Source organism: Vibrio satsumensis (assembly GCF_050337435.1).
Classification (GTDB): Bacteria; Pseudomonadota; Gammaproteobacteria; order Enterobacterales; family Vibrionaceae; genus Vibrio; species Vibrio satsumensis.
On the sequence record NZ_JAKJSX010000016.1, the window covers coordinates 1 to 57,671 of the forward strand.

A 57,671-nucleotide genomic window follows, 5' to 3' on the forward strand; every position below is an offset into this window, starting at 1 on the left:
AGTTAAGTTAAGAGAACAACCTAGTTGATGGGCTTATGGGAAAACATCAATTTAGGCTTACTTTGTGAAGAGTAAGACACACCCTGGAGGGGTTCCCGAGTGGCCAAAGGGAGCAGACTGTAAATCTGCCGGCACTGCCTTCGATGGTTCGAATCCGTCTCCCTCCACCATATTCTTCTTACCTCTTTCGAGAGTTAAGAGAACAACCTAGTTGATGGGCTTATGGGAAAACATCAATTTAGGCTTACTTTGTGAAGAGTAAGACACACCCTGGAGGGGTTCCCGAGTGGCCAAAGGGAGCAGACTGTAAATCTGCCGGCACTGCCTTCGATGGTTCGAATCCGTCTCCCTCCACCATATTCTCCTTAATTGGAAAATCGAAAAGCCAACTCATTGAGTTGGCTTTTTTCGTTTCTGTGTATAATATTTCACTGTACCCGTTACCTTTCTCGCTCAACGCTCTGATAATCTATCATCCAAGTTAAGAAACTTATCTCAACAACTGAATTAAAACCAAATATGCAGCTACAAACCCTAGGAAAAGGTCGCTTCGAAACTGAGTGGACCGAAGACAAGCAACTAATCGAACAAACCATTCGTGATTGTATTTGTACGAGCAGAATATTTCAGGAAAATGAGAAGTTATTAACTCAAGGAGAGCATGTAGAGAACCTATACCTTGTCGATTCAGGAAGGGTTTCTATGGGGATGACGGCTCGAAACGGTAAAACATTTTTGCTAGGTACCCTCGAGTGTGAGCAACAAGTTTTCGGAGAGATGGAGTTCTTTACCGGATACCGCTGCCAGATGGATATTATGCCAATCGAGCCTGTCAGCGTATCTATCATTGATGCACAAAAACTAAAGAAATATTTGTTAGAGCAACCTAAGCTCTCTCTTTATTTCGCCAGTGCTATCGCTATTGACTATCAAGACACCGTCGAGATCCTAACAAGGCGTCTTCTGTATCCGATCACTTACAATGTTGCCTACGACATTTATCATCAATATTTGAATGACTTACCCGTCGATGGCTTTCAAAAAAACTACCTTGAAGCAGAACGTTTTGCTACAACTGATAGAGTCTACCGCCGCGCAGTGAAAGAGCTTGAGAGCAAAGGTTTTATAGCGAAAGAAAAGAAAGGCTTAAGGATTCTTGATCTAGAAGGGCTTAGAAAGTTTGCGGAACAATAAAGGCCTGCGCAAATGCAGACCTTTTCGGGGTCACTTAAACCGATAACTATTTATGCAGTTTGAGTTTGATTGGCTTGGCTTGCTTTGTACTTTGTAGATGCAATAAGCATCACCAACACAACAGCATAGATAGCAGGGATGGCATACATAACCGTTTGTAAGCCAACAATACTTTCCATCATAGAGCTAATCGCAGGGCTAAACATTGCACCAGCACTGCCACTAACCAATATATAAGAAACATTCTTACTTGATGCATTGCGAACAAATGACACACCATAAGCAATGAAAGCATTATAAAGTGCGGCGCAAGCAAACCCGTAACCATAAGTCAGGTAAGAGAGCCATTCTAGTTTGTTTGTCGTTACAATGACGCTCGTTATCACCATTGCCAGCGTAATAATCGTCAATAAGAAATACTGAATCTTCATGCGCGACACAATGACAGTCGAAACTAAAGCACCAACCAACGCTGCTGACCAATACTGAGTAATAATGTTACCCGCTTGTTCAAATGGAATATCAAACTTCTCTTTCACAAACATTGGAGCCCAAGTTAAGAAAGTATAAAGGGCAAGCATTCCTAAGAATAATCCGATACCACCACTGATAATGCCAAAGTTCCATTCAGACTTTGATTCAGTTTGTGTTGCGCCTTCACCACCACACTGGCTGAAGTTAGTCAGCAAAGCGATAAACATTGTTGCCAAAGCAACTACGCCAACACTCAAGTAACTGATGCTCCAGTTCATAGCATTAGTAAGTGCGTAAGTGGTAATCAGAGGGAACACAACACCTGCAATGTTAAATGTCGCGTCTTGTACTACTAACATTGTGCTCTGAATTTTGTCTTTCCATAGTGAAACGACAATAGTACCAGCGATACACAGACCAACACCGCCACAAAAACCAATGATAGTCATGCATAGCATCACGATAGATAACGAAGGTGCTATGTAAAGGCCTAATGAGGACAGCGCGATAATGCCGTAGCACAGTACCGTCATGCGTTTAATACCGACTTTTTCAATTAAGAAGAAAGCCGCAATAGTTCCGGCAAGTGCTCCGCCATTTAATAAAGAAAATATTGATGCTACTTCATTTACATTCGCGTTAAATGCATTGGCTATTGGCTCGACCAACATACCAAATTGTGTCGCAAAGCCCGCCATAACAAAATTAGCGAGGAAACTGATAGCAGTGAGTGTCATTTTATTTTTCATTGTTCACTCCAAGGGCTCGTAGGTTAGATGTTTTTATTTGGGAGAGCTTAACGTTAAGCCCTCCACACAGGCTTAAGCTTTGATTGCCGTTTCTAAAGCAATTTCAATCATGTTGTTGAATGAAAGCTGACGCTCTTCTGCTGTCGTCTCCTCACCCGTGATACAATGATCAGACACCGTCAGGATCGCTAATGACTCAATACCAAATTGTTGTGCTAGCCCGTATAAGCCTGCAACTTCCATATCGATACCAAGCACTCCAAAACGCTCCAAGGCAGGGATAAGGTCTTCATCAGGATCGTAATAAAGGTCGCCAGTGAACACGTTGCCAACTTTTACGTCTATATTCTTCTCTTTTGCTGAAAGGTAAGCATTATGTAAAAGCTCAAACGTTGCCGATGTCGCCATGTGATAGCCACTGCTGCGCTTGGCATTAGTTGGAGAGTCTGTACCGGCGGCTTGTGCCAAAATCACATCGCGCATCATCACATTTTTCTGCGTTGCCCCAACACTACCGATACGAATAATGCGCTTCACACCAAAGTCATTAATCAGTTCATGGCCGTAGAGAACCATTGATGGTACACCCATGCCATGCCCCATAACTGAGATACGCTGCCCTTTGTAATAGCCAGTGTATCCAAACATGTTGCGAATATCGGTCACGAGCTTTGCGTCTTCTAAGTAGGTTTCAGCAATGTATTTCGCTCGTAGTGGATCACCCGGCATAATTACCGTAGATGCGAAATCCTCAGCAGTGCCAGCAATATGTGCAGTCATAATGTTTCCTTATTTGTTTTGTTGGAGCAATCATAAGGAGCAATGGCACAAAGCATTGAGGACAAATGTCCGCTTTCAAAGTACTGCCTCTCAAATTTGAATCATCTCTAGCAAAACCATGGAACTCATTGTTCTAAGGGCCCGGACATTACTTACTGGCTATCCTAAAAACACAAAAAGCCCCTGCAGATTTCTCTGTAGGGGCTTTCAATTATTAGGTGTTATTCCGATTAACTACATCATATTGATGTTTAACTAAATCGTGGAATTAACCTTGAATACCAACAATTAACCATGGTGCATTTTGGGTCGTTAGATCACGCTCTAAATGCCAGATATCAGTAATGTCTTCTTCTATACCTTCAGCTGAATCACGGTAGCGACCACTAAACTGAAGGCTTAGCTGTGCTTTGCTACCGTCGTGGTCTGCACGAACGATTTCAGCATCAACGTACATTACGTCTGTGTGCTGATCACCATCTAGCTTGTTACGCTCAGCTTTCAGATCTTCAAATAGGCTTGGAGATACGTATTCTTCAATCGTGTTTAGCTCGTTGTGGTTCCATGCACCTTGCAGTGTACGGTAGTGCTCACGAGAGCCATTGATGAATGCCGCTTGATCAAAGCCCGGTGGGTAGTTATGTGGAACATCGCTTTGCGCACCAAAACCGAAACCACCAGCACCATTTTGTGAATGAGGTTGTGATTGAGGCTGTGCTTGCTCGAAGTTATGAACATTTGGCTGTTGCTTAGACTGTTCAAACTTATTCTGACCCATGCCGCCGAATGCCGGCTGTTGGCCACGTGTATTCTGCTGATTCATAGAGCCCTGCTTCGCGCCTAACATTCCACGTAGGAACTTAAACGCTAGGAACGCAATCAGACCCATGATCAGAATATCCATAAACTGGATACCTTCAAATGCGCCACCAAAGAATGCAGCTAAAAGACCACCAGCAAGTAAACCACCTAGCAAACCGCCCATAAGGCCTTTTTTGCTTGAGTTAGCTGCTGTGTTCTTACCCGTTTGATCTTGTCGGATCGAATTCGTGTTTTGTTGTTTTGGTGCTGGAGCCGTTTTAAAGCTTTTGCCAAATGACTTACCACCACCAAACTTTTTCGCTTCCGCGATTGGCGTCACCGCGACTGTTACCAACAGGATCGCGACTAGTGAGAAAAATCGTTTCATTATTATCCTTTATAGGGTTCTTTATCTTTCGACACCTTAATCATACTCGTTAACAAAGAACAATGAAATATTCACGGCGTTTACACATGTATCATAATATTGCGGCTATTAATTGATTACTAAACTAGCGAAGGGATTGACGGCACTCAGGGGCAGCATTAAAATATTGAACGATGTTCATTTAATAGAAACTACTCATGGCAAGACGAAACGATCATACTCGAGAACAATTAGTGCAACTAACCTTAAAGACGGTGACCGACTTCTTAGAAGAGCACTCCTATCACGAGTTAAGTTTACGAAAAATTGCCAATATGATTGGTTATGTACCAAGCACCTTGGTGAATGTATTTGGTAACTACAACTTACTACTTTTGCACGTTGTAGCTCAAACATTAGATGAACTGACGTCAGAGTCCGCTGCAGCGGTTGAACAATCGAGCACCCCCCAACAAGCTCTATTCAACCTTGCATACTGCTACCACGATTTTGCACAAAAACACCCTCACCGTTGGCAGCTTATCTTTGAGCACAACATGAACGGTGAAAACCTTCCTGAATGGCAATCAAACCGCATCGATAGAATGACAGGCATGCTAGAGCAGCTGCTAGTAGCGATTGGCCCTGAACATACTAAAAGCGAAGTCGTTAAAGCCAGCCGTGTATTATGGTCTGGAGTACATGGAATTACTCTACTTAGCGTTGATGATAAGTTTTTCGCCGCTGAGCCAATTGATGGTAAAGAGTTGATCAATAACCTAGTCTCAAACTACTTAGCCAACTGGTAATCATCCAAGGAAAGACAATGAACAACAGCAGCCAATCTTCGCTGTTAATGCAAAAAAGGTTCCTACCCTACTTTATTACTCAATTTCTAGGAGCCTTTAATGACAACATATTCAAAAATGTCCTGTTACTGTTTGTTGCTTTCGCTAGCGTAGACACGCTGCCTATTTCCAGTAATTTATTCATAAATTTGGCCGCTGGCCTTTTTATTCTGCCCTTCTTCCTATTTTCTGCTTTGGCCGGAGTCTTGGCCGATAAATACGAAAAATCTTGGTTCATTCGCAAAGTTAAACTCCTTGAAGTGGTGATCATGTCACTGGGGGCGATCGGCTTCATCTACGAAAGTTACGGAATACTGCTACTGCTTCTGTTTCTAATGGGAACACAAAGTGCCTTCTTTGGCCCAGTTAAGTACGCCCTGCTTCCACAGCAACTAGAAACGAAAGAACTGGTATCTGGCAATGCGCTCGTCGAGACAGGTACATTCTTAGCGATTCTAATTGGAACTCTAGGTGCCGGTATTATTGCGTCTGAAGAAGAGGCGAAGCTCATTGCTGCGGTGTGTATTGTTTCATTCGCTGTGCTTGGCTATCTATCGAGCTGCTTTATCCCACAAGCGCCAAGCAATGCACCAGACCTTACAGTGAAGTGGCAACCTATAAAGCTCACCCGTGCAACACTGGCGATTGCCAAAAAAGACCGCCCAACCTTTCAAGCTCTGATGTCGATCAGCTGGTTTTGGTTCCTTGGTGCGGCTTACCTAACTCAGTTTCCAAACTTCACCAAACTGCACCTAAACGGCACAGAAAGCTCAGTCGCATTTTTACTGGCACTGTTCTCGGTAGGCATTGCGATGGGCTCTTTGGCTTGCGATAAGTTGTCTAATCATCGAATTGAAATTGGTATCGTGCCAATGGGCAGCTTAGGTATCTCGATCTTTGGCCTTTTAATGGCGATATCCATTCCAGAGTCTTTGCCTAACTTTAACTCTTTCCATCAGTTCGTGATGTATTCAGAGCTGTGGCCGCTGTTTGCTTATCTTCTACTACTGGGGATCTCTGGCGGTATCTTTATTGTTCCTTTGTATTCACTGATGCAATTACGTGCGAAACCAAATGAGCGTGCCCAAGTGATTGCAGGGCTCAATATTTACAATTCACTGTTCATGGTGGGAAGCGCAGTTTTAGGTATTGTTTGCCTTAGTGTTCTAGAGCTTTCAATTCCACAGCTGTTTGTGTTGCTCGCGTTGGGAAACACTTTGATTATGCTGTACCTGTTTCACCAGGTGCCTATATACGCTTTCCGTTTCTTTACATGGGTAGTCACTCACACCATGTATCGAGTGAAGCATAAGAACTTACATCACTTGCCAGAAAAAGGTGGCGCATTGATTATCTGCAACCATGTGAGTTATATGGATGCATTATTGCTGAGCGCCGTTTGCCCTCGCTTGATCCGCTTTGTGATGGAAGAAGATTACACCAAGTTGCCGCCTATTCGACGTTTCTTGAAAAGAGCTGGGGTGATTCCAATCTCCGCAACCAACCGTAGCTCTATTCGAAATGCTTTTAAAGAAGTAGAACGCGCCCTGCATGAAGGCCACATCGTGTGTATTTTTCCAGAAGGAAAGCTAACCTCTGATGGCGAAGTGGCTGAGTTCATGCGTGGTATGGAGCTGATCATCAAACGTTCTCCTGTCCCTGTGATTCCAATGGCTCTCAAAGGATTATGGGGCAGTTACTTTAGCCGTTACAAAGGCCGTGCCTGCAAAGGATTACCCACTCGCTTCTGGACTAAACTAGAGATAGAAGCTGGCGAGCCTATTTCACCTAAAGAAGCCTCTTGTGAAACTCTTCGACAGTCGGTGTCCAATCTTCGCGGCACCTTACGCTAAATAACCTTTACCGTATTCATATCAACTGAACAAGCGTTAAGTTTTCCTTAACGTTTGTTCAATTCATTTAGACTTACTTATCATTTTATTGAACGTATAGTGGTCTCATTACAATAACGTCACTACAAAACAAGACTCTAAATACAATGAACCTAAAAAAGTCCGTTCCGTTTTATCTCGCTGCACTATTTTGCTTAACGCCCTGGGTCAGTTCCCCGACAGCCCTCGTTATCGGTTTCCTACTGGCTAGTTTAGGTTTAGTTCCTGAACACTTGGAAGTCGGTAAACTCACCAAGAAGTTACTGGCCTACTCGATTGTTGGCTTGGGGTTTGGCATTCAGTTTGAAAAAGCATTAGCGGTAACAGGCGATGGTATTGGACTCATTGTAACGACGATTATTGGTACATTAGTCATTGGTTGGTTCTTGGCTAAACGAATGGGGCTAGACCGCACAACAGGCTACCTTATCTCTTCTGGTACCGCGATTTGTGGTGGTAGTGCGATAGCAGCTGTGGCACCCGCGATCAAAGCAGACGATGAACAGATTGGCTTGGCGTTAGCCACTGTATTTGTGTTGAACTCGGTAGCTCTATTCTTGTTCCCGATGATTGGCCATGCGCTTGAATTAAGCCAACAGACTTTCGGTACCTGGGCAGCAATCGCGATTCATGATACTTCTTCAGTTGTTGGTGCAGCATCAGCTTATGGTGAGGAAGCACTGACTACCGCGACAACATTGAAGCTCGCTCGTGCACTTTGGATCATTCCAATTGCTTTGGTTAGCGCTATGATCTTCAAAAGCGATCAAAAGAAGATTACCGTTCCCTACTTCATTTTCTTCTACTGTGCGGCTATCGCGGTAAGTGACTTATTGCCACAGTTTGAGATGGTGTATCAAGGGATCTTTGACGTGTCTAAGCGTGCGTTGGTTGTGTGTCTGTTCTTGATTGGCTGCGGCATCTCAGTAGAGAAACTGAAAGCGGCTGGGCCGAAGCCATTGATGTTTGGTATTTCGATGTGGGTGATGATTTCTACAGGTTCGTTAGCTTGGTTGACCCTCGCATAACCTCTAGGGAGTTAAATCTCTAACAACATCACGAAGCACAAAAAAAGGCAAAGCTCATATGGGCTTTGCCTTTATCATTTGTCATCTATATTGACCAAACTACTATTCAAACAGGGGCTTATCACTCTTATTGCTCTCTCTTTTCATTAAAACAAGTACCACAACCAACACAAATGCGGTGAGTTCAGCCAACGAGCGAGTCAACCCTGACGAAGTAACCGCTTGGCCTATCTGCAGTAAAACCGCAATGATGAGGGCAATTTTCATAATAAGACCTTATTCTATAATCCGTTATTTGTATGGCTTATTATGATGGATGGTTATAAAGATAATAAATTCTGTTTTGAACTATCTAATTGCTAAATTAACTAACCTAGCGTAACTGCCCCTCTAACCACTTAATAAAGGTTCTTACCTTAGGACGTTTTTCCGTGCCTAATGGGCAGATTAAGTCATACCCTTTGTCAGTATCCATACTCGGATAAGGCGTTATGAGCTCACCAGTCTCAATGTACTGCTTAACAAAATGATAGCGCCCCATCGCGACACCGATATTGCTGAGGGCACTTCTTACGCCCATATCCCGGTGGCTCACGCAGTAAAATTGCTCAAACAAGTTCACATCCAAGCCATGGTGTTTAATCCAACGCTGCCATACATCTGATCCTAGTGCATGAATGAAATTAATCCGGTGCAGCGATTCTAAGCCATCATCAAAGATGTCGTGCTCAGCCGCGTAACTCGGTGTACACACCGGAATATACTTTTCACCAAACAGGCGCTGTCGATGCATGTCTTTGAGATCTTCAGCACCATAGTAAATGGCGACATCGAGATGATTTTGATGAAAATCCTGCTCTTCTTGCGAGAAGATGTTGAGATTAAACTTTGGGTATCGCTGTTTAAAATCAGCCAATCTTGGCAGTAACCAACTGTTGGCAAATGCAGGACTAGTACCGATATTGATCTGTCCATACAAGTCTGTGTTGGTAATGTCTTCGATCTCACCAAAAATAGAGCTTAACGACTTGGATAACGTTCGTTGAAAACGCTGGCCTTCTTCAGTCAGTTCCAGTTTACGAGTCCCTCGCACAAACAAGTTAAATCCGAGTTCACCTTCTAACACTTTGATTCGATGGCTAACGGCTCCCTGAGTCAGATGCAACTTTTTCGCCGCTAGCGTAAAGCTCATTTTCTCTGCAGCAACATTAAAAGTATGAAGATTTCTAAGTAAAGATTGATGGTTAGCCATACGAACTCATGCATTAAAAATTTTAATTCATACTACTACCCGTTTCGTTTGTTTGCATTAAGAAATAAGTTTTTAATAGCCGAAGTTACTTAAAACCCTGCCTCGTTCAATCTTTGACTCCATACGTTGACGAGCAGAAACATTAAAAAAATTAATTACAAACTTAGGGGCACATATGAATATACTCGGGTATATGCAAAAAGTAGGTAAGGCATTAATGGTTCCCGTAGCCACACTGCCAGCTGCAGCAATCCTTATGGGGATCGGCTATTGGCTGGATCCTGTTGGTTGGGGTTCAGAAAGCATCTTAGCCGCATTCTTGATCAAATCTGGTGGTGCGATCATCGACAACATGGCAGTTCTGTTCGCGGTGGGTGTCGCATTTGGTTTGAGCCGAGATAAAAACGGCTCAGCCGCATTGTCTGGTTTTGTGATGTTCCTCGTCGTCACCACGCTACTTGCTCCAGGCTCTGTCGCTCAATTAATGGATGTTGAACTAAGTGAAGTGCCAGCAGCATTTGGCAAAATCAGCAACCAATTTGTGGGTATCATAGTAGGTATCATCTCAGCTGAGATCTACAACCGCTACTCAACCGTTGAACTTCCTCAGGCTTTGGCGTTTTTCAGTGGTAAGCGTTTGGTTCCTATCCTGACTTCAATCGCAGGTATGGCTCTCTCTTTTGCTCTACTATACATCTGGCCAGCTGTTTATGACGCTCTGATCGTTCTAGGTATAAAGCTAGAAAGCATGGGCGCAGTTGGCGCCGGTCTGTTTGGTTTCTTCAACCGTTTGTTCCTATCAGTTGGTATGCACCACGCACTTTACCCTGTGTTCTGGTTCGACGTTGTAGGCATTAACGACATTCCAAACTTCCTAGGCGGTGCACAATCTATCGCTAACGGTACGGGTATTCCGGGTAAAACAGGCATGTACCAAGCGGGCTTCTTCCCTATCATGATGTTTGGCCTACCAGCAGCAGCATTGGCGATGTACCACTGTTCTGATGCGAAAAATAAGAACCAAGTATTCGCTATCATGCTTGCGGCGGCTATGGCTTCATTCTTCACAGGTATCACAGAGCCGCTTGAGTTCAGCTTCATGTTCCTTGCTCCGGTACTGTTCCTACTACACGCTGTGTTAACAGGTTTGTCGCTTTACATTGCGGCAAGCATGGAGTGGATGGCAGGCTTCGGATTCTCTGCTGGCTTCGTTGACCTAGTACTATCAAGCCAAAACCCACTAGCGGTTAACTGGTACATGCTACTGGTTCAAGGTGTAGTGTTCTTCGCACTTTATTACTGCATTTTCCGCTTCGCTATCATCAAGTTCAACCTACGCACTCCGGGTCGTGGTGAGGAAATGGAAGCAGAAAGCGAGACTGCATCTCCTGAAGCATTAGTTAACCTAACCAACAACTACATTGAAGCGATTGGTGGTGCTGACAATATCCTTGAAGTCGATAACTGTATTACTCGCCTACGCCTAACAGTAAAAGACTCATCAATCGCCGACAGTGACAAACTGAAGAAACTGGGAGCGGCAGGTGTGGTTCCGGTGGGTAAAGGTGGACTGCAAGTTATCATTGGCTTAGGAAAAGTGGATAAGGTCGCAGAACAAATGAAGAAGGCACTCGCTTAACTCGGCAGCTTTGATGACAAGATAAAACAGTAAGAATTTGTGATGGCTTCACCACCATCACAATCCCCTGAAGCGCAATTACGACTAGTCACCGTGTATTGCGCTTCGTTTTATTTAGGGCGAACCTCTTGTAACCACTGTGCTAATCCCGCTCTCGATACCTTGATGCCTAGTTGTTCTTGCTCTGGCATACGGTAATACTCGATAGGAAGTTTAAATCGCTCCAAGCTTCCTTGTAGCTGTTCAGCAAACCATGCTTCGGTTGGCATTTCATCACAGTCAACAATCGCAACGGGTCTAAAGCCAAATTCACTGTCTTCAACGGGTATGATAAAGGCTTGCTTAACCTCAGGCAGTTGACTGAGTGATCGCTCAATTTCTTCACAGTGAATATTCTCACCGCCAGAAATAAACTGATTGTCGGCTCTGCCAATAATCGACACTTGCTCTCCATTCCATTGACCAAGATCTTTACTATCAAACCAGCCATCATCATCCACCAATGGAGTTAAAGTGCCTTGATAGTAGTAACCAGAAGCGAGGGTATTGCCTCCAATATAGATACGTTGGTTTTCAATTTTCAATTGACGATGATTCAGCACAAAACCGGCAGTGCTGCTCGCATCAACAGGCTTTGCCGTCACCGTTGAGGCCGCTTCTGTCATGCCGTAGCCAAGCCATGTTTCGATACCCATTTGTTGAGCCTCAAGCCCTAGCGCTTCTGGAATATGACTACCACCTAAAAGCACATGAGTTAAAGTAAGTGCTTGCTTACCCTTTAATAACCTATGCAGTTGCGTAGCAACTAACGAAGCATGGCTACAACCTTCAATGTCTGATTCAAGCTTACCAGAACCTATTTTTATACAGCCACCAGCAACGAGCCAACGATGAACAACCGCCAGACCAGATACATGGTACATAGGTAAACTCAGCAGCCACGTATCACTGCCTTTAAATTGGAAAACATCCAATAACCCGGCAGCAGAACATAGGTGCTGCTCAAGTGTGTGAGCCACCGCTTTCGGGTTTCCGGTAGAGCCCGAAGTAAATACGATACTCGCGAGGTTTTGAGGATTGAAATAAGAAAGTTCTGACGTTGCTGCTGGTTTGTCATCAACATTCAAGTCACTCAAGCAAGGCAATGTAAGTAACTGAGTGTTTGGTTCAGCAATGTCTGATTGATTTAAACCACTACTTTCTAACAACCATAGATAACGCCTAGCCGACGGCCTATAAAGCGATTCAAGCTTTTGTACTAAGCGAAGTGATGGCTGAGGCATAGTGAACGCGCAAAGCACGCCTAGGTTCAGTGCCGCTAGATAAACGGGGAGTACTTCTGCTTGGTTCCTACCAACAATGGTCAACACGTCGCCTTCCAAGAGGCCTTGTTCTGATAGCTGTTGTTGGTAATCACTCACTAACGCCACAACTTGCAGCCAAGTATAAGCGCAGTTGGGAGTAACGAATGCTGTTTGATGTGGGTTCTGCTGCGCCCACTGTACCCAAAGCGGGTGATGATTAGATTGTGGGCGCATCATAAGATAACCAAGTTATAGGTTGAAAACGGTCTAAGCCAATCGAACGATCAGCCTAAGAAGACCAAATCAGTTGCTGCTGTTCAAGAGTAGCAACAGGAAGCTGGCAACCCGGCCATGAAACTTCTAACTGTTGCTGATACAAACCAATCGTATCAAGTCCCGGTACTTCATTAGGCAAGTACTGCTGTGCTAATCGCGCAATCTGAGTTAAGCCAAGGCTAGACTCAATACTTGAGCTTAGAACCGGCTTAATACCAAGCTGCTCCGCACGCTCAATGATTGCAACACAACGCTCTACTGAACCAATCAAGGTTGGCTTGATCACCACAGCCTTAACACCCGTTAAGTCGCTTAAATCAAATTCAGGGTTACGCACCGCTTCTTGCAGAGTTTCGTCCCAAGCAATCGCCACACCGTGGTCAATAGCAAAAGCTAAGCTGTCTTCTGGCTTTTGGCAAGGTTCTTCAATAAAGCTAATACGCTGACGCAGTGACGGCGAAATGTACTTAATGAACTGCTTCGCTTTTTCTGGCTTCCACGCACGGTTGGCATCAAGCCTTAGAGTCAAATCCGGAATCGATTCAAGAAATAAACTAACAAGCATGCCATCACGAATCGCTTCATACAGGCCGACTTTCACTTTCGCGACTTTCTCACCTTCCATCTCATTCAGCACCGGAATCAGTTCATCTGGATCTCCGGTACACAAAGGTGCCGCTTGGTAGTTACCTTCAGTGTTGAGTTCGCCTCGTAATTCCATCATCGCCATCGAAAAACCGAAGGCAACAGAAGGATATAGCTCATTAAAAGGCGTTTGAGGGTTGTTGTGACTCCAAAGCTCTAATTCATGTTGGAGCTGAATACCGGCTTGTTCGGCATCTTCTTGACTGAAGCCCGGCAGAGGTGCAACTTCGCCAAAACCAGTTTTACCGTCACACTCAAGTTGGATGATATAGCCAACACGTTCGTTCAACTTATTATCACGAAGAACCACTCCACTATCCATAGGTAATTGATAACGGTAGAGTTTAGCGTGACGCTGAGAATTCACTGAGTTCATAAAGTTTCCTAAAAAACGGGGAACATCAAAACAAAACGAGCCGCTATTAGCGACTCATTTTTAAGAGGAGAAAGACTATGGATTACGCGGGAACTTGTCGAAGTCCGGTCGACGTTTTTCGTTAAATGCGTTGCGGCCTTCTTGGCCTTCCTCTGTCATGTAGAACATCATGGTTGCGTTACCAGCCAACTCTTGTAGACCAGCTTGACCGTCACAGTCTGCGTTCAGTGCAGCTTTCAGGCAACGCAGTGCCATTGGGCTATGTTGAAGAACTTCACGACACCAACGAACGGTTTCTTTTTCTAGGTCAGCGACAGGAACAACGGTGTTCACTAGGCCCATATCCAATGCTTCTTGAGCATCGTAGAAACGACATAGGAACCAGATTTCGCGCGCTTTCTTCTGGCCAACAATGCGAGCCATGTAAGAAGCACCCCAACCGCCATCGAATGAACCCACTTTAGGACCCGTCTGACCGAACTGGGCGTTTTCAGCTGCAATAGTAAGGTCTGCCATCATGTGAAGTACATGACCGCCGCCTACTGCCCAACCCGAGACCGCTGCGATAACTGGTTTTGGACAAGTACGAATTTGACGTTGGAAATCAAGTACGTTCAGGTGGTGTGTACCTGAGTCATCTTGATAGCCGCCGTAGTCACCACGAATACTTTGGTCACCACCAGAACAGAATGCCTTCTCACCAAGACCCGTCAAAATGATCACGCCTACTTTCTCGTCGTAACGAGCGTCAGCCAGTGCATTAATCATCTCTTTTACGGTTTGTGGACGAAACGCATTGTGGACTTGAGGACGCGCAATCGTGATTTTCGCAATACCATCGTCAGACTTGTGGTACTGAATATCTTCATATTGACTGCTTTCATCGCTCCAGTTAACTGCCGCGTAAAGTTCTTCTTCTGTGATGCCTACTGTTTTAGCCATGGTGATTCCCATTGTTCTATTAGAGACCACGACTAACGAGTAGTCGTGACGGTGTTGCTCTGCTTTTTATAGTGCTTGATACGAGAGAACCGCTCAGTCAGATTAACGACGACTGGCGATACATTGGATTATCAGGTTAGAAAACAGCTCGGGTTGCTCAAAATGAACATTATGACCCGCGTAATCCACCTGACTATATTCAAAGCCACTATTCTCAGCTAGCTCCATGAATTTACGATCTTTTTTTCCACATACATAATGCAATAAATGCTCATGAGATTTCAATGTGGCACGTAAATCCGGTTGCTTAGCTAACGAAGTAGATAACAACATATTTGCTACGGATACACCAAGGTTACCACTACGCTTTATGACCAAAGTTTGTCTTTGCTCATGATTTAGTGAAGAAAAGACGCTTTGTTGATACCAATCGTCTAAAACATCTTCAATCGACTGCTGTGCAAAGCGAACAGCCCACTGCGTATCATGTACTAACCTTTGTGCTCTTTCTTCATCACATTCCAAGCCAAAGTTGCCACCTTCAATGATGACTTTCTCTAGATTGAGCGTCTCAAAGCAAGGGCTTGTCACCCCATACATTGCAAGCCTTCCGCCCATAGAGTACCCAATCACTACGATAGGGTAATCGGCAGGAAGATCGTTGAGCGCCAGTTGAGATGTGATGCACTGGACAATTTTCTTGCAGCAATGATCAAACCCTACTGGATCGATAAAGCGACTTTGTCCATGTCCGGGTAAATCTATGCAAAGGAGAGGAAAGTCCTCGAGGAATGGATGACATGCACTCCAATCATCCCCGCTTCCGAGTAAACCATGTAAAAAAACAAGCAAAGGTTTGTCAGAAGAATCTTGTACAGCTGGGTAATAATTGGAGTAAAGCATGTAAAGTCCTTAGGCTAATGCCTCGGTGAGCATTGAGCTGAATTGTCTCAGCAAAGTAGACGCTTGTTCGGGAGGTGTCTTAACTTCCACGATCAAGGTACCCTGACCCTGTTCGAAATGTTGTTCGATAATGGTTTGGTAGCCATTCAAGGTTTCTGGCGCAGCGTATCCAAGCTGGAATTGCGCAGCAGCGTATTCAAAACTGAAACCATGAGGCATTTGATAAAGTGACTGTTTCTGTTGCTCAGGTACCGGCAACAAATCAAAGATCGCACCACCATCATTGTTAGTCACAACAATAACCATCGGCGTTAAATTATGAGTCAGCAAAGCCAGTGAGTTGAGGTCGTAAAGCAGAGAAGTATCACCAATCAACATCAACAGAGGGTTCTGGTTAACTTTCACTACACCCGCAGCCGTTGCCACCAAGCCATCAATGCCCGATGCACCACGATTACTATAAACTTGATTCGCAGATATTGACGACAGCATATCCACCAGCCTTACCATCAAGCTGTTTCCCACAAACAACTCTCTGTCTTTAAGTCTAGACGACAAGTCAACTGCAACACTCAACTCTGTCAGTTGATCATTATTGGATATTTGTGCGAGTGCGAGTTGCTGAACGGTATTTGCAACCTTGATTAATGGCGTCGCCCAACCCGAATATTTGCCTAACAAAGTTGGCAGGTGTTGATCGGTGATCCATAACTCGATATTAGCAACAATATGAGTTTGCGGCAGATGGTCTTGGTTTATACGGTGCGCATCAGGTGAAACGACAACATATTGAGTGCTATCGAACAAAGCCGCTTGTGACTTAACCCATTGGTTTAATCGCTTAGAAACAATACGCTCACCAAACTGAAGAATGAAATCACACTGGTTGAGTTGCTGTTTAACGGAGTCACTCTGTAACCACAGATCATAATGCTTCCAATCACTGCTCACGCCCGATTGAGGGTCACAGAAAATCGGCCAACCCAAAGCAGAAGCAAACTGCTGCGCTTTTGTCGCCGCTTTTTTATCAATCGAACCAATAATCACCGCACCTTTACGCGCTAGATAATCGCCCGGCGCTAATGGCTGTACAGTCAAATGATTGGGTAAACAAGTATTAGAATACGGGCTTGTTGACGAGATCCACCTTGCGACACTGTTAGTGTAATCAGCATACATGTCAGCACTGTTCTTTGAATAGAGCGGCTCTGGAAACGGGCAATTAATATGAATCGCACCGCCAACATTGCGTTGTTTCGCAAGCGCGCTATCAACCGATGTTAGGAGCCAATTCAAAGAAACCTGTGTGGTTGGGCTTGGTAGATTTAAAGCACTTGCAACATGGGAAGAAAAGATACCCTGTTGTTGAATCGCTTGATTAGCGCCGCAATCCACTAAATCGAATGGTCGATCAGAAGTCAGTAGGATCAGTTTCTCTCGTGTCAAACCAGATTCAGCCGTCGCAGGAAGCAAATTCGCAACAGCGGTTCCTGATGTCACAATCACCGCAACTGGTTTATCACTTGCTTTTGCTAAGCCTAAAGCTAAAAATCCAAGACCACGCTCATCAAAGTGCGTGTGTAAGGTTAACTTGGGGTTGGCTTCAGCTTCGAGAGTTAACGGTGTTGAGCGAGATCCCGGTGCAACACAAACATGTTCAACACCACTGCGGGCTAACTCTTCTAGTAACGTGTGACACCAAACTCTATTTAATACGGCTTGGTCGTGAATCATGACGCCACACCCAGTGGTGGGTGATCAGAAATTAGGCTGAGTAAAGTAGACATCTTCTTGTTCAATTCTTGCCACTCATGTTCGGCAACCGATCCCGGCACGATCCCCGCGCCAGCAAACAGCTGTACTTGATCATTTACAATCAAGGCGCTTCGAATCGCTACGCAGAATTCAGCTCGCTGATGGCTGATATAGCCCACAGAACCTGCATACCAACCTCGGGCAAACGGTTCGTGTTCAAGAATAAAATCCATCGCTTCTTTACGCGGCAAACCCGCTACAGCAGCAGTTGGCTGTAATGCAGCAAGTAACTGCACACCATTAACACCATTATTAAGCTGAGCATGGATATTGCGCTTCAAATGCTGCACCTTACGCAAGCGCACTAGACGGGCATCCTTTTCAACATGGACCGTTTGAGAATGAGGAGTGAGACGCTCAATGATGTCGTCGACCACATACTGGTTCTCGTTGAGGTTTTTGCTGTCTTGTGAAAGCCAGTTTGCTAGCTCCATATCTTCGGTCGCGTTCTCGCCACGACCAATGGTCCCAGCCAGTGCTTCTGTATCGAGCTCAGTGCCATGTCGGCTATATAAGCGCTCAGGCGTTGAACCAATAAAGCTGTGTTTAGAATCCAGCACCAACATAAAGTGGAAGCTGTGGTGATTTTGCAGATAGCTCGCTTTAAGTAGTTGAGCAGCACATATAGGCGCATCAAGTTGCAGCGTGGTTTTACGCGCTAAAACCACTTTCTTATATTCTTCGTCACTGATGCCTTTGAGTACCTTCTCGACCAAACCGCCCCACTGTTCTCTTTCTGGAACGTGGTTAATCTGTTCAATATGAGCAGACAAGGGAGCCAGTATCGCCGCTTCCACAGAAAGCTTATTCAGAGCATTAATAGAAGAAACGCGATCAGGGGACAAGTTAACTGCCAGCGACCAAGTATTGTCAAAGCGGATCAATTCAACCTGAGGAAGGAAGAAAAACGACTCCATGCAACGACGGTTCTTTGCGGTGTGCCCGTCAAACGAGCGTCCACCCCAGATTCGTTGGTCTTCACCAAGAATCGCGTAAGCGGGTGCAGGATCTGAAAACGTATGTAACTGTCCGAGCGCAACCACCTCTTCACGAGTGTCGCGTGACTGCCAGTAGAACTTAGGAAAGAGCGGTTGAGCATGAAGCCATTCAATAAATGCAAACGATGGTTTTTGCGTTAGAACTTCAACACAACGAACTTCACTTGCTTGGGCATTTTGTACTCGCTCAATCAAAGCGGAGATAGTTTGTTGGAAATGTGACAAATCGACCTCGTTCACATCTAAATTATTATTATATTAGTTTGATACTTTATGGGCAGTACCCACTTAGATCAAGAATGTACTATATCTTTTCAACATTCCTGTGATTTTAAGCGATCCCGCCCCTTTATTCATCTTAGCCAATAACCAACAAAGCTATTAATTAAAATTTAGAAAAGAGTGACAACAAAAAGGCTAAACGTGACACTGAAATGCGACATTCATCAGATTTTTATTCTATCAAACGCCATTTTGCGGTACTTTAATAAAGTATTTAAATTAATTTCAGGAAATCGGCAATGCAAAATATCGGGATGTCGTCAAAACTCAACAGCGTATGCTACGAAATCAGGGGGCCTGTACTCAAACATGCTAAGCGCATGGAAGAAGAAGGGCATAAAATACTGAAGCTTAATATTGGTAACCCCGCCCCATTTGGTTTTGACGCCCCTGATGAAATCCTTGTTGACGTAATCCGTAACCTACCGACATCTCAAGGTTACTGCGACTCAAAAGGCATCTATTCAGCCCGTAAAGCGGTTGTTCAGCACTACCAGAAAAAAGGCCTACGTAATCTTGATGTAGAAGACGTTTACATTGGTAACGGCGCATCAGAGCTTATCGTTATGTCTATGCAGGCGCTACTGGATAATGGTGATGAAATCTTAGTTCCCGCTCCAGACTACCCACTATGGACAGCATCAGTGGCACTTTCTGGCGGTACTCCGGTTCACTACATGTGTGATGAAGATGCCGATTGGTACCCAGATCTTGATGACATGCGCGCGAAGATCTCTCCAAAGACTCGCGGCATCGTTCTGATCAACCCGAACAACCCAACAGGTGCGGTTTACAGCCGTGATTTCCTACTGCAAGTTGTCGAGATTGCACGTGAACACGGCCTAATCATCTTTGCTGATGAGATTTACGATAAAGTACTTTACGATGGTGCAGTGCATACCTCTGTTGCAACACTTGCTGAAGACGTATTAATGGTCACGTTCAACGGTCTATCTAAGGCTTACCGTGTATGTGGTTTCCGTGGTGGCTGGATGTTCTTAACAGGTCCTAAACACCTAGCAAAAGGTTATGTAGAAGGGCTAGAGATGCTTGCCTCGATGCGTTTGTGTGCCAACGTACCAATGCAGCACGCTATCCAAACGGCATTAGGCGGCTATCAGAGTATCAATGAGTTGATTCTTCCTGGCGGCCGTCTACTTGAGCAACGTGACCGAGCATGGGAACTGATTAACAAGATTCCTGGCGTTTCTTGTGTGAAACCAAAAGGCGCAATGTACTTGTTCCCTAAGATCGACACCAAGATGTACAACATCAAAGACGATCAGAAATTCGTACTAGACTTCCTTAAGCAAGAGAAGGTGCTATTGGTTCAAGGTACGGGCTTCAACTGGCCGAAACCGGATCACTTCCGCATCGTGACTCTGCCGCACATTGAGGATCTAGAAATCGCGATTGGTCGCCTAGAGCGCTTCTTGCAAACTTACAGCCAAGACGATCTCGTCGACGTTAAATAAACACAATGAAAGGTGGCTACAATTTGCTGTTTTAAAAGACTTTAACTTGTATTCAATCACTTCTATGCTTAAAAGGCTCCTGTTTAGGAGCCTTTTTTGTATCCGCTGTCTCGTACAGTTTGTGGCAAACACAAGGTACGAGTGGAGCACTCTCTAGATAGGACACTTATGAAACAGAGCCATTTCTTCGCCCATCTCGCACGCATGAAGCTGATTCAACGTTGGCCCCTGATGCGATCTGTTTCAAGCGAGAACATTTCAGAACACAGCCTACAGGTCGCTTTCGTTGCCCACGCTTTGGCGCTGATCAAAAACAAGAAGTTTGATGGTCAACTTAATCCTGAGCATATTGCTCTGCTTGGCATGTACCACGACACCAGTGAGGTACTGACAGGCGATTTGCCTACCCCCGTCAAATACTACAACCCAGACATCGCCCAAGAGTATAAGAAGATAGAAGCCGCCGCAGAGCAGAGACTGCTTTCGATGCTGCCAGATGAATTCCGAGATGACTTCGCCCCATTTTTAATATCTGGGACAGCGAGTAAAGAAGAGCAAAGCATCGTCAAGCAGGCCGACACCATCTGTGCTTACCTCAAATGCTTGGAAGAGCTCAGTGCGGGCAATCATGAATACGAGCAAGCCAAGCGCCGACTGGAAGAGACACTCGAACAACGCAAAAGCCCAGAAATGGACTACTTTCTCACCACATTTGCGCCAAGCTTTGAATTATCACTAGACGAGATAAGCTAGCTGGGTATAAGTTGTTTTTAATTAGCTAAATAAAATCAATTTGATAGGTGCTATTTTGAATTCTCTACTCGAACCACCCTTTGTACTCGAACAAGAATGGCAGCATCGAAATGACGATGAACATAAAATAAGACGAGATGATCACCGTAGCCCATATCAACGTGACCGAGCGCGCGTGCTTCACTCTGCTGCTTTTCGTCGCTTACAAGCGAAAACCCAGATTCATGGCACCATGGTGAATGACTTTCATCGAACACGCCTTACTCACTCTCTTGAGGCCGCCCAGCTTGGCACAGGTATCGTTGCTCAACTGAAGAAAAAGCAACCCGAGTTTCGAGACCTATTACCCTCAGACAGTTTAATTGATTCACTGTGTTTGGCTCACGACATCGGTCATCCACCATACGGACATGGCGGCGAAGTCGCACTCAACTATATGATGCGCGACCACGGCGGCTTTGAAGGCAACGCTCAAACGTTTCGCATTGTCACTCAGCTAGAACCTTACACTGAGAATCACGGGATGAACCTGTCTCGACGCACGCTACTGGGGTTAATTAAGTACCCTTCGCTGCTCAGTCAAGTCCAAGCGAGATTACAGTCTGAACCTGTAAAGCATCAACGACAGCTCCGAGCCAAAGATTGGATGCCGGCAAAAGGCATCTACGATCATGATGAAGAGTTGTTTAACTGGGTGCTTGAACCGCTTTCAAGCAGCGACCAACAGCTCCTAAAACAGAAAAGAAAAACGCATACCGAGCCACTTGAGCACAATAAGACCAAATATAAGTCACTGGACTGTTCGATCATGGAGCTGGCTGATGACATCGCGTATGGCGTGCACGATTTAGAAGATGCGATTGTGCTTGGTTCTGTGACCAAAGCTCAGTGGATCGAATCGGCTTACCCTCAGCTGAAAGAGATGGCCGACCCTTGGATTTGTGAACACCTAGATTCAATTACAGAGATGCTTTTCTCTGGTGAACAGTATCGTCGAAAGGATGCGATTGGTGGAATCGTCAACGCATTGTTGACCAGTATTTCAATTAAGCGAGTGGATGCTAGCTTTGAGAATGTGCTTTTGGCTTACAATGCGGTGCTTGAACCAAGCATGGACGGCACGCTTGATAAACTGAAACACTTTGTCAGCGAGTTTGTGATTCAAGTGCCTCAGGTTCAAGTCATCGAATACAAAGGCCAACAGATCATCATGGATATGTTTGAAACATTCAGCGCTGATCCTGAACGCTTGCTGCCACTGCCCATCAAGAAACAATGGCTACAGCATCAAGATGAGTCTCGAAAAATGCGCGTGATTGCGGATTACATTTCATCAATGACTGATGATCTTGCGCAGAAAATGCATCAGCAACTATTCTCGGCTCATACCGAGTTTTAATTCCTGACTCATTTTACTGAAACGGCTTAATCTAAGTAGTTTTTCTCAAACACACCCGGCGGCATTTGATTGATTTGAAACTGAATCATTTGGTCAAATGCCGTTAGCAAAGGGCTAAATTCGCCATCACTCTCTAACAAGCTAAGCAAATGATAGCCAGCTTCAACGGTTGAAAGGCTGTTTTCACTGGGTGCTTTGCGAATTCGGTAATTACCCTTGAGATCTTTGGGTAAGTGGACCGTGTTCAACGCATGCAAGTTATTCGACACTTGCCACATCTTGAATGCTTTCTTCCACGTCCCATCCAATAAAATCACACGTAGCTTCTTGCTTGGGTATGTTGCCGACTCAACAGACACAGAATTTTCACTTGGGTATAAAATCACATGTTGGTACTGTTCATCGGTCAGCAATGCGTTCAGTTGTTCGTTGTCTGAAAAGTCTTCACCAACAAGCGTCACGCTGTTTTTTAGAGATAACGATAGAATACGCGCGGTTCCCATCGGACGGTGCTCTTCTGATGGGTGCTGAAGAATGATAAGCTCAACATTCGATTCGAGTGGTGTAACCCACTGACAAATACAAGCTTTCAAAGCCTTGCTGCATTGGGGGCAATAACGAGACATGGATTTAATGTGTACCCTGTTTTAATTTTCACTTCACTTTTATGCGTCTTATTCCAATTTGAGCCAATACAAGCTTGGGTCGTATGGGATAGCAATGCGATTGCCGAGGGGCAATGGTGGCGGATCCTAACAGGAAACTTTTCACATACCAACTACTCGCACCTTCTGATGAATCTAGCAGGCTTATGGATCATCAGCTATCTGTTTCAACCGAGTAAACAACAGCTTGTTCTTGCTCTGCTTGTGATTAGTCTAGTGACTGGGATCGCTCTGTTGTTTTCGAGTATTCAGATCTATGTTGGCCTATCTGGCACTTTGCATGGGTTGTTTGGCTTATTCGCGCTCAGAGAGGCTTTAAACGGCAGGAAATCTAGTTGGCTATTAGTGTTGGGGTTAGTAGCTAAAATCGCTTGGGAGCAGCTTGTTGGCCCCTCTAGCACGACTGGCGAACTGATTAACGCTCGTGTCGCAATTGAAGCCCACCTAGCAGGTGCTCTGGCCGGGGGCTTCATAGCTATCGTTTTATACCTAACCAATAAAGAAACGGATCAAAGCTGAATTCTTTCGCGGTTCTTTTTAACTGTCGCTTCACCTATCCCTTTGACACTCGCCAAGCCATCAGCAGTTGTAAACGCCCCGTTCTGCTCTCTGTAGTCGACAATCTCTTGGGCTTTTTTGTCACCAACACCAACCAGTAGTGCTGATAGCTCTTCTGCTGTCGCGGTATTGATGTTAACCGTAATCTCAATGCCATCGTAAAGCTCAGCTTTAGTTGGGCTGTCTGCAAACACTGCAGGGCTTAAGAGCATCAGAAATGAAAGAAGTAGTGTTGAATATATCGTGCGCATAAATCGTTCCTTTGTACAAAAAAGGTAACTTATGCATTTGCAGCACTAGATAACACAATCACCAGACAAAAATAAAGCGGGTCTCCTAAGTGACCCGCTTCGTTATACATCTTGTTTTCATCAGTTTGTTTGTTGGCTCACAAATCTGATTTATCGAATAAACCTAATTTGCAAAACAACAACCATCGCATGTTGACTCTCGGTAGTCAGTAACCAAATAGGCTTAACTACCGAGCTAAGCTAACTCAAGCTAACCTGAGCTTACTGACCTTGACCCACTACGTAATATTCAACGTCTGCGTTTTTACGAAGTACGTTTAGTACGTTCGTCAGATCTTGTTGGTTGCCAACTCGCTCCAATTGTGCACCAATTTGAGTGCTGTAAGCTGGGTTGATTTCAGCCGTTACCTTAGAAAGCTCAACAACAACGATGTTACCGTCTTGGTCTTTAGATTGACCGAACACAGCTTGGCCTGCTTCTGGTTTCGCTAGAGCGAATACAGATGCTGCTAACGGAGAGTTGCGGTCAATCGTTTCAAGTTCAGTGAACTCAAGATTGTTGTCCGCTAGCACTGCTTCATTGCCTTGCTTTAGTTCGTTCACTAGAGAAACACCTAGTTCAACCGCTTGTTGCTCAGCTTGTACAGCAGACAATGCAGCGACAACTTGATCTTTCACTTCAGCTAGAGGAAGAACTGTCTCGTCGCGAGTCTCTTCTACACGAACAACGATCACGTGCTCAGGAGCCACTTCGATAACTTCAGAGTTTAGACCGTCTTCTTTCACTTCAGGGCTCAAGATAGCTTGCATAACTGCAGGCGTCATCAGAACTTCTGGAGCGTCAATTTGAGAGATGAAATCTGTTGTTGTGATCTTCGCATTGATAGCTTCTGCAGAATCATCAAGAGAATCTGGGAATTCAAACGCTACTTTTTCTAGCTCAGTTTGTTGCTCGTAGAACTGGTCTACAGCGTGCTGGTCTAGAAGCTCTTGCTTAATCTCTGCCGCTACTTCAGTGTAAGGCTGAGCTTGAGACGCTTTTAGTTCGTCGAGCTTGATGATATGGTAGCCGAAATCAGATTTAACTAGACCAGTCGTGTCACCAATATTCTCAAGAGCGAAAGCCGCGTCTTCGAATGCTGGGTCCATCACATCGCGTTCGATCCAACCTAGGTCACCGCCAACGTCAGCACTGCCGAAGTCGTCAGATTTCTCTTCCGCTAGCGTAGCAAAATCAGCGCCTGCATTTAGTTCGTCTAGGATAGACTGAGCTTTCGCTTCGTCATCGCCTTGAACTAAGATGTGGCTAACTTTACGTTGCTCTTCAGTTGAGTACTTGTCTAGGTGCTCTTGGTAGTACTTCTGCGCTTCTTCATCGCTTACTTCAAGCTGAGACTTAAGTGCTTCAGCAGAAAGCTCAATGTAAGATACCTTCGCTTGCTCTGGACGAGTATAAGCCGCAGGGTTCTCTTGGTAGTACTGTTCGATCTGTTCGTCAGTTAGCTCGATGCCTTTCGCAAGGTCAGCAACAGACAGTGTCACTGTGCGAATGTCACGAGTTTGTGCGATAAGCTTGCTCTGAGTATCGATTTCACCTTGAAGAACGAATTCACTGCCTTGAAGTGCAGTCACAAGCTGGTTACGCATTAGGTCACGACGCATGTATTCAGCGAAGCTCTCTGCGCTGAAACCTGCACGACGTAGTGCCGATTGGTAAACTTCTTGGTCGAATTGACCAGCTGTTTGGAACTGAGGCATTTCTAGAATCATGGTACGGATTTGAGAATCACTGATTCGTAGGCCTAAAGACTCAGCTTGCTGCTCAAGCAGTACATCGTTGATCATGCGATCAAGTACTGATTTACGGAAAGACTCTACGTATGCAGGGTCTGCAAGCATTTGAGCGAAGTAATCGCCAAGTTGAGACTGCATGCGATTACGTTCGTTTTGGTAAGCCTGTTCGAACTCACCACGAGCAATTTCTGTGTTGCCAACTTTAGCTGCTGCGTTGTTACCGCCACCGGTGATGTAGCTGCCTACACCTGCGAATACGAATGACAGGATAATCAACCCAAGGATAATTTTTACCGCGATGCTATTCACGCCTTCGCGTAATCGATCCATCATAATTTAAGTGCTCTCCGGATATGAAGCATTGGCTTCAAAATAAAAATCTATTCACGCGATATTATCAGAAAAAGAAATGCGCATCAGTAGGATGCGCATAATTTAAATAAGTTCAATGTGCTTTGTACACATACTGTTTAAGAATGAAACATCATTTTTCAAACAGTAAACGCATTTTACAGCCTTCCCCTCGCAAAACCGAGGTTTCAGCCGTAGAAATTAGTTACATGCGTCTTTAAGTGCTTTACCCGCTTTGAAGCCAGGTACTTTAGCTTCTGCGATTTGGATCTCTTCACCAGTTTTTGGGTTACGACCTGTACGAGCAGCACGAGTACGAACACTGAAAGTACCAAAGCCAACAAGTGCAACTTGGTCGCCTGATTGTAGCGTTGTGCCAACTGCTTCGATGAATGCGTCTAGAGCGCGGCCAGCTGAAGCTTTAGAGATGTCTGCGTTTTCTGCGATTGATTCTACTAGTTGTGTTTTATTCACTGTTTTTCCCCTATGTGTCATCTGTGACTACTTCTTGATGACTGTACGTTCCATTTTGGTTTTAATTTAGCCGCAAGCCTTATTGCAAAAGGGCTACCGCTTTGATCAATAACTTAGCGTCCAAAAAAAACGCTGACAAGCCTTTTCGGGCCTATCAGCGTAATTCTTTACTTATTTTTGCTATGCATCACTATTTTTTCACGTCAAACTCGACCCCTGACGGATCTCGTTCTAGCGCTACTTTGAGTACTTCATCAATCCACTGAACCGGGATCACCTTCAAGTCAGCGATTACATTGTCTGGAATCTCTTCCAAATCACGCTCATTGTCTTTCGGAATCAGTACTGTTTTGATGCCGCCACGGTGCGCAGCAAGCAGTTTCTCTTTCAAGCCACCGATAGGTAAAACTTCACCACGAAGGGTAATTTCACCTGTCATACCAACCTCAGCCTTCACCGGGTTACCCGTTAAGCTAGAGACAAGCGCAGTACACATCGCGATACCCGCACTTGGGCCATCTTTCGGTGTTGCACCTTCTGGTACGTGAACGTGAATATCGCGTTTCTCGTAGAAATCTGAGTTGATACCCAGTTTTTCAGCACGAGAACGAACCACGGTCATCGCAGCTTGGATAGACTCTTTCATCACATCGCCAAGAGAACCAGTTTGCGTTAGCTTACCTTTGCCCGGCATTGCTTCGGTTTCGATAGTCAGCAAGTCACCACCAACTTGAGTCCACGCTAGGCCTGTTACTTGACCAATACGGTTGCTCTCATCCGCTTTACCGAAGTCGTGACGTTGAACGCCTAAGTACTCTTTCAGGTTATCCATGTTAACCGTTACAGACTTAAGGTCGCTGTCTAGCAGGATGTTCTTCACTGCTTTACGGCAGATCTTAGAGATTTCACGTTCTAGGCTACGTACACCCGCTTCACGCGTGTAGTAACGAATAATGCCGATGATTGCAGAGTCTTCAATCTCAATTTCGTGAGGCTTAAGACCATTGCGCTTAACTTGCTTGTCCAACAAGTGGCTCTTAGCAATATTCAGCTTTTCATCTTCTGTGTAACCAGACAGACGAATCACTTCCATACGGTCCAGTAGCGGGCCAGGAATATCCATCGAGTTAGAAGTCGCAACGAACATAACGTCTGACAGATCGTAGTCTACTTCTAGGTAGTGATCGTTAAACGCGTTGTTTTGTTCTGGGTCTAGTACTTCTAGAAGCGCTGAAGATGGGTCGCCACGCATATCAGAAGACATCTTATCGATCTCATCTAATAGGAACAGTGGGTTCTTAACGCCAACTTTAGACATCTTCTGGATTAATTTACCCGGAAGTGAACCGATGTACGTACGACGGTGACCACGAATCTCAGCTTCATCACGAACGCCACCTAGTGCCATACGTGTGTACTTACGACCCGTTGCCGCAGCAATCGAACGACCTAGCGAGGTTTTACCTACACCAGGAGGACCAACAAGACAAAGGATTGGACCTTTTAGCTTGTTGATACGGTTTTGTACTGCCAAGTACTCAAGAATACGTTCTTTAACACGCTCTAAGCCGTAGTGATCTTCGTTTAAGATCTCTTCCGCTTTCGCTAGATTCTTTTTAACTTTTGAACGCTTAGCCCAAGGAACGCCCACCATCCAATCAATGTAGCTACGTACTACTGTTGCTTCAGCAGACATTGGCGACATCATTTTCAGTTTTTGAAGTTCTTGCTCAGTTTTCTCACGAGCTTCTTGAGGCATCTTAGAGTCTTCGATCTTCTTCTTCAGAGTCTCGAATTCATCAGGTGCGTCGTCCATCTCGCCAAGTTCTTTCTGAATCGCTTTCATTTGCTCATTCAGGTAGTACTCACGCTGAGATTTTTCCATCTGCTTCTTAACGCGGCCACGGATGCGTTTTTCAACTTGCAGGATGTCAATTTCTGACTCCATTTGGCCCATCAAGAATTCCAGACGTTCTGTCACATCTAAGATTTCTAGAACGTGCTGCTTGTCTACCAACTTAAGTGGCATGTGCGCAGCAATCGTATCAGCAAGGCGAGCTGCCTCATCAATACCGTTCAGAGAGGTCAGAACCTCTGGTGGAATCTTTTTGTTTAGCTTAATAAAGCCTTCGAATTGATTGATCGCACTACGAACAACCACTTCTTGTTCTTTTTCGTCAAGTTCTGAGGTAACAACGTATTCGGCGTCCGCTAAGAAGAATTCACTTTCTTTGAATTGGTGAATCTTTGCACGCTGCTGACCTTCAACAAGTACTTTAACCGTACCATCAGGGAGCTTGAGTAACTGAAGAATAGTAGCGACTGTACCTACGTTAAATAGGTCGTCGATTGAAGGCTCATCAGTGTCCGCTTCTTTCTGCGCTACAAGTAGTACTTGTTTGTTAGCTTCCATTGCCGATTCAAGGCATGTAATCGATTTTTCACGACCAACAAACAATGGAATAACCATGTGTGGGTAAACCACTACATCACGTAGAGGTAGCACGGGGATTTCGATACGCTCGGAACGTTCCAAGTTCATATATTTCTCTCTTCCGCTTTAACTTATAAAGCAGTATATGGGGCTTAAACGACTGGATTCAATGGAAGAATAAAAAAAAGGAGGTAATTGCTTACCTCCTTTTTCAATTTGAGTGACTTGTCTAAAAAAGACCTACTCTGCAACAGCTGCTTGGTTATCTGAGTTGCTGTAAATCAATAGTGGTTCTGACTCACCATTAATTACCGACTCATCAATCACAACCTTGCTTACATCAGTTGAAGATGGCAGTTCGTACATAGTTTCTAGTAGAACACCCTCCAATATAGAACGTAGACCACGAGCGCCTGTTTTACGGTTCATTGCTTTCTTAGCAATTGCACGTAGGGCGTCTTCACGGAATTCTAATTCTGTATCCTCAAGCTCAAATAATGCTGCGTACTGTTTTGTCAGTGCATTCTTTGGCTCGCATAGGATTTGGATTAGCGCTTCTTCATCAAGCTCTGTCAGTGTTGTTGTCACTGGTAGACGACCAATGAATTCTGGAATCAGACCATACTTCACTAGATCTTCAGGTTCTACTTGAGTGAACAATTCACCGATAGTTTTGGTTTCGTCTTTTGAACGCACTTCTGCGCCAAAGCCGATACCTGAACCTGTTTCTACACGTTGTTCAATCACTTTATCTAGGCCTGCAAACGCACCACCACAGATAAATAGGATCTTAGACGTGTCCACTTGCAAGAACTCTTGCTGTGGATGCTTACGACCACCTTGAGGTGGAACTGAAGCAACTGTACCTTCAACAAGTTTTAGTAGAGCTTGCTGTACACCTTCACCAGACACGTCACGCGTGATTGATGGGTTTTCAGCTTTACGAGAAATCTTGTCGATTTCATCGATGTAAACAATGCCGCGTTCCGCTTTCGCTACGTCGTAATCACATTTCTGAAGCAACTTCTGGATGATGTTTTCAACATCTTCGCCCACGTAACCCGCTTCGGTTAGTGTTGTTGCATCAGCCATAGTGAAAGGAACGTCTAGGAAACGAGCCAATGTTTCAGCAAGTAGTGTTTTACCACTACCAGTAGGACCGATAAGAAGAATGTTACTCTTACCTAGCTCTACGCCTTCAGCTGTCGTGTCACCATTACGTAAACGCTTGTAGTGGTTATAAACTGCAACTGCTAGCACTTTCTTCGCGTATTCTTGACCGATTACATAGTCGTCAAGATGCTCACGAATCTCACGCGGCGTTGGCAGCGATTCCGATTCTTTCTTAGGAAGAACATCTTTAATTTCTTCACGAATAATGTCGTTACAAAGATCGACACATTCATCACAAATGTAAACAGAAGGACCTGCGATTAACTTGCGAACTTCGTGTTGGCTTTTGCCACAGAAAGAGCAGTAAAGCAGTTTACCGCTACCACCCTCTTTGCTTTTATCTGTCATTCGCTAACCTCTTAGCCTTTACTCTCTATGCTTGAGTGTATATCAATTTGAATCACTTTGCGTTAAACAATTGCCCTGCAATTATTGACCGCGGTGATTAAGAACTGAATCCACCAAGCCGTATTCTACTGCTTGATCAGCAGACATGAAATTGTCACGATCTGTATCACGCTCAACAACTTCTAGAGGCTGACCCGTGTGCTCTGCCAATAGTTTGTTTAGCTTTTGCTTGATCGTTAGGATCTCTTGCGCATGAATTTGAATATCAGACGCTTGGCCTTGGAAGCCGCCAAGTGGCTGGTGAATCATTACACGTGAGTTTGGAAGTACGTGACGCTTACCTGGAGTACCACCCGCTAGTAAGAATGCACCCATAGAGCAAGCTTGACCCATACATACTGTGCTCACGTTTGGCTTGATGAACTGCATTGTGTCGTAGATAGACATGCCTGCTGTTACGCTACCGCCAGGTGAGTTGATGTAAAGATAGATATCTTTGTCTGGGTTTTCTGATTCCAAGAAAAGCAGTTGAGCCACGACAAGATTTGCCATGTGGTCTTCCACTTGACCTGTTAAGAAAATGATACGTTCTTTTAATAGACGAGAATAAATATCGTAAGAACGTTCACCACGGGAAGTCTGTTCAACCACCATAGGGACTAGTGCGTCCATAATCGATGGCATTGTGTTTTTTTCTTGGTAGCTCATATTCTTATGTCCCTAAAATAAATGGCCCGAATGATTAAATCATACGGACCATTGTTAGCAGAATTGTTGACCGTACGTCAACCTTCTACGTCAGATATTACTATATTAAGCAGGTTGCTGATTCATTAGCTCGTTGAAGCTAACTTCTTTATCAGAAACTTGAGCTTTAGCGATGATTGCATCAATAGCTTGCTCTTCTAGAGCAACATTGCGCATGTTGTTCATCATTTGCTCGTTTTGCTCGTAGTAAGCAATTACTTCTGTTGGATCTTCGTATGCTGTAGCCATCTCTTCGATGATAGCTTTAACTTTCTCGTCGTCAGCTTTTAGCTCTTCAGTCTTGATTACTTCACCAAGAAGAAGACCTACAACTACGCGACGTTTAGCTTGCTCTTCGAACAGCTCACGTGGAAGTTGGTCAGCAGCTTCAGTGTTGCCACCGAAACGTTGAGCAGCTTGTTGACGTAGAACACCGATTTCTTGATCGATTAGAGCAGAAGGTACGTCGATATTGTTTTCGTTAACTAGACCGTCGATAGCTTGCTCTTTGATGCGGTTCTTAACAGCTTGCTTAAGCTCACGCTCCATGTTCTTACGAACTTCAGCTTTAAGACCTTCAACACCGTCAGCAGCGCCGAACTTAGAAACGAATTCTTCGTTTAGTTCAGGAAGTTCACGAGCTTCAACTTTGTTCAGCTTGATAGAGAACTTAGCTGCTTTACCTTTTAGGTTTTCAGCGTGGTAATCTTCTGGGAAGTTTACGTCGATTTCGAATTCCATACCTGCTGTTTTACCAACGATACCGTCTTCGAAGCCAGGGATCATGCGACCAGCGCCCATCTCTAGTGGGAAGTTCTCAGCTTTGCCGCCTTCGAATTCTTCACCGTCGATAGAACCAACGAAGTCGATAGTTGCACGAGAACCAGCGTCAGCAGCAGCTTCAACTTCAGTCCAAGTTGCTTGTTGCTTACGTAGAGTTTCGATCATTTCTTCAACGTCAGCTTCTTTAACTTCTACTGCTGGTTTCTCAACAGTGATGTTTTCTAGACCTTTCAGCTCAACTTCTGGGTAAACTTCAAAAGTTGCGTTGAATACTAGATCAGCGCCTTCGTTGTTTTCAACTGGTGCGAAAGTAGGTGCGCCAGCTGGGTTGATTTTCTCTTTAACGATCGCTTCGATGAAGTGACGTTGCATTACTTCGCCCATCACGTCTTGACGTACTGCTTTGCCGTACATTTTAGCAACCATCTTCATTGGCACTTTGCCTTTACGGAAACCATCGAAACGACGGTTTTTCGCGATGTTGCGTAGTTCAGCTGTAACTGCATCTTCGATGTTAGCAGCAGGAACAGTAATATTAAGACGGCGCTCTAGGCCTTCTAGCGTTTCAACAGTAACTTGCATTATATAAACCTCAAAACTGGCTCAGTAATCTGAGCATATGAGCCGTAACTTAGCTTTAATTCAAAAGCCGACGTTGTTGGCTGCATCCTTGTGTAGTGCTCTATCCGAACACCTAATTTAAAATCGAGCATTGATGTCTGAATTGATTATTCAACCAAACACCAGACTAATCAGCGATATCTTCGTTCTTCACACGTCGATTAAAACGTAATAAAGCTTGTTTTCAGAAACAAGAAAGGTATCTCCGATTAGCCTCAGGACAGAAATTTTAGACGCGACATTCTAGCGATCTGTTTAATCTCTGTCGAGCCGTTCACCTCTGCATGATGATGAATGCTCTAAATTCGTCCAACTAAGTGATACAAAAACGATCAAATCATCACTTAGCACAACAGAAATGGGGACAATAGCGACTTTTTCAAGGGAATCGAGGGCTTTTTTTGCTAAAAACCTTAAAAAGAGATCTTGCTCTTGTTTTACCCCTCAGAGTCGATAACTTTTTCAACAATCCCCGTTACAAACCCTTAACCTACCCCCATCTGTCCACTCTCTGCTTTCAGCAAAAACTACCGCTATTTGCTACCATAAACGAGAGAAGACAGGCTTGAGTGTTTACCAAAGAAATTAGCGGAGAGCCTTCATGTTTCAAGCTTTTAGAATCCCCATATTATTAATGGTCACATACAGTTCACTGATGGTGTTTGGCGGTCATTGGGTATGGAGCACAAGTCATGAAAGTTTGTTAAATGATCACCAATCTAACTTAGACCGCTTTTCCGTCCACATTGCCAGCCAATTGGATAAGTTTGCCCATATCCCTGAGCTTCTTTCGAAGGATAAAGAGCTAGTTGATGCCCTGCACTCACCAAGCAACACTGCTCAGATAGAGCTAACCAATCGCTACCTAGAGCACGTCAACACTGTGATTCAGGCGTCCGACACCTATTTATTGGATAGCATCGGTACCACTATCGCAGCCAGTAACTGGAACCTAAAACATTCTTTTGTCGGACGCAATTTTGCCTTCCGTCCTTATTACCAACAAGCTATTCAAGGACATGAAAAGCAGTACTTCGCTTTAGGTTCAACTTCAGGAAAGAGAGGCTACTATTACTCTTACCCGGTCTCTTATGCTGCTGAAATCATTGGCGTAATTGTGGTAAAAATGGATTTATCTTCGATTGAAGCAAGCTGGCAAGGTAAACAGAGTTTTTTTGTCGCGGATGATAAAGACCAGATTATTTTTATGTCTAGCAATCCTGAATGGCTATTCAAAAGTCTTCAGCCTCTCGATGATACACAACAAGCTCGCATTCGCGAAAATCAGCAATACCTCGATACCCACATTGAAAGCCTCCACTTCTCTGGAGATCTAGAGGGCGCAACCAGCAGCATTCGTTCATCTCACCCGTTAGTTAAAGAGAAGTTTTTCACCTCTTCACGCTTTCTACCTGATCCTGGATTAACGGTCAGGGTCTTCTCCCCTACCCACTTGGTTTGGTGGGACTTGATCGCCTATATGGTGGTACTGAGCTTGGTCTTTGCAATCATTTATCTGGTCATTCAACTTAATCTGCACCGTCAACACCGACGCGCCCAGATCGATAGGTTGCAGTCAGAAGCTAACCAGAAGCTAGAATTTCAAGTACTCGAAAGAACCTCTGAGCTACACGTAGAGATCAAGCAACGTATCGAAACCGAGCGGGTACTCAGACACACCCAAGACGAGCTCATCCAAGCGGCAAAACTGGCGGTATTGGGCCAGATGTCAGCAAGTATTAGTCATGAATTGAATAATCCACTCGCTGCGATTCGTAGTTATGCTGACAATGGCCGACTGTTTCTAGCCAAAGAGAAAACAGATCGTGTCGATGACAACTTATCGCGTATTTCATCGCTCACCGACCGCATGGCGAAAATTAGTCAACAGCTTCGCTCCTTTGCTAAAAAGTCGACAGCGGAAGAGCTACACATATTACAGATCCTCCCCGTATTGCATTCATCTAGGGAGTTGATGAAGCCACAACTCAAGAGTGAACGAGTTAAGGTCAACGAACTCCCTGAGACCTTTGATGCTTGCGTGCTCGCCAACGCCATTCAACTGGAACAGGTGATCATTAACCTGCTGACCAACGCAATTCAGGCGATGGAACAACAAGACGACAAACTATTAGCTATTCTGTTAGAGATTAGGGAGTCCGACCATCAACAAGCCAAGACCTTGCTGATTCATGTCGATGATAACGGTCCCGGTTTCACCTCCCCTTCGAACGGAAACTTTTTTGAACCCTTCCATACCACCAAGAAAAACGGACTTGGATTAGGGCTATCGATTTCTCAGCAAATAATCAGCGGAATAAACGGCAAACTCGTTACCGGTAGAAGCCCTCAAGGTGGTGCTCGATTCAGCATAGAGTTGCCCCTTGTTGAACAAGAATAGCAAGCAAAAACTCAGCAATAACCAGAATACAAAGAAGTAAAGGAATCACTATGTGTCACGTCTATTTCATTGATGATGAATCCGATCTAAGAATGGCGATTGAACAGAGCTTCGAGCTCGCCGACATTGATGCCGAATTCTTTCCCGATGCGGAGTCTGCTCTGCTCGCGATTCAAGAAAACGGCTTACCTCACGTGATCATCACTGATATCTGTTTACCGGGTCTTTCCGGGCATGATTTGCTCAACACAGTGATGCACAAGGACAAAGAGATCCCCGTTATTATGATTACTGGTCACGGCGATATTTCAATGGCCGTTCAAGCAATCCAATACGGCGCTTACGACTTCATCGAAAAACCTTTCGCCAATGAACGCCTAATCGAAACCACCAAACGAGCGATAGAAAAACGTCAACTCACCCTTGAGAACCTTGAATTAAAACGTTCACTTAAGGCCAGCCAAGCGCTCGGCCCAAGAATCATTGGTGACACGCAATCAATGACGGAGCTTCGGTCTATCATCACTCACGTTGCCGACACCAACGCAGATATTTTGTTATTTGGCGAAACAGGTACAGGCAAAGAGTTGGTCGCACGCTCTTTACATGAACAAAGCAGCAGACGAGAACAAAACTTCGTCGCAGTCAATTGCGGTGCGGTCCCCGAAAACCTGATTGAGAGTGAGCTGTATGGTCATGAGAAAGGTGCATTCACTGGCGCAGAAAGCAAACGAGTGGGTAAATTTGAATTTGCTCAAGGCGGAACTCTATTCTTAGATGAAATTGAGTCCATGCCGATGCAGGCACAAATTCGTTTGCTGCGTGTATTGCAGGAACGCGTCATCGAAAGGGTTGGGTCTAATGGTTTAGTCCCGCTAGACATTCGAGTAATTGCGGCAACTAAAATTGACCTAAAGAAAGCCGCTGAAGAAGGTACTTTCCGCCAAGACCTCTATTATCGACTCAATGTAGTGACCCTAGATTTACCGCCGTTAAGAAGCCGACAAGAAGATATCCCAGCACTCTTCCACCACTTCTTACTGGTCGCTGCAGCGCGTTATGGCAAGACAGCCCCGGCACTTCCACAAAAAGAACTGCACGCGCTTTTGGCTCATGATTGGCCCGGCAATGTACGTGAACTACGTAATAGCGCTGAACGCTTCATCTTACTCGGAAAACTTGCTCAACTGGGGGATAGTGCGAACTCAGAGACCCATTCAGACGCCAGTACTAGCCTATCGGACCAAGTGTCAGAGTTCGAAAAAGCGGTGATCGAGCGCGCGTTGATTGAGAATGAAGGGAGTATAAAATTGACCATGTCTCAATTAAATGTCCCAAGAAAAACGCTTTACGACAAAATGCAGCGTTATCAAATCGACAAAGATAATTTTAAGTAAACAATAGATTTTTAAGTGAAAAATTAAACTGCGAAATACAAGAATCAACAACGAAACAAAACGCAAAGCGCAACTTGATCTGAACGTATATCGAAACTGGCAGAGATAACATTCCTCTTCCATAATTCATATGTCGACTTTAAGGATAAGTTGCATATGAATGAAAAAACGACCATTCCTGTCATTGTAGATACAGTGCTGATTGATGACCATTATGAAGTAGAAAGAAGATCTGGGCGCGACCGAAGAAAGAAAAAACTGCGCTGGAAAGGCTACGACAGACGCATAAGCGGCACATTACGGCGCGGGAAAAAGAAAGCGATAGATGAAAAAGTATAACTCTTCATCTATCGCTGTTATCCCTATTGATAATAAACCGTCCGTTAGATTAGCCGTGTATCTAAACCGCCAACTACTTGGTTATGATCTCTGGACCCATCAATGTGGTCGGTAACCATGTCGATACCCAAGGCACGTAAGTGACGATAATCAGGAATAAGAACATCACGCCAACCCACGGCAATGCGGCTTTTACCACGTTCATCATCGACATCTTCGCGACACCTGCGGTCACAAACAAATTGAGCCCGACAGGCGGCGTTATCATCCCTATCTCCATGTTCACCACCATCATGATACCAAGATGAATTGGGTCGATACCGAGCGCAATGGCAATTGGGAAAACCAAAGGTGCTACGATGATCAGCAAGCCCGATGGCTCCATGAACTGCCCACCGATCAAGAGCAGAACGTTCACCACAATCAAGAAGGTGATCGGCCCTAAGCCTGCAGAAAGCATAGACTCAGTGATCATTTGAGGAATACGTTCTTCTGTCAGTACATGCTTGAGAATCAACGCGTTCGCAATGATAAACAGCAGCATGATAGTCAGCTTACCCGCATCATAGAGTGTGTCTTTGGTGTCTTTGTGACAAAAGGTTTGGAACACTTTCACCAGCGCAGGCTTGGTATTGTTCTTGTCAGCGAAAGGTCCCATATCTTTATAGATAAAGTTGGCAATAAAGAATGCGTAAACCGCTGCAACAGCCGCCGCTTCTGTTGGTGTAAAAATACCGCCGTAGATACCACCCAGAATGATGACAATCAGCAGTAGGCCCCAACTCGCATCCTTCGCTGCTGCAAACATCTCGCCCCAGCCCACAAAAGGCTGTGCTGGAATCTTCTTAATACGTGCCGCAATGTAGATAGCAATCATCAACATCACACCCGCCAGCAGACCAGGAATCACACCGCCTAGGAACATACGGCCTACCGATACATCCGTCGCCGCAGCGTAAACGACCATCACGATTGACGGTGGAATCAAGATACCCAAGGTACCTGCGTTACAGATAACCCCTGCCGCGAATTCTTTTGTGTAGCCGTTTTTGATCATACCTGCGATAACAATACTACCGATCGCTACTACCGTTGCAGGAGATGAACCAGAAAGGGCTGCGAACATCATACATGCCACAACCGACGCCATCGCCAAGCCGCCACGGAACCACCCCACCATCGCGATAGCGAAACGAATAATACGTTTAGCCACGCCGCCAGTAGACATGAAGCTAGAGGCCAAGATAAAGAAAGGAATCGCTAAGAGTGTGTAGTGGCCTGCAAATGCATTAAACAGCGTTTGTGCGACTGAAGCTAATGACGCATCTGAATGCATCAACAAGAATATTACGCTCGATAAACCTAGTGAAATTGCAATTGGTACACCGACCAACATGAAAGCAATTACCATTAAAAATAGAAATAACATTGCCATGATTAGTCTTCCTTACCGTTAGATTTGGTACTCGACTCATTCGCTTTGTTCTGCGGAGTCGAATTCAATACCGCTGTCGCATCTTCGTCAGAGCCCGCTAGCACGTCCGCTTTCAACGCATCCAACTCTTCTTCCGCTTCGTGCCCTGCAATCATGCGGTCAAGCTTGCCTGTTACTACTTGGTAAGCAACTTGAGCAAAACGGAACGTCAGCATTGCCATGCCAATCGGCAGCGCCATATAAGGAATAAAACGTGGCAGTTTCTCGTATCGCTCGCCTTCATTTAGCCAGTCAGCAAGAAACTGAAGCATCTCTGGCATTGGGATATCATCGGTCTCATACCATGCGCGATCGGTCGCGAATGGGTACCAATAATTCCAAGAGCCGATAAGAAGTAAGATTGAAAATGCTAGGCAACTGGTCACGGCGATTAGCGCATACACTTTGCGTAGCTTTTCTGGGGCAAGGTTGATGATGACATCAACACCAATGTGGAAGTGTTTTTTAACGCCATAAGATGCGCCCACTAACACCATCCAAGCAAACATGAACACCGTCAGCTCCAGTGCCCATAAGATGTTGTCATTGAATGCGTATCGAAATACCACATTGGCAAAAGTAAGTAGCGTCATTGCGCCAAGAAAAAATGCGATTAATGACTCTTCAATCACATCCGTAACTCTTCCGACTTTGGAAAAAAGAGAGGTTTCCAATGCTGATTCGCTAGAATTTGGTTGTTCCATTTGAGGCTTTTCCATAATTGACTCCGCTTATAATTGTTTTAATAAGGAGTGACGAATACTCGCCACTCCCTTAGCGGTGTTATTGGTTTGAAGCTAACGCTGCATCGATAAGATCTGAACCGATGTCTTTTTCAAACTTCTTCCATACAGGTTGAAGCGCAATTACCCATGCTTCACGTTGTTCCGGTGTAAGCGTGCGAACCTCACCACCGGCTTCGATGATGTTGTTTTTGTTCGCTAGGTTAACTTTTGAAGATTCCGCATTACGCGTTTCCGAGACTTCTTGAACGATAGTGCCAAGCTGCGCGCGTACATCTTCAGGAAGGTCTTTCCAAAAGTCGTTTGACGTTACAACTAGATAATCCAAGATACCGTGATTGGTTTCTGTCACGCCGTCTTGTACTTCAAAGAATTTCTTGCCGTAGATGTTTGACCATGTGTTCTCTTGACCATCGATAACCTTAGTTTGTAGGCCACCGTATACCTCTTTGAAAGACATCTTCTGAGGGTTAGCGCCTAGCTGCTCAAACTGAGCCACCAATACGTCTGATGCTTGAACACGGAACTTCAAACCTTCTGCATCTTCAGGGCTTAGTAGTGGCTTGTTCGCCGACATCTGCTTCATGCCGTTGTGCCAAAACGCTAAACCTTGCAGACCACGGCGCTTCATCGCATTCTTCAGTTTTTCACCAGATTCTGAGTTTTGGAAACGATCAACGGCTTCTACGTCTTCAAATAGGAACGGAAGGTCAAAAATGCGGTATTTCTTAGTGAACTTTTCAAATTTAGACAGCGATGGAGCCGCCATTTGAACATCACCATTTAACAGGGCTTCCAGTACCTTGTTATCATCATAAAGCGTCGAGTTTGGGAAAACTTGCATACAAGCTTTACCATTCATTTCCGTGTTTACTCGCTCTTCAAGTAGAGAAGCAGCGATGCCTTTCGGGTGCTTATCCGTGTTGGTTACATGACTGAATTTAATCACGATTTCACCTGGATCACAGTTTGCAGCAGCATTAAAACTTGTGAGCGCCAGAGCAGATACAGACAGCAGGGTAAGAGGCTTAAACATTATTATTCTCCTTAGTAAACAAAGCAGCCCTTCAATGGGAACTGCGTGCTTTTACTAAGGCAATTAGCGCGCCACATCAATACAAATCATTAACAACCCTTTAACTATAAGGCTTCATGATACCTGCTTGCAGTATTCACCAACTCACGGTAAAAACTAATGGGTGGGAAATGACACATAGAATATTTATAAATGGGTGGGAGTTGACCAAAGCATCAATGATAAATGAGGTCTGACCAAAAGCCCCTTTCACGAAGATGCCTTGAAGTAATTTCGACCTATCCTGTAGAGTGCTGCACAACTTAGTCAGATTTACTGATCCACTATAAACCAAGAGTTGCTACCCATGAGTCAGATCTACCATCACCCAGTACAAATTTACTATGAAGATACCGATCACTCAGGTGTGGTTTATCACCCTAACTTTCTTAAATACTTCGAGCGTGCGCGCGAGCATGTCTTGGGTAGCGATAAGCTGGCAGAATTGTGGAACGAGCATGGACTAGGTTTTGCGGTGTATAAAGCCAATATGACTTTCCAAGATGGGGTTGAGTTTGCTGAGATCTGCGACATCCGAACCTCTTTTGAACTCGATGGCAAATACAAGACGCTATGGCGACAAGAAGTGTGGCGTAAAGATGCCACTAAACCTGCGGTGATTGGTGATATTGAAATGGTCTGCTTAGATAAAGACAAGCAACTGCAGCCAGTACCCGCTGAAGTATTAAAAGCGATGCTTGGAGAAACGAGCTAACTCCGTCTCACCAAACTAGTTTAAAAGAGATGAGGCAACGAAAAGGTTCTCATCTCTACCTGCATCGGTAGCAAATTTCCGCCGAGCGTAACCGCAAAGCGATACTGCTCATCCAGTCGCCCTAAGCAACATTGCCAGCCTGTAGAAATGCCCCTTTGCTCGGTAACATCCAACCCAACTCCACTGTATATACTGATTTCACCATGCAATCTAATTTCATCCTGCAAGTTTGGCTTAAAATCCGAAGAATGAATTGGCAGTGTTTGCTTCGTCAGATTGGAGAAATCAAACGAAAAGCTTCGCAACGATGTGGCTAGCCCCCTGCCCGTCGCTTTGATATACGACTCCTTCAGCGCCCATAAATCAAAAAACCGTTCTCTCTTATTTTCTTTGTTGAGTTCAAGTAAATCCGCCAATTCTTTATCTGAAAAATAGTGCTTCATGATCGAATCGATATTGGTCGAGCTTCTTGCATGTTCGATGTCGACACCTAATTGAACTGGCTTCCCTTCTCGCTGGCAAACTGCAATCAACAAATGTTCTTTGCTATGACTGATATTGAAATTCAGTCCGGTTTGAATCTGTTGATCCGCAATCAGACTTGGCTTTCCTTTCTCACCATATTCAAACCGCCATGCTTTAGGCGTTAAATCCGAATAACAAGACAGTACTCCTCTCAAGTAATTGCGAACATACATGGCTTGAACTTGAGACGAGGGCACTCTATAGCGTTCAACTTTCTCAACTTCATCGGCCGTGAGTGTCTCTTTGAGGTGTGATTTGATATCGATATCGTCACACAAATCACTCAAAGAACATAACCATAAATCGACGATTGGGTTTTCCATTTTACTCACGTTCACTTCTTCAAACCACTCATCAAAAAACCATCAAAACGGACAAATTTAACTCACCTATGATTTGAGATAAACATAGAGAATTCGTACAGGAAACACCCTTCATATACGGGCTTAAAAATAACTTTTCAAATAATAACAAATTAAAACACGGATCACATTCCACCTTATGGAATAGGTACCTATTAAATGTTACTTACAAAAATCTGACATAGATCTCACAAAGTTAAAATATAGAGTATAAACACTAAAAAACCACACATACCCATTAATTATCAATAAGTTAATTTCATCAAAAATACAAAAAACAAAAGTTCAGAAAAATCATCTGGTCTGAACAGATCATAGTGGCCTCTGGGAGCATTGTATCGGTAACTCACCTCGGGTAGCCTGCTCAACCATTAAACAAATTCACACGTTTTCTTTGCGGATACCTGCTTTGCATAAGGCAGTACTTTGGACAGGATTTAAATGGACATCACCCTTACATTCGAATGCCCTCTTCTCGCATGAAACACGTAACCACCCCCTGCAAGTCTACGTGCTTCGCACCCCTTATTTCAGTCTGGCCGCCGAATTTCGGTAGCCTTACTCTTCAGCTGCGTTTGCCCAAATCTGTCTCAGGTTTATTTTCGATTTATTTAAAAGCGCAGCCTCAAAAAACGACATCGCCCTCAGTGATTTCAAGTGGAGACTCATAATGAGCCAACCCGAAAAAAATACACCGGAATCAGTCGACGACACTCGACTTAATAAACGCCTTAAAGACATGCCAATTGCTATCGTTGGTATGGCAAGCATGTTTGCGAACTCTCGTTACCTAAACAAATTCTGGGATTTGATCAGCGAAAAGATCGATGCCATTACTGAAGTGCCAGATACGCACTGGCGTCCAGAAGATTACTACGATTCAGATCGTACTACGCCAGACAAGTCTTACTGTAAGCGTGGTGGTTTCATCCCTGAAGTAGACTTCAACCCTATGGAATTCGGCCTTCCGCCAAATATCCTCGAACTGACGGATACGTCACAGCTGCTTTCTCTGATCGTGGCAAAAGAAGTACTTGAAGATGCCAAGCTGCCTGAAGGATACGACCGCGATAAGATCGGTATTACGCTCGGTGTTGGTGGCGGTCAGAAGATCGCTCAAAGCCTAAACGCTCGTCTTCAATACCCGGTTTTGAAAAAAGTCTTCAAGAGCAGTGGTATCAGCGACGACGACAGCGAAATGCTGATCAAAAAATTCCAAGACCAATACATCCACTGGGAAGAGAACTCATTCCCTGGCTCATTGGGTAACGTGATTTCAGGTCGTATTGCTAACCGCTTTGACCTTGGTGGCATTAACTGTGTAGTAGACGCTGCTTGTGCAGGTTCTCTAGCCGCAATGCGCATGGCTCTTAGTGAGCTAGTTGAAGGCCGCAGTGAAATGATGATCACAGGTGGTGTGTGTACTGATAACTCACCAACCATGTACATGAGCTTCTCTAAAACGCCAGCATTTACCACCAATGAAACCATTCAACCTTTCGACATCGACTCAAAAGGCATGATGATTGGTGAAGGTATCGGCATGGTTGCTCTTAAGCGTCTTGAAGATGCAGAGCGCGACGGCGACAGAATCTACTCAGTGATTAAAGGTGTCGGTTCTTCTTCGGATGGTAAGTTCAAAAGCATTTACGCGCCTCGCCCTGAAGGACAAGCAAAAGCACTGAAACGTGCTTACGATGATGCTGGTTTCGCACCGCACACGCTTGGCCTTTTAGAAGCGCACGGCACAGGTACAGCAGCGGGTGACGTTGCTGAATTTGGCGGCTTAAACTCGGTATTCAGTGAGAACAACGAAGAGAAGCAACACATTGCGTTAGGCTCTGTGAAATCTCAAATTGGTCACACCAAATCAACCGCGGGTACTGCAGGTTTAATCAAAGCTGCACTGGCACTGCACCACAAAGTACTGCCGCCAACGATTAACGTATCGGCTCCGAATCCTAAGTTGGATATCGAGAACTCACCGTTCTACCTAAACACGCAAACGCGTCCTTGGATGAAACGTGTCGACGGTACACCACGCCGTGCAGGTATCAGCTCATTTGGTTTTGGTGGCACTAACTTCCACGTTGTATTGGAAGAGTACACACCAGAACACGCTCGCGGTGACAAATACCGTCAGCGCCAAGTACCTCAAACTCTATTGTTCAGCGCAGAGTCTCGCCAAGCACTGATCAATGAATTGAAGCAGATTTCAACTCAAGCTGCAGATGCGGCGTTCAAACTGGAAACGCTTGCTGAGCAACACGCTCTACGCGAAGTTGACGCTAAGCATGCGCGTCTTGGTTTAGTCGTTACTGACCAAGCAGACCTTCAAGCGCAACTGACTCAAGCGGTTTCTATGCTTGAGAGCCAAACCAAAGCACATTGGCAGATGCCAAACGGTACTAGCTACCGTGAGTCGGCACTGATTGCAGAAAACGGCGCAGGTAAAGTGGCAGCGCTATTTGCAGGTCAAGGGTCGCAATACCTAAACATGGGTCGCGAGCTTGCTTGTCATTACCCTGAGATGCGCCAACAGCTTTCTCAAGCGGATCAAGTATTTGGTCAGCACAAGAAAACGGCTCTGTCGCAAATTCTGTTCCCAATTCCAACTTTCACACCAGAAGCAACCAAAGCTCAAGAAGCTGTACTAACCAACACGGCCAATGCGCAAAGTGCGATTGGTACTGTGTCTATGGGTCAGTTCGACATCATGACTCAAGCTGGCTTCAAAGCAGACATGGTCGCAGGCCACAGCTTTGGTGAGCTAAGTGCACTATGTGCATCGGGTGTTATCTCGCAAGACGATTACTACCAGCTAGCTTTCGCTCGTGGCGATGCGATGGCAGCGACACCTGAACAAGGTGACAGCGGTACTATGTTTGCGGTCATCCTAGATGCAGACAAACTTCCAGCCGTTGAAAGCTGCATCAGCCAATTTGAAGGCGTGAGTATTGCTAACTACAACGCTCCAACTCAACTGGTTATTGCAGGTCCAACTGCGACGGTTCAACAAGCAGCACAAGCGCTAACTGAACAAGGCTTCAAAGCGATTGCTCTGCCAGTATCTGGCGCTTTCCACACACCGCTTGTTGCTCACGCTCAGAAACCATTTGCTGCTGCAATTGATAAAGCTTCATTCAGCGCTCCAACGCTGCCGCTTTACTCAAACGCAACGGGCAAACTGCACAGCAAAGACGCTAAAGCGATCAAAAAAGCGTTCAAGCAGCACATGCTGCAATCGGTTCGTTTCAGCGAGCAAATTGAAGCTATGTATGAAGCAGGCGCGCGTGTATTCGTTGAGTTCGGTCCGAAAAACATTCTTCAAAAGCTGGTTGAGAAAACATTGGCTGATAAGAACGAAGAGCTTTACGCAATCAGCATTAACCCAAACCCTAAAGGCGACAGTGACCAGCAGCTTCGCCTAGCTGCGGTTCAACTGTGTGTGGCAGGTGTTTCACTAGACAACATTGACCCTTACCAAGCTGACATTGCTGAACCTGCAAAGGCATCACCAATGAACATCAAGCTGAATGCAACCAACTACATCAGCCCTGCTACTCGTAAGAAAATGGATCAATCATTGGCTTCGGGCAACGTCACCGAAAAGACTGAGATTGTTGAAGTGAAAGTTGAAGTCGAGAAAATCGTGGAAAAAGAAGTGATTAAAACAGAAATCGTTGAAGTACCTGTGGCTACTCCTCAAGCTTCAAATGTACAACAGTCAGCTGCCCCAGCACCAAGTGCACAAGTAGCAACAGCAGCTCCGCAATCACAAGTGGTTCAAACTGCCCCAGCGACTAGTCAGCCAACAGCTCAAGTAACGGTAGATGAGTCTTCATTGCAGTCGTTCTTCAATGCTCAACAACAAGCAGCAGAAGTACATCAGCAGTTCCTTGCGATTCCTCAGCAATACGGTGACACGTTCAACACCCTAATGTCTGAGCAAGCGAAAATGGCAACAGCAGGCGTAGCAATTCCTGAAAACCTACAGCGTTCTATGGAGATGTTCCACCAGCACCAAGCTGAAACGCTAAAAGCTCACGCTCATTACCTAGAAATGCAAGCGCACAGCAACAGCTCTGCACTTAATATGCTGACGCAAGGTTCAGTGCAAACCGCACAACCAACCTTCGTTGCATCAGTAAATGCTCAGCCAGCGATTCAAACTACTCCAACAGCTATCGTTGAACAGCCTGTAGCTCAAGTGCAAACGGCTCCTGTACAAACCGCGCCAGTTCAAGCTCAGTCTGTTCAAGTTACGCCAGTACAGAAAGCCGTGCCTGCACCGAAAGTCGCGGCTCAAGCGGCAGCGCCTGTTGCAGCTCAACCTGTGCCAGTTAAAGCACAACCAGCTCCTGTGGCTGCACCAGTAGCAGTACAATCAGCAGATGCTGAAAAAGTAATGCTAGAAGTGGTCGCCGAGAAAACGGGTTACCCAACGGAAATGCTTGATCTAGAAATGGACATGGAAGCAGACCTTGGTATCGACTCAATCAAGCGTGTAGAGATCCTTGGTACCGTTCAAGACGAAATGCCGAACCTACCTGAGCTGAACCCTGAAGATTTAGCTGAGTGTCGTACTCTTGGTGAAATCGTTACCTACATGAACAGCAAGATGCCAGCATCAGCGCCTGTGGCAGCAAAGCCAAGTGCAGCTGCTCCTGTTCAAGCCGCTAACGGTCTTGATGCGAAAGTCGTTCAACAAACCATGCTAGAAGTGGTGGCTGAGAAGACAGGTTACCCAACGGAAATGCTTGATCTAGAAATGGATATGGAAGCAGACCTTGGTATCGATTCAATCAAACGTGTTGAGATCCTTGGTACGGTTCAAGATGAACTGCCTACTCTTCCAGAGCTAAATCCTGAAGACTTAGCTGAGTGTCGTACTCTTGGCGAAATCGTTGACTATATGAACAGCAAGCTTCCAGCTTCTGCTCCAGTGTCTTCACAAGCAACAGCAGTTGCTCCGGTAACATCTAACAATGGACTAGATGCCGCTGTCGTTCAAAAAACCATGTTAGAAGTGGTAGCAGAGAAGACGGGCTATCCGACTGAAATGCTAGACCTAGCAATGGATATGGAAGCTGACCTTGGTATCGATTCAATCAAGCGTGTTGAGATTCTTGGTACGGTTCAAGATGAACTACCGACTCTTCCAGAACTAAACCCTGAAGACTTAGCTGAATGTCGCACTCTAGGCGAAATCGTAGCCTACATGAACAGCAAGCTTCCAGCTTTTGCTCCAGTAGCAGCTCAAGCATCTGCGCCAGCAGTATCAAACGGTTTAAACGCAGAACAAGTTCAAAGCACAATGTTGAGCGTAGTAGCGGATAAAACGGGCTACCCAACAGAAATGCTAGACCTAGCAATGGACATGGAAGCAGACCTTGGCATCGACTCAATCAAACGTGTTGAGATCCTTGGTACGGTTCAAGACCAGCTACCAACATTGCCAGAGCTGAATCCTGAAGACCTAGCTGAGTGTCGTACTCTGGGCGAAATCGTTGACTACATGAACAGCAAGTTAGCTCCTAACGCAGCAACGGCGACAGTAGCAGCTACAGCCGCTGTAGAAAGCGCGAGCAACGACCTAAACCCTGCTCATGTTCAATCCACCATGATGGAAGTGGTTGCCGATAAAACAGGCTACCCAGCAGAAATACTAGACCTAGCGATGGACATGGAAGCAGACCTTGGTATCGACTCAATCAAACGCGTTGAGATCCTAGGTACGGTTCAAGACCAGCTACCAACGCTGCCAGAGCTAAACCCTGAAGACTTGGCTGAGTGTCGTACGCTTGGTGAAATCGTTACTTACATGCAAAGTAAGCTATCAGCAGCAGCGCCTGTGGCGACTCCAAAATCTGAATCAGTAACGCCTATCGCAGAAACAGCGACAGCGGAACTTCCTCCACACAATGAGGTAGCGCTAAAAAAGCTACCAGCGGCAGATAAACTCGTCGATTGTTTCTCAAAAGACGCTTGTGTCGTGATCACAGATGATGGTCACAACGCCGGTGTTCTAGCAGAAAAGTTGACCGCTAACGGCATTCAAGTTGCTGTAGTGCGCAGTGCTCTTTCTGCCGCGTCACCTTTAAACAGTGAAATCGCAAGCTACACACTCAACAGCGTCGATGATGCTGGTGTGACTGCGGTTATTAACGACATCGAAGCAGACCTTAAAACGTCGAACAAAAAGATTGCTGGCTTCATTCACCTACAAGCTATCGTTGATGCAAAACAAAGCAGCGAGCAAGCGGTTAACTTGAATGCAGACTCAAGAGCTTCATTGACGACAGCGTTCTTATTCGCCAAGCACCTAAATGGCCAATTGAATGCAGTTTCTGGTCGCAGTGTGTTCTTTACACTAAGCCGTATCGATGGTGGCTTTGGTTACCTAGATACTAAGCAATTGATGAATGCAGAACTTAACCAAGCGGCGTTGTCTGGTCTCACTAAAACACTAAGCCATGAATGGTCAAACGTGTTCTGCCGCGCATTGGATGCTGACGCTTCTATTGATGCTCGTCACCTTGCTGAAGCAATCACAGGCGAACTGTTCGATATCGACACCAACACGGTGGAAATCGGCCTTAGCCATGCGGAAAACGGTGAATCTGGTCGTGCAACATTAATTGCGGCAACACCAGGTGCTGCACAAACCAAAAACGCAGGCGCTCAACTCACCAAGAGCGACAAAGTTCTCGTAACAGGTGGTGCTAAAGGCGTGACGTTTGAATGTGCACTGACGCTTGCTAAGCAATGTAAGTCTCATTTCATTCTTGCGGGTCGTAGTAAACACATTACGTCACAAGAGCTGCCTCAATGGGCTCAAGGCAAACAAGAAAAAGAGCTAAAACCAGCGGCTATCGCGCACCTACAAGCAACAGGTGACAAACCAACGCCGAAGAAAGTAGATACCTTGCTAAAACCTGTATTGAGCAGCCTTGAAATCAACGCAGCACTTGCCGCTTTCAACGAGATTGGCGCGAGCGCTGAATACCTAAGTCTAGATGTGTCGAACCATGAGTCTGTAGCGAAAACACTGGCGAATTTCGACGGCATCACGGGGCTAATCCACGGCGCAGGTGTACTGGCTGACAAACACATTCAAGACAAAACGCTTGATGAACTGAACATGGTTTACGGCACCAAAGTGGGTGGACTAGAAGCGGTTCTTGGTGGTCTTGATAGCGGCAAGTTAAAACTGATTGCGATGTTCTCTTCGGCGGCGGGTTTCTATGGAAACACAGGCCAAAGTGACTACTCGATGTCTAACGAGATCCTAAACAAAGCGGCTCTACAACTGTCTGCGCGTAACCCTCAAGCGAAAGTAATGAGCTTCAACTGGGGACCGTGGGACGGCGGCATGGTCAACGCAGCACTGAAACGTATGTTTACAGAGCGTGGTGTGTACGTAATTCCTCTTCAGGCAGGTGCAGAACTGTTTAGCTCTCAACTACTGAACGAAACTGGCATTCAACTGCTGGTTGGTACGAGCATGCAAGGTTCTGACAACAAGGAAGCTGCTGTAAAAAAGCTTAATGCGGAGTCTGTGCATCTTGCAGAGAGTCCGCTGAATACAAGCATCACTGTGACACGTCATCTTGATCCTAAGGCATTGCCTTTCATTCAAGATCACTGCATTGCCGGTAACCCAGTGTTACCGACAGTGTGTGCCATCCAATGGATGCGTGAAGTGGCTGAGCAACTGTTAGGGGTGAACGTTAGCGTTCACAACTACAAACTGCTTAAGGGTGTGATTTTTGATACCGATGAAGTGCAAGAGCTAACGCTTGTCTTGTCTTCAGACGCTAAATCAAAAGATCAGCTAAAAGCGGTGATCAGTTGCCAAGGGCGACCACAGTATCAAGCTCAGTTGCAAGTTGCCTCTGTGCAAGTGTCTGAAGATGCTCAACAAGCGTCAGAAAAACGTTTTGAAGCTAGCACTTCAACACCTGTAACAACGGCACAAGCTCTATACAGTGACGGCACTCTGTTTCACGGACCAAGACTGCAAGGTATTACTTCAGTCGAACGCTTTGACGACTTAGGCTTATTGGCTCAATGCCAGTTGCCTCAGATTGAAAACAGCGACTGCGGATCATTTATTCCGAAGCAAAGTTTTGGTGATAGCCAGCCATTTGCAGAAGATTATCTGTTGCAAGCCATGTTGGTATGGGCTCGATTGAAATACGGCGCGGCAAGCCTACCGTCTGCAATTGGTGAGTTTGTTTGTTACGCACCGATGCACAATGGTGACCAAGGTTGGCTAGAGCTGAACGTGATAAAAAGCACGGCTCGTTCGCTGCAAGCTGATATCTCGCTTTACCACCAAGATGGTCGTTTAAGCGCAGTAATGAAAGGTGCCAAAGTCACCATCAGCAAGAGCTTAAACGACGCATTTTTGCCGAAGTCTAGCTCAGCAGTATCAAAGAAAGAGGCGACTAAGAACCCAGAAAAGGAGCAATTGTCATAGTGACTGTTCCTACTAATAAAGCGATGCCATTGCGCATCGCTCTTTTAGCTCAGCCAGCAAACGCGGCTGCGCTTTCTGTCGACTTATCACCTTCGCTTCCAGAGATTGTTACTGTTTTGGTTGATGGCAATTTTAATCAAGCACTTGCTCACGCCATCGAGACAGTCAATCAAGGTAATGTTGTTAAGCTTTGTTTGGATTCTCACTCACCATCATTGTTGATGTTGAGTGCGTTGACGGCTGCTCAAAACAAGATTCATCCACACGCTTATCTAGCGGGTTTTGTAGATACAGCTACCGGAGATAGCATTCAGCTTGCTCTGGATATTGCTCGCCGCCCCGCTACAGATCTAAGCCATCAACAGCAATACTCTTCACTATCTGTTTCGCAGCAGTTTGGTCAATTGTTGAATATGGTTAATGCAATATCGAGCCGCTCATTGCCGAGCCATTCATTACCTAACTATTACTGGTTCACTGAGCCAAACAAAGCTCGTGTTGCGTCATTGACCTTCAATGACGATAGCCAACAATCCACCAGCCTGATATTGACTCAAGCGACCGGTTTGCAAGAACCAAAGCCCTTGCTATCCAGCGAGCGTTTGATGTTTGTGCTTTCTGGCAATGACCAAGCTGAATTGGTTTCTCAGCTAACCTCATTAAGAGAAGAGCTTAAATGCATTAACGAATCGGCAGACCGTGAACTTGCTATCGCCACCTTGATGCATTCAAACCTAAGCCACTTCCAAAGCGTTCAACACAATATTGACCTTGGCGCGAATATCGTGATTCAGGCCGCTTCAATTGAGGCAGCACTACAAGAGATCACAGCGATAGAAAATGCGTTGCCAAAAGTAATGGCTGACAGTAGCCAATACAAAACCCCAGCGGGAAGTTGTTTCTCACCGATGCCTCCAAGCAAAGGTGGCGTTGCATTTGTTTACCCTGGTGTTGGCACGGTTTATCCCGGCATGTTGCGCGAGTTTCACCACCATTTCCCACAGTTATTTTCCCGCTTAGAGCGAGAAGGTAACTTGAAAGAGATGCTGCAGGCAGAAAAAACCTACGCTGAAGACTCGCAAGAAATGTCACTCAGTGAATTGGCAATTGCCGGTGTGGGCAGTAGTTATCTGTTAACACAACTGCTATGTGATGAATTCAAAGTGCAGCCAGATTTCGCCTTGGGATACTCCAAGGGTGAAGCTTCGATGTGGGCCAGCTTAAATGTTTGGAAAAACCCACACGCGCTGATTGAGATGACTCAAACCAGTCCGATCTTCACCACTGCTATTTCGGGCGAGCTCACCGCAGTGCGTCAAGATTGGCAGCTGAGCAGCGACGAAAGCATCCAATGGAATAGCTTTGTGGTTCGCAGTGATGCACAAGCGATTGAGGCTCTATTACCTGAGTTTCCACGAGCCTATCTTGCCATTATCCAAGGTGACACCTGCGTACTGGCCGGTTGTGAAAACACTTGTCGTGCTCTGCTCAAGAAACTGGGTAAACGTGGCATTGCCGCGAACCGTGTTACTGCAATGCACACCACACCAGCGTTAAGCCAGCATAACCAAGTGCGAGAGTTTTACACGCAACCACTGTTCGACGAGTTGCCAAAGCATATCCGCTTTATCAGCGCAGCAGGTCTACCGACTGGTGCACCAATCAATATCGACAGCGACAGCATCGCCCTTTCGATTGCCGACACCTTCTGTTCAACGTTAGATTTCACCGCGTTGATCCAAAGTGCGCGTCAGCAAGGTGCTCGCCTGTTTATTGAAGTGGGTGCCGATCGTCAAACCAGCACATTGATCGACAAGATCAACCGCAGCGACAACGTAGCAGACCAGTACTGCACAATCGCTTCCAATGCCAAAGGCGGTGACGATGTTGTCACGCTCATCAAGTGCATTGGTCAGCTCATTACTCATCAAATCCCACTGTCTGTCGAGCCACTTCTTCAAGGGCTAGAACAACATATCACCACCGCTAAGCAATTAAGTGGTGTGTCTCATGGCAGCGCAGTGAATCATCAAGGAGAGCTAGTATGAGTTCTCAATATCAGGCTCAGAATAAGCAGCAAGTGAAGTGCAATAAGATCGCGATTGTCGGTATTGCCAACCAATACCCGGAAGCTGATACGCCAAAAGATTTTTGGCAAAACTTGCTGAACAAAAAAGATTCTCGAACCACATTAAGCGCTGAAAAGTTAGGTGCTAAGCCTGAAAGCTATCAGGGTGTGCAAGGTGAGTCAGACCGCTTTTACTGTGATAAAGGTGGCTACATCGAAAACTTCAATTTCGATGGCAATGGCTACCGCTTAACAGCCGAATCATTCAAAGGTGTTGACCAGAGTTTCCTATGGGCTTTGGATACCAGTCGTAAGGCTTTAGTCGACGCTGGCATTGATTTGAATACCGATGTTTTAGAGCGCACAGGCGTGATCATGGGTGCCCTTTCGTTCCCAACCACACGCTCAAACGACCTGTTTCTGCCGATGTATCACTCAGTGGTCGAGAAAGCACTTAAAGATAAATTGAATAATGACCAGTTTTCACTGCTACCAACCAATGAAACTGTTCAAGACCTCAACCCGATCAACGGTGCTGCAGCACACAACGCCTCTAAGTTAGTAGCTGATGCGCTAGGTTTAGGCAACGTACAACTTAGCCTAGATGCGGCATGTGCAAGCTCAGTGTATTCATTGAAGTTAGCGTGTGATTACTTGAACACGGGCAAAGCCGACATGATGTTGGCAGGCGCGGTATCCGGTGCTGACCCATTCTTTATCAACATGGGTTTTTCCATTTTCCACGCTTACCCTGACCACGGTGTGTCGGTTCCGTTTGATAGCAACAGTAAAGGCCTGTTTGCTGGCGAAGGTGCCGGTGTTTTAGTGCTAAAACGCTTAGCTGATGCAGAGCGTGATGGCGACAACATCTACGCAGTCGTCAGCGGTATTGGCTTGTCGAACGATGGCCGTGGCCAGTTCGTATTAAGTCCAAATAGCAAGGGACAAGTCCAAGCCTTTGAACGCGCTTACGAGGCTTCAAACCTATCACCAGACAGCATTGAAGTGATTGAGTGCCACGCAACCGGCACACCGTTAGGTGACAAGGTTGAGTTAACCTCAATGGAACGTTTCTTTGCTGACAAGTTGAATGGTTCTAACCCGCCATTGATTGGCTCTGCCAAGTCAAATCTCGGTCACTTACTGACGGCAGCAGGTATGCCTGGGATCATGAAGATGATCTTCGCGATGAAAGAAGGTGTGCTTCCTCCAAGTATTAATTTGGACAAGCCACTATCGTCGCCAGAAGGTTTATTTGGTTCACAGACGCTACCAACACAAGTGCAACCTTGGCCAAGTAAAGCGGGCAACCAAGAGCGCTGTGCGGGTGTTTCTGTATTTGGTTTCGGTGGTTGTAATGCTCACTTACTGCTTGAAGCGTATTCAGGTACGGGTCATGCAAACCAGACCCTAGAGTCAGCATCTCCAAGCCTACAATCGCCTAATTTAAGCATTACTGGTCTCGCGTCTCACTTCGGTTCTCTGCAAAGCATCAATGCACTAAGCACTGCGATTGAGACTAACAGCGATGCTTTCATTGCCTTGCCGAAGAAACGCTGGAAAGGCTTAGACCAACATCCAGAACTGCTGAATCAGTTTGGTTTACACGGCATTCCAAATGGCGCGTACATCGATCAATTCGACCTCGATTTCCTACGCTTCAAAGTACCGCCTAATGAAGATGACCGTTTGATCTCTCAGCAGTTGCTACTGATGAAAGTTGCAGACGAAGCCATCAAAGATGCCAAGCTCTTGGCAGGTCAAAAAGTTGCAGTACTCGTCGCAATGGAAACAGAGCTTGAGATGCACCAATTCCGTGGACGCGTAAACCTACATAGCCAATTGGCTGACAGCTTTACCAACATGGGGATTGAGCTGACACAAGACGAATACCAAGCGCTAGAAACCATTGCGATGGACAGTGTGATGGACGCAGCCAAGCTGAACCAGTACACCAGTTTCATCGGTAATATCATGGCTTCGCGCATCTCTTCATTGTGGGACTTTAACGGCCCTGCCTTTACGATTTCAGCCGCTGAACAGTCGGTTGCTCGTTGTATCGATGTCGCACAAAACCTAATGTCGCAAGAATCCATGGATGCAGTCGTGATTGCAGCCGTTGACCTTAGCGGCAGCGCAGAACATGTGATTCTGAAGAACAGCGTGAGCCCAGTGTCACTTTCTCCTAAATTCGGACAGCCGCAAGACGGCAGTTGGAATGTGGGCGAAGGCGCTGGTGCAATCGTTCTTGTTGAAGAGAGTCAAGTAACAAGCAACCAAGATACAGCTTATGGCAGCATCAACGCGCTGGCCTTTGGTTCAAGTGAGCGTAATAACGCCGTTTCTGATGAGTTATTGACTCAAGTCGGTATGAGCTCGAGCGATGTTTCTCTGCTTGAGCTTAACCAGGCACCTGAGTCTTCATCTCATCAGTCTTCGTCTCTAAGTTTAGGGAACGTAAGGACGACTCAAGCGAGTCAACGTGTTGGCCACTGTTCGGCAGCTTCTGGCATGGCGAGTTTGCTACACGGTCTGCTCAACCTGAACTTTGCTCCTCTGAATCCAAATGTCAGCTCTAAAAATGCGATTGTTGCCAACATCAGCGAAGGACAATGTTCACAGCTGCTACTAAGCCAATCGAATGTTGAATCTCAGTCACTTTCTGTTCGTTTAAGTAGTGAACTGGCAAGTGATGCTAAGCGTCAGTTGGTTAAGCAAGTGACTCTTGGTGGTCGCGATATTTATCAACACATTGCAGAGACACCAATCGCTAACCTAGCGCACATTCAACAGAAAGCTTCTGGTAAGCAAGCGGCGCGAATCGTTTCTGTCCCAACGACTGCACACATTCAGGCAACACTAAAAGACAAAGCCGAGATTGCAGAGAAAGCAGCACACGCTACAGAAACATTGTCACCATCAGTATCCCCTACTCTGGCGCAAACTCGCCACAGTCAGCTAACAGGTAACCACAGCAATATGACTCATGTCCTATCCGCTAAAAATGGCGCATCGAACATCGACGCTGATACGGATGCAGCATCACAGCCGTCTGTAACACCATACAACCACGCATTTGCTCAAAATCAGCAAGCGGCGCAGCAAGTACACAAAGCATTCCTGCACACTCGTGCCCAAGGCATGCAGATGGCTGATGCGCTATTAAAGGCACAGTTAAACGCAATTACGTCTGGTTTAGATAGCAATACCCTGATTCAACAAACGAGTGGTCAACAAATAACTGGTCAACAAACGTCAACTCAGCCTGTACAAGCTCAATCGACTCAGGTTCAGTCAGTGCCAGTAAACGCACTTGCGACACCAACACCAGTAAAACCTATCCGTAAACCATGTATCTGGGATTACGATGATCTGGTTGAATACGCGGAAGGTGATATTGCCAACGTATTTGGCCCTGACTACGCGATCATCGATAGCTACTCGCGCCGCGTTCGCTTACCAACCACTGACTACCTATTGGTATCTCGTGTCACTAAGCTCAACGCGACAGTGAACGAGTACAAGCCAAGCACCATGACCACAGAGTACGACATCCCTGTTGATGCGCCGTACCTTGTTGATGGTCAGATCCCTTGGGCTGTTGCAGTTGAATCAGGTCAGTGCGACCTAATGCTTATCAGTTACTTAGGTATTGATTTCGAAAACAAGGGCGAACGTGTTTATCGTCTGCTTGATTGCACATTAACTTTCCTTGGCGACTTGCCTCGTGGTGGCGATACGCTGCGTTACGATATCTCCATCAACAGCTTCGCTCGCAATGGCGACACGCTGCTGTTCTTCTTCTCGTACGAATGTTTCGTTGGCGACAAGATGATCCTGAAAATGGACAACGGTTGTGCAGGCTTCTTCACTGATGAAGAGCTAGCAGACGGCAAAGGTGTGATTCACACTGAAGACGAAATCAAAGCTCGTAAGCTTGCAACTAAGCAACGCTTCGACCCAATGTTGCACTGCCCTAAAACCCAGTTTAACCACCAAGAACTGCGTCACCTACTGACTGCCAACATCGCAGAGTGTTTTGGCCCAACTCACCAATCTGATCGCCACCAACCTTCTTTATGTTTCAGCTCAGAGAAATTCATGATGATCGAAAAGGTCAGCCGTGTTGAACCGCAAGGCGGCACATGGGGGCTTGGTCTGATTGAAGGTCACAAACAGCTAGAGCCTGAGCATTGGTACTTCCCTTGTCATTTCAAAGATGACTCAGTAATGGCCGGCTCTTTGATGGCAGAAGGTTGTGGTCAACTGCTGCAATTCTTCATGATGCACCTTGGCATGCACACGCTTGTTCAAAATGGTCGTTTCCAGCCGCTTGAAAATGCGCCTCAACAAGTACGCTGTCGTGGTCAAGTTCTACCACAATCGGCAGAACTGACTTACCGCATGGAAGTGACCGAGATTGGTCTAAGCCCTCGCCCATACGCGAAAGCTAACATCGATATTTTGCTGAACGGCAAAGTGATTGTTGATTTCCAAAACTTAGGTGTAATGATCAAAGAAGACGACGAATGTACTCGTTACCTGCCTTCTTTAGAAACAGCTGTCGCAACCCCTGTTATCGAAAACTTGGGCCATACACCAGCAGTGAATCAACAAGCTTCAGCAAATGCGCCACTTATGGCTCAAATTGAAGACCTAGAAACAGCGCCAAATAAAGGCGTGATTACTCTTCAACACGTTGAAGCGCCGGTGACTCCAGACTACCCAAATCGCACTCCAGATACGGTTCCGTTCACGCCTTACCACATGTTCGAATTCGCAACAGGCGATATCGAGAAATGTTTCGGCCCTGACTTCTCTATCTACCGAGGCATGATTCCACCACGTACTCCGTGTGGCGATCTGCAGCTAACCACTCGTGTCGTAGAGATTGATGGCAAGCGTGGCGACTTCAAGAAGCCTTCATCGTGTATCGCAGAATACGAAGTGCCAGAAAATGCATGGTACTTTGATGAAAACAGCCACCACACCTTGATGCCTTATTCGGTATTGATGGAGATTTCACTGCAGCCAAACGGCTTTATCTCTGGCTACATGGGCACCACGCTTGGCTTCCCAGGTGAAGAACTGTTTTTCCGTAACCTAGATGGCAGCGGCAAAATGCTGCGTAACGTCGACTTGCGTGGCAAAACGATTACCAACGATTCTCGTCTGCTTTCAACGGTAATGATGGGTACTAACATCGTACAGAGCTTCAGCTTCGAACTGAGTACTGACGGCGTGCCTTTCTACCAAGGTACGGCGGTATTTGGTTACTTCAAGGGCGCAGCACTGAAAGATCAACTTGGTTTGGACAACGGTAAAGTGACTCACCCTTGGCACGTTGATAACAACCGCACTCCGGATGTAAACATCAACCTACTAGATAAAACGACGCGTTACTTCAATGCACCTGTTTCTGCTACTGGTGAAGTGCAAGAGCATTACCAATTGGCTGGCGGTCGTTTGAACTTCATCGATACCGTGCAGATCACCAGTGATGGTGGTAAAGATGGTCTTGGTTACCTATACGCTGAGCGTACGATCGACCCTAGTGATTGGTTCTTCCAGTTCCACTTCCATCAAGATCCGGTAATGCCTGGTTCTCTAGGTGTCGAAGCGATCATCGAACTGATGCAAACCTACGCGCTAAACAAAGATCTTGGCGCAGGCTTCCGCAATCCGAAATTTGGTCA

At 45.6% G+C, this 57,671-nt stretch carries 39 protein-coding genes, 2 tRNA genes and 1 pseudogene (1 of these 42 running past the window's edge); 18 read left to right on the top strand and 24 right to left on the bottom strand.

The window, feature by feature from the left end:
• The first annotated feature begins 85 nt into the window (after window positions 1-85).
• From L4C44_RS19450 to L4C44_RS19460, 3 genes are all read left to right on the top strand, one after another.
• Window positions 86-170 (top strand) — tRNA-Tyr (locus tag L4C44_RS19450).
• A gap of 102 nt (window positions 171-272) precedes the next feature.
• A tRNA-Tyr gene (locus L4C44_RS19455) sits at window positions 273-357 on the top strand.
• A gap of 162 nt (window positions 358-519) precedes the next feature.
• A complete protein-coding gene (locus tag L4C44_RS19460) occupies window positions 520-1,194 on the top strand; it encodes a Crp/Fnr family transcriptional regulator (protein WP_123305447.1) in 675 nt (224 codons plus the stop codon).
• Between the two features lie 50 nt (window positions 1,195-1,244).
• On the opposite strand, the gene tsgA is transcribed toward L4C44_RS19460, so the two are convergent.
• The 3 genes from tsgA to L4C44_RS19475 all read right to left on the bottom strand — a co-directional run bounded on the left by tsgA (window position 1,245) and on the right by L4C44_RS19475 (window position 4,386).
• Complete coding sequence (gene tsgA, locus L4C44_RS19465; RefSeq protein WP_327784085.1) at window positions 1,245-2,417, bottom strand: MFS transporter TsgA; 1,173 nt, start codon at window positions 2,415-2,417, stop codon at window positions 1,245-1,247.
• A 72-nt stretch (window positions 2,418-2,489) separates the two neighbouring features.
• Window positions 2,490-3,200, bottom strand: a complete 711-nt coding sequence (gene deoD, locus L4C44_RS19470) for a purine-nucleoside phosphorylase (RefSeq protein ID WP_372384794.1) — start codon at window positions 3,198-3,200, stop codon at window positions 2,490-2,492.
• A gap of 265 nt (window positions 3,201-3,465) precedes the next feature.
• Window positions 3,466-4,386 carry a Tim44 domain-containing protein gene (locus L4C44_RS19475; protein ID WP_048668476.1) on the bottom strand — a complete coding sequence of 307 codons (921 nt, stop codon included), beginning with the start codon at window positions 4,384-4,386 and terminating at the stop codon, window positions 3,466-3,468.
• A gap of 197 nt (window positions 4,387-4,583) precedes the next feature.
• Between L4C44_RS19475 and L4C44_RS19480 the strand changes: the two genes are divergently transcribed.
• The 3 genes from L4C44_RS19480 (at window position 4,584) to L4C44_RS19490 (ending at window position 8,133) form a co-directional block, all read left to right on the top strand.
• Complete coding sequence (locus tag L4C44_RS19480; protein ID WP_428805596.1) at window positions 4,584-5,174, top strand: TetR/AcrR family transcriptional regulator; 591 nt, start codon at window positions 4,584-4,586, stop codon at window positions 5,172-5,174.
• A 17-nt stretch (window positions 5,175-5,191) separates the two neighbouring features.
• Window positions 5,192-7,066: an MFS transporter gene (locus L4C44_RS19485; protein ID WP_428805597.1), complete on the top strand. Its 1,875-nt coding sequence runs from the start codon at window positions 5,192-5,194 to the stop codon at window positions 7,064-7,066.
• Window positions 7,067-7,212: 146 nt separating this feature from the next.
• Window positions 7,213-8,133: a YeiH family protein gene (locus L4C44_RS19490; protein WP_285953324.1), complete on the top strand. Its 921-nt coding sequence runs from the start codon at window positions 7,213-7,215 to the stop codon at window positions 8,131-8,133.
• 102 nt (window positions 8,134-8,235) lie between these two features.
• Here the strand turns inward: L4C44_RS19490 and L4C44_RS19495 are convergent, their stop codons facing one another.
• Window positions 8,236-8,400 (bottom strand): hypothetical protein, encoded by a 165-nt coding sequence (locus tag L4C44_RS19495; RefSeq protein WP_186728075.1) that lies wholly within the window; start codon window positions 8,398-8,400, stop codon window positions 8,236-8,238.
• Window positions 8,401-8,506: 106 nt separating this feature from the next.
• A complete protein-coding gene (locus L4C44_RS19500) occupies window positions 8,507-9,385 on the bottom strand; it encodes a LysR substrate-binding domain-containing protein (RefSeq protein WP_146491726.1) in 879 nt (292 codons plus the stop codon).
• 193 nt (window positions 9,386-9,578) lie between these two features.
• Here L4C44_RS19500 and nagE point away from each other — a divergent pair, with 193 nt between their 5' ends.
• Window positions 9,579-11,024 (top strand): N-acetylglucosamine-specific PTS transporter subunit IIBC, encoded by a 1,446-nt coding sequence (gene nagE / locus L4C44_RS19505; RefSeq protein ID WP_186728077.1) that lies wholly within the window; start codon window positions 9,579-9,581, stop codon window positions 11,022-11,024.
• A gap of 110 nt (window positions 11,025-11,134) precedes the next feature.
• Here the strand turns inward: nagE and menE are convergent, their stop codons facing one another.
• The 6 genes from menE to L4C44_RS19535 form a co-directional block, all read right to left on the bottom strand.
• Window positions 11,135-12,565 carry an o-succinylbenzoate--CoA ligase gene (gene menE / locus L4C44_RS19510; protein WP_428805598.1) on the bottom strand — a complete coding sequence of 477 codons (1,431 nt, stop codon included), beginning with the start codon at window positions 12,563-12,565 and terminating at the stop codon, window positions 11,135-11,137.
• 52 nt (window positions 12,566-12,617) lie between these two features.
• Window positions 12,618-13,625: an o-succinylbenzoate synthase gene (gene menC / locus L4C44_RS19515; protein ID WP_146491724.1), complete on the bottom strand. Its 1,008-nt coding sequence runs from the start codon at window positions 13,623-13,625 to the stop codon at window positions 12,618-12,620.
• A gap of 75 nt (window positions 13,626-13,700) precedes the next feature.
• Window positions 13,701-14,567 (bottom strand): 1,4-dihydroxy-2-naphthoyl-CoA synthase, encoded by an 867-nt coding sequence (menB, locus tag L4C44_RS19520; RefSeq protein ID WP_017060170.1) that lies wholly within the window; start codon window positions 14,565-14,567, stop codon window positions 13,701-13,703.
• 102 nt (window positions 14,568-14,669) lie between these two features.
• Window positions 14,670-15,470, bottom strand: coding sequence for a 2-succinyl-6-hydroxy-2,4-cyclohexadiene-1-carboxylate synthase (gene menH / locus L4C44_RS19525; RefSeq protein WP_146491723.1), 801 nt, complete (start codon window positions 15,468-15,470; stop codon window positions 14,670-14,672).
• 9 nt (window positions 15,471-15,479) lie between these two features.
• Window positions 15,480-17,204 (bottom strand): 2-succinyl-5-enolpyruvyl-6-hydroxy-3-cyclohexene-1-carboxylic-acid synthase, encoded by a 1,725-nt coding sequence (menD, locus tag L4C44_RS19530; RefSeq protein ID WP_428805599.1) that lies wholly within the window; start codon window positions 17,202-17,204, stop codon window positions 15,480-15,482.
• Complete coding sequence (locus L4C44_RS19535; RefSeq protein ID WP_146491721.1) at window positions 17,201-18,508, bottom strand: isochorismate synthase; 1,308 nt, start codon at window positions 18,506-18,508, stop codon at window positions 17,201-17,203. The genes menD and L4C44_RS19535 overlap by 4 nt, the downstream gene beginning before the upstream one ends.
• A 296-nt stretch (window positions 18,509-18,804) precedes the next feature.
• Between L4C44_RS19535 and L4C44_RS19540 the strand changes: the two genes are divergently transcribed.
• From L4C44_RS19540 to L4C44_RS19550, 3 genes are all read left to right on the top strand, one after another.
• Complete coding sequence (locus tag L4C44_RS19540; protein ID WP_048661469.1) at window positions 18,805-20,040, top strand: pyridoxal phosphate-dependent aminotransferase; 1,236 nt, start codon at window positions 18,805-18,807, stop codon at window positions 20,038-20,040.
• Between the two features lie 168 nt (window positions 20,041-20,208).
• A complete protein-coding gene (yfbR, locus tag L4C44_RS19545) occupies window positions 20,209-20,793 on the top strand; it encodes a 5'-deoxynucleotidase (protein ID WP_285953329.1) in 585 nt (194 codons plus the stop codon).
• Between the two features lie 55 nt (window positions 20,794-20,848).
• Window positions 20,849-22,192 (top strand): anti-phage deoxyguanosine triphosphatase, encoded by a 1,344-nt coding sequence (locus tag L4C44_RS19550; protein WP_048661470.1) that lies wholly within the window; start codon window positions 20,849-20,851, stop codon window positions 22,190-22,192.
• A 26-nt stretch (window positions 22,193-22,218) separates the two neighbouring features.
• On the opposite strand, the gene L4C44_RS19555 is transcribed toward L4C44_RS19550, so the two are convergent.
• Window positions 22,219-22,818, bottom strand: a complete 600-nt coding sequence (locus L4C44_RS19555) for a tRNA-uridine aminocarboxypropyltransferase (RefSeq protein ID WP_132982555.1) — start codon at window positions 22,816-22,818, stop codon at window positions 22,219-22,221.
• Window positions 22,819-22,827: 9 nt separating this feature from the next.
• Between L4C44_RS19555 and rrtA the strand changes: the two genes are divergently transcribed.
• On the top strand, window positions 22,828-23,376 hold the full coding sequence (gene rrtA / locus L4C44_RS19560; RefSeq protein ID WP_428805600.1) for a rhombosortase: 549 nt from the start codon (window positions 22,828-22,830) through the stop codon (window positions 23,374-23,376).
• Here the strand turns inward: rrtA and L4C44_RS19565 are convergent.
• The 8 genes and pseudogenes from L4C44_RS19565 to L4C44_RS19600 form a co-directional block, all read right to left on the bottom strand.
• A complete protein-coding gene (locus tag L4C44_RS19565; protein WP_048661473.1) occupies window positions 23,367-23,666 on the bottom strand; it encodes a ComEA family DNA-binding protein in 300 nt (99 codons plus the stop codon). The genes rrtA and L4C44_RS19565 overlap by 10 nt on opposite strands.
• 261 nt (window positions 23,667-23,927) lie before the next feature.
• Window positions 23,928-25,793: a peptidylprolyl isomerase gene (ppiD, locus tag L4C44_RS19570; RefSeq protein ID WP_048661474.1), complete on the bottom strand. Its 1,866-nt coding sequence runs from the start codon at window positions 25,791-25,793 to the stop codon at window positions 23,928-23,930.
• A gap of 219 nt (window positions 25,794-26,012) precedes the next feature.
• Complete coding sequence (locus L4C44_RS19575; RefSeq protein ID WP_012604504.1) at window positions 26,013-26,306, bottom strand: HU family DNA-binding protein; 294 nt, start codon at window positions 26,304-26,306, stop codon at window positions 26,013-26,015.
• 169 nt (window positions 26,307-26,475) lie between these two features.
• Window positions 26,476-28,827, bottom strand: a complete 2,352-nt coding sequence (lon, locus tag L4C44_RS19580) for an endopeptidase La (RefSeq protein ID WP_428805601.1) — start codon at window positions 28,825-28,827, stop codon at window positions 26,476-26,478.
• Window positions 28,828-28,959: 132 nt separating this feature from the next.
• Entirely contained in the window at window positions 28,960-30,240 is a 1,281-nt protein-coding gene (gene clpX / locus L4C44_RS19585; RefSeq protein WP_009847283.1) for an ATP-dependent protease ATP-binding subunit ClpX, read from the bottom strand.
• An 81-nt stretch (window positions 30,241-30,321) separates the two neighbouring features.
• Window positions 30,322-30,948, bottom strand: a complete 627-nt coding sequence (gene clpP, locus L4C44_RS19590) for an ATP-dependent Clp endopeptidase proteolytic subunit ClpP (protein WP_004736080.1) — start codon at window positions 30,946-30,948, stop codon at window positions 30,322-30,324.
• A 105-nt stretch (window positions 30,949-31,053) separates the two neighbouring features.
• Complete coding sequence (gene tig, locus L4C44_RS19595) at window positions 31,054-32,352, bottom strand: trigger factor (protein ID WP_017106221.1); 1,299 nt, start codon at window positions 32,350-32,352, stop codon at window positions 31,054-31,056.
• A 294-nt stretch (window positions 32,353-32,646) separates the two neighbouring features.
• A pseudogene (locus L4C44_RS19600) lies at window positions 32,647-32,829 on the bottom strand (hypothetical protein); the annotation flags it as partial.
• Between the two features lie 163 nt (window positions 32,830-32,992).
• Between L4C44_RS19600 and L4C44_RS19605 the strand changes: the two are divergent.
• From L4C44_RS19605 to L4C44_RS19615, 3 genes are all read left to right on the top strand, one after another.
• Window positions 32,993-34,792 carry a sensor histidine kinase gene (locus tag L4C44_RS19605; RefSeq protein ID WP_146491713.1) on the top strand — a complete coding sequence of 600 codons (1,800 nt, stop codon included), beginning with the start codon at window positions 32,993-32,995 and terminating at the stop codon, window positions 34,790-34,792.
• A gap of 50 nt (window positions 34,793-34,842) precedes the next feature.
• Window positions 34,843-36,189, top strand: coding sequence for a sigma-54-dependent transcriptional regulator (locus tag L4C44_RS19610; protein WP_146491712.1), 1,347 nt, complete (start codon window positions 34,843-34,845; stop codon window positions 36,187-36,189).
• A 156-nt stretch (window positions 36,190-36,345) separates the two neighbouring features.
• Complete coding sequence (locus tag L4C44_RS19615) at window positions 36,346-36,528, top strand: hypothetical protein (RefSeq protein WP_017106218.1); 183 nt, start codon at window positions 36,346-36,348, stop codon at window positions 36,526-36,528.
• Window positions 36,529-36,601: 73 nt separating this feature from the next.
• Here L4C44_RS19615 and L4C44_RS19620 read toward each other — a convergent pair whose 3' ends face one another.
• From L4C44_RS19620 to L4C44_RS19630, 3 genes are all read right to left on the bottom strand, one after another.
• A complete protein-coding gene (locus tag L4C44_RS19620; RefSeq protein ID WP_048661477.1) occupies window positions 36,602-37,963 on the bottom strand; it encodes a TRAP transporter large permease in 1,362 nt (453 codons plus the stop codon).
• Between the two features lie 2 nt (window positions 37,964-37,965).
• Window positions 37,966-38,721: a TRAP transporter small permease gene (locus tag L4C44_RS19625; RefSeq protein ID WP_048607896.1), complete on the bottom strand. Its 756-nt coding sequence runs from the start codon at window positions 38,719-38,721 to the stop codon at window positions 37,966-37,968.
• A gap of 64 nt (window positions 38,722-38,785) precedes the next feature.
• Window positions 38,786-39,781, bottom strand: coding sequence for a TRAP transporter substrate-binding protein (locus tag L4C44_RS19630; protein ID WP_428805602.1), 996 nt, complete (start codon window positions 39,779-39,781; stop codon window positions 38,786-38,788).
• Window positions 39,782-40,127: 346 nt separating this feature from the next.
• Between L4C44_RS19630 and L4C44_RS19635 the strand changes: the two genes are divergently transcribed.
• Entirely contained in the window at window positions 40,128-40,535 is a 408-nt protein-coding gene (locus L4C44_RS19635) for a thioesterase family protein (RefSeq protein WP_004736070.1), read from the top strand.
• Window positions 40,536-40,555: 20 nt separating this feature from the next.
• Here L4C44_RS19635 and L4C44_RS19640 read toward each other — a convergent pair whose 3' ends face one another.
• Window positions 40,556-41,383 carry a 4'-phosphopantetheinyl transferase family protein gene (locus tag L4C44_RS19640; RefSeq protein ID WP_428805603.1) on the bottom strand — a complete coding sequence of 276 codons (828 nt, stop codon included), beginning with the start codon at window positions 41,381-41,383 and terminating at the stop codon, window positions 40,556-40,558.
• Between the two features lie 709 nt (window positions 41,384-42,092).
• On the opposite strand from L4C44_RS19640, the gene L4C44_RS19645 reads away from it, so the two are divergent.
• The 3 genes in view from L4C44_RS19645 to L4C44_RS19655 are tightly spaced (each overlapping or abutting the next) and all read left to right on the top strand, a layout consistent with a single transcriptional unit that may run on beyond the window.
• Window positions 42,093-49,907: a phosphopantetheine-binding protein gene (locus L4C44_RS19645; RefSeq protein WP_428805604.1), complete on the top strand. Its 7,815-nt coding sequence runs from the start codon at window positions 42,093-42,095 to the stop codon at window positions 49,905-49,907.
• Window positions 49,907-51,955 (top strand): PfaB family protein, encoded by a 2,049-nt coding sequence (locus tag L4C44_RS19650; RefSeq protein WP_428805605.1) that lies wholly within the window; start codon window positions 49,907-49,909, stop codon window positions 51,953-51,955. The genes L4C44_RS19645 and L4C44_RS19650 overlap by 1 nt, the downstream gene beginning before the upstream one ends.
• On the top strand, window positions 51,952-57,671 hold the 5' portion of the coding sequence (locus tag L4C44_RS19655; protein WP_428805606.1) for a beta-ketoacyl synthase N-terminal-like domain-containing protein. 232 nt of this gene lie beyond the right edge of the window; 5,720 of the gene's 5,952 nt are visible here — the first part of the coding sequence; it begins with the start codon at window positions 51,952-51,954; the stop codon falls past the right edge of the window. The genes L4C44_RS19650 and L4C44_RS19655 overlap by 4 nt, the downstream gene beginning before the upstream one ends.

What these genes read in the sequence shown, in the direction of transcription:
- L4C44_RS19630 (WP_428805602.1), bottom strand. Translation starts at nt 39,781, where the DNA reads ATGTTTAAGCCTCTTACCCTGCTGTCTGTATCTGCTCTGGCGCTCACA.
- L4C44_RS19575 (WP_012604504.1), bottom strand. Translation starts at nt 26,306, where the DNA reads ATGACACATAGGGGAAAAACAGTGAATAAAACACAACTAGTAGAATCA.
- menE (WP_428805598.1), bottom strand. Translation starts at nt 12,565, where the DNA reads ATGATGCGCCCACAATCTAATCATCACCCGCTTTGGGTACAGTGGGCG.
- L4C44_RS19605 (WP_146491713.1), top strand. Translation starts at nt 32,993, where the DNA reads ATGTTTCAAGCTTTTAGAATCCCCATATTATTAATGGTCACATACAGT.
- L4C44_RS19495 (WP_186728075.1), bottom strand. Translation starts at nt 8,400, where the DNA reads ATGAAAATTGCCCTCATCATTGCGGTTTTACTGCAGATAGGCCAAGCG.
- L4C44_RS19540 (WP_048661469.1), top strand. Translation starts at nt 18,805, where the DNA reads ATGCAAAATATCGGGATGTCGTCAAAACTCAACAGCGTATGCTACGAA.
- L4C44_RS19645 (WP_428805604.1), top strand. Translation starts at nt 42,093, where the DNA reads ATGAGCCAACCCGAAAAAAATACACCGGAATCAGTCGACGACACTCGA.
- menC (WP_146491724.1), bottom strand. Translation starts at nt 13,625, where the DNA reads ATGAACTCAGTGAATTCTCAGCGTCACGCTAAACTCTACCGTTATCAA.
- L4C44_RS19480 (WP_428805596.1), top strand. Translation starts at nt 4,584, where the DNA reads ATGGCAAGACGAAACGATCATACTCGAGAACAATTAGTGCAACTAACC.
- clpX (WP_009847283.1), bottom strand. Translation starts at nt 30,240, where the DNA reads ATGACAGATAAAAGCAAAGAGGGTGGTAGCGGTAAACTGCTTTACTGC.
- yfbR (WP_285953329.1), top strand. Translation starts at nt 20,209, where the DNA reads ATGAAACAGAGCCATTTCTTCGCCCATCTCGCACGCATGAAGCTGATT.
- L4C44_RS19615 (WP_017106218.1), top strand. Translation starts at nt 36,346, where the DNA reads ATGAATGAAAAAACGACCATTCCTGTCATTGTAGATACAGTGCTGATT.
- nagE (WP_186728077.1), top strand. Translation starts at nt 9,579, where the DNA reads ATGCAAAAAGTAGGTAAGGCATTAATGGTTCCCGTAGCCACACTGCCA.
- lon (WP_428805601.1), bottom strand. Translation starts at nt 28,827, where the DNA reads ATGAACTTGGAACGTTCCGAGCGTATCGAAATCCCCGTGCTACCTCTA.
- L4C44_RS19500 (WP_146491726.1), bottom strand. Translation starts at nt 9,385, where the DNA reads ATGGCTAACCATCAATCTTTACTTAGAAATCTTCATACTTTTAATGTT.
- L4C44_RS19635 (WP_004736070.1), top strand. Translation starts at nt 40,128, where the DNA reads ATGAGTCAGATCTACCATCACCCAGTACAAATTTACTATGAAGATACC.
- L4C44_RS19475 (WP_048668476.1), bottom strand. Translation starts at nt 4,386, where the DNA reads ATGAAACGATTTTTCTCACTAGTCGCGATCCTGTTGGTAACAGTCGCG.
- L4C44_RS19555 (WP_132982555.1), bottom strand. Translation starts at nt 22,818, where the DNA reads ATGTCTCGTTATTGCCCCCAATGCAGCAAGGCTTTGAAAGCTTGTATT.
- clpP (WP_004736080.1), bottom strand. Translation starts at nt 30,948, where the DNA reads ATGAGCTACCAAGAAAAAAACACAATGCCATCGATTATGGACGCACTA.
- L4C44_RS19490 (WP_285953324.1), top strand. Translation starts at nt 7,213, where the DNA reads ATGAACCTAAAAAAGTCCGTTCCGTTTTATCTCGCTGCACTATTTTGC.
- L4C44_RS19485 (WP_428805597.1), top strand. Translation starts at nt 5,192, where the DNA reads ATGAACAACAGCAGCCAATCTTCGCTGTTAATGCAAAAAAGGTTCCTA.
- tsgA (WP_327784085.1), bottom strand. Translation starts at nt 2,417, where the DNA reads ATGAAAAATAAAATGACACTCACTGCTATCAGTTTCCTCGCTAATTTT.
- menB (WP_017060170.1), bottom strand. Translation starts at nt 14,567, where the DNA reads ATGGCTAAAACAGTAGGCATCACAGAAGAAGAACTTTACGCGGCAGTT.
- L4C44_RS19640 (WP_428805603.1), bottom strand. Translation starts at nt 41,383, where the DNA reads ATGGAAAACCCAATCGTCGATTTATGGTTATGTTCTTTGAGTGATTTG.
- L4C44_RS19620 (WP_048661477.1), bottom strand. Translation starts at nt 37,963, where the DNA reads ATGGCAATGTTATTTCTATTTTTAATGGTAATTGCTTTCATGTTGGTC.
- L4C44_RS19610 (WP_146491712.1), top strand. Translation starts at nt 34,843, where the DNA reads ATGTGTCACGTCTATTTCATTGATGATGAATCCGATCTAAGAATGGCG.
- menD (WP_428805599.1), bottom strand. Translation starts at nt 17,204, where the DNA reads ATGATTCACGACCAAGCCGTATTAAATAGAGTTTGGTGTCACACGTTA.
- tig (WP_017106221.1), bottom strand. Translation starts at nt 32,352, where the DNA reads ATGCAAGTTACTGTTGAAACGCTAGAAGGCCTAGAGCGCCGTCTTAAT.
- ppiD (WP_048661474.1), bottom strand. Translation starts at nt 25,793, where the DNA reads ATGATGGATCGATTACGCGAAGGCGTGAATAGCATCGCGGTAAAAATT.
- L4C44_RS19625 (WP_048607896.1), bottom strand. Translation starts at nt 38,721, where the DNA reads ATGGAAAAGCCTCAAATGGAACAACCAAATTCTAGCGAATCAGCATTG.
- menH (WP_146491723.1), bottom strand. Translation starts at nt 15,470, where the DNA reads ATGCTTTACTCCAATTATTACCCAGCTGTACAAGATTCTTCTGACAAA.
- L4C44_RS19460 (WP_123305447.1), top strand. Translation starts at nt 520, where the DNA reads ATGCAGCTACAAACCCTAGGAAAAGGTCGCTTCGAAACTGAGTGGACC.
- L4C44_RS19565 (WP_048661473.1), bottom strand. Translation starts at nt 23,666, where the DNA reads ATGCGCACGATATATTCAACACTACTTCTTTCATTTCTGATGCTCTTA.